A 48,642-nucleotide genomic window follows, 5' to 3' on the forward strand; every position below is an offset into this window, starting at 1 on the left:
ATCGGCGAGCACATCCTGGCAGGGCGTGCCGAACTCGGTATCTCGAGGCTGCCCCTGGATCCAAGTCTGTTTGAGTGGGCGCCGCTTGGGTCGGCACGAAACGTATGCATCTTCCATCCCGACCACCGCTTTTCAAAACAGACCTGTATCGAGGCTCACGACCTGGCAGGCGAAACGATCGTTGATATCGATCCCCAGTTCGCCGCCCACCAAATGAACTTCAATGCCTTACGCTTCGCCGGCGTTGAGCCAGACATACTGGTAGAATTCGATTGCAACGGTCACGAAGTCGGATACGTTTCGGCTGGCCTAGGCATTTCGATAACCAATGAGATCATTGCGCGTGAATACGCGGCGTTTCACTTGGGAATAAGGCCAGTGGAGCCGTCCGCGCTCTATCACTACGTTGCGATTTGGCAGAAGGGCAGGACCTTCTCCAACGCATTGAATGTATCGCTCGAGGCGATCATCGCTGCGTTTTCCACGGAGCCGCCCGCAAGGGGTTGATAGGTATTCCTCAGAAAGCGCCAGAGATTGAGGTTTTATTGGCAGCTCATAGCGGATCGCACTTGCGCCGGCCAGGATGCCCTCGCAACCCGGATCGTGTGCAGGGTGTCCGGCTTGACATGCCGTAGGCGAGAACCCCGATGGAAACGTCATATGGTCGAATCAGGTCGATCGCCCGTGGCATCAAGACGTGGTACTTTGCAGGACAAGAACCCTACCGTTTGAATTCTCGGCGGATCGCTTCTGCTGCGTTCTTTTTGACCGATTCTGCATTTGACGCGCTGAGACCATTGTCCAAAGCGAGCTTGTGAAATTCATCCGCATACGTCGAGTCTTGCACCCGGTAGCTCCGGATGATCTCGCGTGTCCTTTTCGTCAGAGCGATGATGTCGGAGCCGCTAAACCACTCAGGATTGCCAATTTGTTTCTCAAACTCCTCGATAACCTGATCGGGAAGATCGGCACCATACAGGAAATATCGCAAGTACGGTTTGAAGTGTGGGTGCGTATAGGCCTCCGCACCAGATGAACCGTTTCGCGCGAACAAGTCTCTATGTGAGCCCTTTAACCTTCCCGAGTTCAACTTTGGGTCTGTCCAGTAGGCGATTCGGTGCTTCGGGATGGCGTCTCTGGCCACGAGGAGTTTCAAAAGTGCTAGGATTGGCTCTTTATTGGCAAGGTAGACCGCATGGCCATCTACGGCGTGAGGCACGTTCACTCGCAGGTCGATTCGATCAACAAGGGCTTGCTCATCTGCCGTTAGTTTAATGTGATGCCGGCTCATCAAAGCCTTTCCGTCTGTAAACCCCGAAGGCTCGTAACGTGCGGAGTACCTTCGCTCATTCATGTGTGCGAATCTCTGCCCCGAAGGAGCAGCCGGATGTCAGTATAAGCTGTCTGGCTGAAAGCTCCTAAAGACGAAGGAAAGCTATGCTAGGCCCCGATAAGACTTGAAGTCTTTACCTGCGGCGCTGCGACAAGATCTGCAGGGGCGGCTCTGCGGAGCGGTGAGTGCCCCGATATGTCGAGTCACTGGATTCCTCCGTCTCGCGATTGAACAAATTCACCTCTTGGCCTATCTTTGATTCGCTCTTGGCATGAGCATGGCACTCGCCGTTCCGAAGCTGCTGGCAGCGTTGCCCATATTCTCTGCAAACCTTTCAACACTCATTCGGGCTTGAAAGGCGGTTGGCGAGTGACGCTTCTGATCAAGCCGGGAGAATGATCATGTTGACTGGTGACGTGCGTCCTACGACGCTCGAAGGTGTAAAAAGTCTCGCTTCGCAACTGCGCAAGGAACGCGGTATTAAGCACGCGATAGCGCTCGATCTTGCGGCTCAGGCAGCAAGTTGCTCAAACTTCCGGAACGCCCAACGGTTACTTGTCCAAGGAGGGCAGGAGGCTACACGTCCGTATGTTCTGCTAAGCATTTATTGGTGCGATAAGGAGCAGAAATATGCCAGCGGGCGCGAGACTCTAAAGATCGAACTTTCGCGCTCAATCTTGGAAATCTGTGGGAGATATGCCCTTAAGAAGGTCCGGGGGTTCGGCAACCTTCGGATGGTCGCGGATGACCATTTTGTCTGCGATGCCCTGGCTCCCTCGCAAGCGTATGCCCGTGAGCGTCTATGTACGGCAGAGCGTTCGATCCGTTTCATGGAATACACCGGGTTGCGTCCTCCCCGAAGTTCTCGCGAAGCCCACCCTAAAACCCTGGCCCAGGACCAACTGCCAAATAGGGATCATGCCACCGCTTGGATCGACCCTACCAGCGGCCAATTCATTTTAGTCGACGAACCCTACGGGGACGCCCCTGATAAGATTAAGCGGTCTGCGTGGGCCGCTCGCACGGGCTGGAAGATCGTGAAGACTGCTTGGCCAGGGATGTACAGCCCTTACGATTGCGATCTCTACGTCGCGACGGATGCCAAATCTGGCTGTGATTTGGACGCCGTTGTTGCAAAAATTGAGGCCATGTCGGCACCTTTGGTCGCTGACAATTGGGCCGGGGAATCGTCTCCGTCATGGGATACGTTCGTGAGCCCGTTAGCCAAGACGGCCCAAGATGTGCGCCGAGCTCGGTGTCGCGGTACGGTCTATCCGAGTGCCAGCGCCACTTCCGTACCGTATTCCTACCGACTTGGCTCGACCCGGCGCCGGCCGGTCGGTGAACTTGGCATTGCCGGACATATCGAGGCAGGAAGCATCATCAAAGCGGTTCTGATCTCGCGTCATCGGCCCGGCGGGGTCCGGAATCGCTTAAGTCCGTTGCGCTCGACTTTGGAGGACTGGTTGGAGCTTGAAAGGCGTCGAGGAGAACTCGACGGTCCGGAGTTTTTCCAAGTCTATTATGGCGACACGGTCGCCAACAAAGACCACCTTGAAAAGGCGAAATCGCGAGAAGGTGTCATCTGGATACTTGGCGAATTAAAGGTGCAGCTCCAGAGGGCATATGCGGACTGCGCTCCGCTTCGCCGGCAGCTGCATCGCATTGAGATGTCGGTATCCCTGACTCAGAAATGAAGCCGAAAGGCAATTGAACCTCAGGGGGCAGCGTGCAAATCGCACGCTGTCGAGCTTTTGCTTGATCGGCTCGGATCCGTATCGCCGGTTACAGTTTTGAGTGACTGGATTTCTGAATCCGATCAGAAGGCATCTTATCTACGCATCGGCCGGCGGCCAGCCCAGTTTTCCACGGCCGACGCGCAAGGCATCCACCAGCCTAGTGTTGCCGGGTAATCGACCCGAGAAGAGGCTGGGTTTGGGATCGACGGCCGGCTTCTTGAACGCAGCGACCCGCTGGTAGTCGGGTGTCGAAAGCCAAGTCCGCCCATCCCCCTCGTCGGTGACGATCCGATAGAGGCCGGCGGGTGGGGCGGCCGCAATGTCGAGCAGGCGTTTATAGTGTTCGATCGACCACTTTTGGATGCCGCCGCTAAGGGCTTCGGTGCGGAAGCGCGCCCATAGCGCGGCGCTCTCGGGCGTGGGCCAGTTGCCAGCGTCGGTGTGGGCCGTAATCTCGTCGGATTCCAACCAAACTCGCATCTCAGCGGGCGTAACGAAGACAGGCTTGGCATCCTCGATTGCCGCCATGGCAGCGCGTCGGGACGGAAGGCCCGCGCGGATCAGCATCGCCATCATGAATTGCGGGACGCCGGTTTCGACCGCTGCAGCGGCGCCGCCCGCCACCGTGTCCGGCGTCCAGCCGAGGGACAAGCGGCGGGTACGGACAGCTTCCAGCGCCCAGACAAGACGATAGGTGAAGGCCTCTTCGACGGCCCGCATGTTCTGCGGTCCGATCTTGGAAACTTCCTCGCCGTTTACCCAGCTACGCAGGATGGCTTTCCAGTTTGCCGGCAGCGCATTGGCTTTATCAGAGATGAAGGGTCGCATGAACAGCAGTCGCCCGCCGAGACCACCGAGCGCGTCGACGAGTTCATCGATGTCGCCGCTGAGCGCCGCCTTGTCAGCCCTGTCTAGGAGTACGGCCAAATCGTCAGCCATGGCGTCGATCGCGAGGCCAGCTTCAAGCCCGACGCCCATGGCGAAATGTCCACGCCGCGCCTGCGCCGTGGTTGTCCTCCAAATAAGATCGGCGCGCGCCTCGAATACCTTCTTGTGCAGCGGGGCGACGTCCTCGTCTTCCCGGGCGATCTGGCGCGCCCAGAGCGATCCCTTGAGCGCCTCGTCCAAGAGCTTCGGCAGATCGGCGCGATCAGCATCAAGTGCTTCGATCAGGCCGAACACGGTCGCATCGAGGCGTTCGACGATTTGCGAGAGCGGCTCTTCGTCGATGGTTTCTTCCTCGTCGCCGCCGCCTTCCTCGTCGTCGTCGTCATCGGTGTCATATTCCACGCCGGCGGCCAGCCGCTCTGCGACCGCGGCTTCTTCCTTGGGTGATCTCCAGGCTTCGCGGGCATTGGCGAGATATTCCCATGCGTCATCGCGATCCAGGACACCCTCGCGCGACAGGCGCTCAAGGATCTCGGCGACAATCTGGATGAGGCCGCTTTTCAAAGTGCGCGCCTTTGCGGAATCGACCAGCTTCTTCCATTCCTTCTTTCGCCAGTCGATGTTGTCGAACATGACGTGGACGATAAGGCCTTCGACATCCACGAAGGCGCGCCCAGCGCGGCCGGCGACATTCGCGAACTCTTCGCCTTTGATCTTCTCGGCGGCCCGATACAACGCGGGCACCAAAAGCACGGCGGCGTTGAGATTAAGGCCCTGCGAGAGCGTCGGAGATGCGACAATGACCTTCAGGACCCCCTCGGATAAGAGGGCTTCCAGCTCGCGCAAGAACGGGCTCGGCAACCGTCCATGGTGGATGGCGACGCCCTGCTTCAAGCAGGCGACGGCGGGATGGTCTTCGCCCAGCCACTCCTTGCCGACCTCCAAGGCTCGAGCGATCGACGTCTCGTCCTCCAGCAGCGAGTCCAGATAGCCGCGCCTGCAGAGGTCCACGACCTGTTTCCCGTAGCTCTCGACCCAATTCGCTTGGGTCGAGAAGATGAGGGTCCGCTTGCCCTGGCCTGCAAACTCCCATGCCGCGAACAAGGCAAGATGTGAGTTCTTGCGCGGATAGGGCTTCTTCTCTTTCCCCCGCGCCGGTTTCTGCACGACGAATTTGTCGAGGAACGGACCATTGTCGTCGAGGTCGAGCCGGAGCAATGCGTCCTTGCCCCGCCAAGTAAGTGCGCCGAAGCGCTGGCGCGTAGGGCGCCAGTCGGAACGTACCGGCTCACCTGGTTCATCAGAGCGGATCCAAGCGGTGAGATCGTCAAGTTCATCGCCGCTTGGGAGGATGGCAGAGAGACAGACGATCCGGCGGTCCGCCGCATCAGCGCGCCGGAGCAGGCGTTGCACCAGCGTCTCATAGCGGATTTCACGCTCGCTCGGGCCGATCATGTGGCCTTCGTCCAGGACGATCAGGCCGACATCGTCGATCAGGGATGGGTCGCTTCTCAGCGCGAAGTCGAGTTTTTCTGGTGTCGCGATGATGATCTCGCGGCTGCGCAGTGCGTCTTCATCCCCAGCCGAAAGACCGCTGGCGCCGTAAAGCGAGGAGACGCTGAATCCGAGTGGCGCGAAGGTCTTTCTGAAGGAGCGCTCCGTCTGGGCGGACAAGGCACGCAATGGCGTGACGATCAGCACTCGGCGCGCCGACGACAAGGTCATCAACGCGGCGATCTCGGCCACCCGCGTCTTTCCGGCGCTGGTCGGCAGGGCAACGACAAGGTCGTCGGTGACGTCCGTGGAACGCCTGGCCGCCTCGCGCTGCGATGGCCAGAGCTCCACTTCGGACGTCTTGCGGGCGTAGAACGACGCGATAAACAATCGACGCAGGTCCGGGTATTTCTCCTCCGTCCCCTCGGGCGGCTCAGTCGGCAGGTTCTGGTGTAACGAGTGTTGCCAGAGATCGTCGATGAGATGACGGCATAAGTTTGAGATCCACCACAGCGGAACATTCTCCGCGTTGTCCGCCAGGCTGACCGCAGTGCCCAGCAACTCCCGTGCGTTTTCGATTGGCTCAGGCTCGCCCGTCTCCAACGCAAAGTCAAAGTACGCCAGAGCGCGGCAGATCGTTGTGTTGAGGATGGTCGATAGCACCTCGTCGATGTCCGGGTCTTCGCCAGTTAGCGCTTCGGCGAGCTGCCCGTCGCCGTGCTCTTCGTCGTCCAACCACTCGCGAACGAAGCCGCGCAACTGGTTAAGATCGCGCAGGATCAGGAGTCGGATCGCCATTTCACCCGGCGAAGCGTTGAGGTCGTCCACCGTTTCGTTGAAGAGCGAATAGGCGACGGCGGAGAAACCGGCCAGGTGGTATGCTGCGGCGGCGATGGTGCGACGGAAACCGCGGCGGGGCGACTCCGGGTCGCCATTGCGCACGAGAGCCTCGAAGGCATTGGCGGCGCGCTCAAAGGCTTTGCTGGTTAGATCCGACGAACCTGCCTGGGCACGGAGCGCCATAGCGCCTCGAAGCAGCGCGAACCCGTGTTCGGCAAGATCGGTTTCGATTGTCGCGCCGAGGGGCGGCGCACCCGGAGGCAGCACGCCATCTTCGCGCATCAGCGACCAGGCCGCTCCGCGGTAGAGAAGGCGCCCAAGGATGCCGTCAACCGTCGCGGCCGCCAGGAATCCGGTCAGCTCGTCAATCGTCTCCAAGATCTTCCGCCTCCTCGTAGATGGCTGCGATGAAGTCCTGGTGGTCCTCGACGTGGATGTTCACGACGTAATGGTCCCGGTTTGTCCCTGTGGCGTCGAGATCGTCCTTCAGCGATGCGTGAGGGCCATTGCCCGACACGGTGAAGAGCATGTGGTCGATGCGATCGGCGCGAAGGGATTTCAGGCCCACCTCATCGCGGAGACTCCGGCCCAGCGCGTTGTCGTCAGGATCGTTGCTCTCCAGCAGGCGATTGGCGACAAACAGTAGCGAGTCGGGCGTGCAACGGCCGCTATCACGATTGAGCACCTTACGCGCGCTCGTGATCGTGGCCTTCCCGAGCACCTTGTTGCTCTTGGCTTCGCCTTTGAGGAGCCAAAGCTTTTCGCCGGCCCCATCGTATCCGGCACCGATGAAGTCGTCGCCGCGCATCGCCATGTTGCGGCCGTCCTTGTAGCGGAGCCGGCGCACAGGGACTCGCAGGCCAATCTCTTCCTCGACCAGCTCGGTCGCGAGAATCTCCCCGAGATCGCCGGATCGGCCCCTTGGGGTCTGCGGCATCGCCTCGCTGAGGATTTTGGCGGCAACCTTGAATCCAAGCCGATTCACATCTTCGGCGATGCGTTCGAGGCGATCATAGTGCGAGCGGATAGTCTCAGCCAGGCCATCCCGAATCTCGTCGCGGCCACCTTCTTTCTCGACATAGGTCCAGTAGCGCTTGCGCTTGTCCTTTTCCTTGGTCGCTTCAAACCACTTTTCGTATAGCCCCACGTTTCCCCTCAATCATCGTCTTTCAGACGACGACATATTGCTGCTACCAGGCTGTAAGTGTCACCTCGAAGATCTAGTGTGAGGTTGCCTGACCCCGGCTTTATATTCAAGCGCGGCTATCGACGTTTGACATTATAATAATCAGGAATATCAAAGCTCATATTGTGAGTACTTGCGAGAAGTCGCTCCTGAAGTGAGCAGGCGATAACGGTTTTCTATAAGGCCGGATGGGTCAGCCTCTGGTGAGGGCTCTCTTCAATTCTCTTGATCGCCCGCACCGCCACGTGCCCGTAGCTGGGATGAATTGACCATGCCCGAAGCATCTGAATATCGGTGGCGTCGCCAACGTTCCCTAGGATCGCAAGCGCTTTTTTCATTACATCATCGATCATGAAGAACTCGAAATATCCCGACTGACGTTTTGGCTGTTCCAGGGCCGCGCGGTAAATAGCGGCGATTTCATCAGGGAAATCCTGGGCCAATGATGTGACCACCGGCTCTGAACCCGGAAGCCGTTGGGCACTTTCCTCGAACAGGTGGCCGGCACCGGAAAACTCGCCGATCACGGCCGCGGCCACTCCGTCTTCATGCCGTGACAATGTTGCAAGTGGCCCAGCGCATTTAAGTTTGCGCTCGGCCCTCGGAAGATCATCGCGGTTCAGCCAATAGATGATCGCGCCGCAGGCCAAAAATGCGCAATCTGCCGGCGACGCTGTTTCCGCCGAGTGATCAGGCAAGGGGTAATGCAACCGTGCAAGCGCCGCATGCGCCATTTCGAAGGTACGAACCACGTCCTGCATCATTACTTCCTTTTTCGGTGGCAGGGCCGTCCATGGTGCGATGGCGGGACCGGCAGCTCGGTCGCCACATGATGCAACTTCCGCAAGCAAGGATGCCGAAAACATCGACTGGCGGTCGACATCTTGCGCCGCTAACAACAACAAGGTTTTGCGATCGTCGCCTGGCAAAGCGCGCCACACTTCGCAATAGGCGCCATCATAGGGATGGTCGAACTGGCAGCTCCAGAGAGCCGCTGCGACACCGGCCATCAACGGATCATCGCGGTTGGCCAGCACGGCTTCGATTTCGCGCTTAACACTTGCGACATGCTCTTCCTGGTCATTATCCAACGCGCCGAGAAATTTCAGCGCATCGATCATGCCCGTTGAATCGAACCCGTTATTTGTGGGTAGCAGATCGTGGATGGCATCAATCAGGGCCTGACGTTCGTCATCGGTTAGAGCATGCGCGCTCATCCCGGCTGCGTGCATAAGTGCCATCCGCAAATGGCCTGCTGCCTTTGCCCAGAGCCGACTCAGGATGGCCGGCAAAAGGGTGCCGACTGAAGGAGCGTCCCGCTCGGAATATCTGTCCAGTTCGATAAGCAAACCAACTTGGCCGGGGCTTAAGGTTTCCGAACGCAACCGCTCGAAGAGATTTGCCTCAGCCGCGACTTTCGGCCCGTCATAGAGGTGCCCGCTATGCAGAGGGCCGCAAAGTAGCGCAAGGCCAATATCGTGCCCTGCAAACCCCGTGTAACTCATTGCATAGAGGCTACTTCGCAGGCCCAGCTTGTATTTCCTGGCCTCATCGAGCAGCCTGCCGTGTTCCTCGGTGAGCCGCGTATCCATCTTTGCGATCAGATCCAAAACCTGATCAAGGCGTCGCCCTGTTACAAGCTCACGCGCGATGGCCGCAAGAACTGCCCGGTCCTGCTCCGTCCAGTCCTGCAGTGTCTCTGGCCTTGCCTGAACACTCCTGGCAAACTCTTTCGACACGTCGAACCGCACCGTCTCAATTTCTTGTCCGAGCCGCGCAAGCACCTCATCGCAGCGCGTGTTCGCCCAGCGCTCGGCGTCCCTACCGAATTGCCCCGCCAAGCAGGCACTCACCACCCACGCATCGGAGAGGTTGGATAACACCTGCCTGCGAAAGCGGTCATCATCGATGGCACCCAGCAGGAATGGCTTCATTTCAAGATACCGCGGGTGCCGCAATGCCAGCCCCACTGCATCCGGATCATCGCCCGCGCGCCGTAGAATCGCTTCGGCGGCAAACACGTTCAGGAACATTTCGTGGCTGAAGCTCACCCGGTCGCCATGCCTGTCCAGAAGTTTCGCCGCCTGAAGCGTCTGCAACAGGGCGCCCGCAACGCCTTCTCGATCCGACAAGCGGTCAAGCTCCCGAACCGACAGGCTGAAACTAACTCGGTCGGTCATTGCTCCCGCAATGCGAGACAAGGCGCGGATACCATCCGAAGCAGCTGAGCCAAGCCGCTCACGCACATAAGCATCGAACAGGCCATATTTGGTGGTTCCGGCAAGGACGCTTCGTCCTAGCTGCCCGACCATCCTGGCTTCGAGGCCGCTTCCCACCATTTCAAGAAGGCCAGACAACGCTTCCGGCCATGCGCCGCCTGATGCGTTCCGGGCAATTGCTTGCTTCGTTTCGACATCCGGTGCTTGCACCGTGTAGGTGGAAGCAGGCAAGAGATCCCCGCGCTCAAGCTCAATCCTGCTCGACACGACCGTGATTGAGTTATAGCGCCGAACGGCCGCTGCAATGCTTCGGGTCAGGCGCTGCCGCTCCGATGGAGTGCACTCGTTGTAGCCATCGACCACAAGAACGAGACGCCGATCCAAGAGCCGAGCAGCGGACAGCAAGGCGGCCGCTGATTGTGCGTTGAGCAGCGTTGCCTCACGATTTGCTACATCGCGCAAGTTCCCTTCGAAATCCTTCGCCGGAATGACGATCGGTATGTAACCATGGCCGAGCGCGAAGAGAGCGGCCTTGTACGAGAGAAGGCTTTTGCCACAGCCGGAGTCGCCCGCCAGCAGGACGTTACCGTCCGCTATAACTCGTTCGACAATAGCGTCCGACGAGACCGCTTCGCCATCGCGAACGCACCGTACCGGGACCATCTCAGACGCGGCTGGGCCGTAGGTGCGCGAGAATGCGTCCCCATATGCCAAGAGCAGCCGTTCCGCATGGAGCAGTTCCGGACTTAAGGCTGCCTCAAGTGAAGGGACCGCGATCAATCGGTGATGGGCCGCAAAGGCACGCCATTGATCTAGAGACCAGCCACGGTTCGCTGCCGAGGTGATGAGCTCGGGCAGCGCACTAAGGCCGCCAACCGCAATTTTGAAATCACCGCTCGGAACTGCCGAACCGGCCGGGATAGCAGGAACGAAGACCAAGGCGGCATCGGGGTAGGGGACAGATGCCTCTGCAAATGCCGCCATCGCGTCGCGGAGCGCATTTTTCTCGCCAAGGGTTTGTGCGTAGAGGTTGGGGATTTCTTTCCACTGGCCGGACGCCAATTGTACATGCCACGTGCCGTTTTCGCCGCCACGCACGGCGGAACTGAATCCCTTGGATTCAATAACGAGAGCGCGTCGGTCGAGGCCGATAACGAGATCAATTTGCCGGCCGCCAAAATTCACGTTGGCAAGGATAACCGCTGGGATGCCATATGCCGACAGGGTCTCAACCGCGCGCACCAGGGTAGCCCGTTCCGATGCGTGCTCTATAGGGGTGCCAATGAAAATTTTGATAGAGGTCATTACCTCATTATGCACGAAACAGGGCGGCCCTCATCGGAGATCTATGTTGCTAATGGCAGCTGTCATTAATGCCAAAAGGCTCGTTTCCGTTACACAAATCCGTGCACAGTCGAGAAAAAATGCCAAATATTGCTTTGCAAACAACGAGATGCACAAAGGCCATTATTTCAAAAGCAGCTCGATCGTAGCCGCGACCGTCGATCGGAGGCGTGCAACGCCGCCGAGATAGCGAATCTGATACGCCACTCTCGGCAATTATGCAGCCCTCGCCGCTTGGATAGCGTGAAGCATTTCCGGCTGAGATGCGTATATCAACGCAACATCTTCCAATCCTTGCGACCGTGACAACATCGCTCAATCCTTTCTGGATTCGTCGGTGTCCTCCTAGCAACGGCGGATGTCTGGCAAAGTGGCTTTAGACGATTGCTTGCCGCAACTCCGTATTTGGCGGTGTCTGTTGAAGCCTCGCCGCGATCACATGAAGTTGCTCCGGCCTCAAATGGGTATAGCGGCGTAGCATCTTCCAATCCTTGTGCCCGGTGACCATCGCGACCTGCTCGATGGTGAAGCCAGCTTCGAACAGGCGGCTTGTGCCTTCGTGACGCAGGTCGTGAAAGTGCAGATCCTCGATCCTAAGTTCATGACAGGCACGTCGAAAGGCGGTTCCGGCCGACTTCCCATTGTAGGGGAAGATGCGTCCCTTTCCCTCAGTGGAGAAACGCTGCTCTTCGAGGATCGCGCGGGCGTCGTAACCACTCACATCGAGGAGTGGGATACGCATGTGATTGCCCTTCTTGTGGCGCGGGTCCTTGCGATCTCGTATCAGCAGGGTGTTGTTGCGGTCGTTGAGGTCCTCCCACGTGGCGTTGCAGATTTCCCCGAGCCGCATGGCGGATGCGATCGCAAAGCGGATGATCTTGTCGACGGGGATAATCTGGAAGTTGTTTCCTCTGAAGTATCGGATCAGGGACTCTATCTCGTTAAGCGTCGGTCGCCGATCGCGCTCGTTGCCCTTGCCAACAAGACCCAAGCGGGTGAGGGCGACACGACCAAGTTCCACCGGCTCCGCTGAATAAGGCAGTCCATGCACAGCCGCGCCGTGCACCAGCAATGTCCGGACGTACCCGATGTCTATTCCAACGGTGACAGGTCCGGCGCCTTCCTCGGCTCGTTCCTTTCCGAACTTGATGACTTGTTCGCGACTAAGATCCGCGATGTTGAGCCTTCCGAGCCTGTCTCGTAGCAGGTCTAGGCTGAATGCCTTCGAACGCCCGATCACCTTGCCAACTTCCATCATATCCGCGATATGCAGGTCGATCAGGTCGGAGACCGTTTTGATCCCGTCCTTGTGCTTGGGAGCAGGCTTCTGACCCAGGTCGATTTCTCGCTCAATTCGGCGCGCCCACATCTCGGCGTCCTTGCGGAGCGAGAAGCTGGTGGTGAGGTAGTGGCCCTTGCAGCGAACCTGCACACGCCACTTGCCGGAAGCCAACTTGTTGATGGATGCCATGGTGGTCTCTTTTTCGTGCACGCTGTGTGCACAGGGAGGAGTACAAAATGCGAAAACTGACGGATATCGTGTCGTACAAACGGCGAACGTGTGCACGTTTTAAGGCCCTGAAAATACGAGAAAAATCGTGATAAATCAAGCTCATAGGATTTCCGTTGCGCCTATGATGGATTGGACGGACCGGCATTGCCGGTTCTTCCACCGCCAGCTGACGAGCCGTGCGCTGCTCTACACCGAGATGGTGGTGGCCGATGCGGTCATCCACGGCGCTCGCGAGCGGCTGCTCGGCTTCGATGCGGCGGAACATCCGGTCGCCTTGCAGCTCGGCGGCTCGGATCGCGAAAAACTTGCCGAGGCGGCGCGCATCGGCGAAGCTTTTGGCTATGACGAGATCAACCTCAATGTCGGCTGTCCGTCAGACCGCGTCCAGTCGGGCACGTTCGGCGCATGCCTGATGAAGGTGCCGGACCTCGTCGCCGGCTGCGTCGCGGCGATGAAGGCGGCGGTGACAATTCCCGTCACCGTCAAATGCCGCATCGGCGTCGACGAGCAGGATCCGGAGCCGGCCCTCGATTCGCTGGCGGATGGTGTTTTCGACGCCGGCGCCGACACGCTGTGGGTGCATGCGCGCAAGGCGTGGCTGGAAGGGCTGAGCCCCAAGGAAAACCGCGACATCCCGCCGCTCGATTATGGCCGCGTCTATCGGCTGAAGGCCAGAAAACAAAACGAATTCATCGGCATCAATGGCGGCATTCAGTCGATTGAAGAGGCGCGGGCGCATCTCGATCATGTCGACGGCGCCATGCTTGGCCGCGCTGCCTATCACACGCCCGGCATTCTGGCCGGCGTGGATGCCGCCTTCTACGGCGCCAAGCCCGAGGCGTTCGACTTCGCCGCGCTGATCGATGCCATGGCGGGCTATGCGGCACGCCATATCGAGCAGGGCGGGCGGCTTGGCCATGTCACGCGTCATATGGTCGGTCTGTTTCACGGCTTGCCCGGCGCGCGCCGCTACCGCCAGATCCTGTCCACCGACGCGAGCCGGCCCGGGGCCGGACCGGACGTGCTGAAGACGGCTTTCGCAGCCGTCGAGTTCGGTGGAGCAGCAGCCGAAGCGGCTTGAGCTTCGGGGATCAATCCCTGAGGATCATGCGGTCGCCGCGCACATCGAAGCCCGACAAAGAACTGATGAAGTTCATGCCGAGCAGGGATTGGCTGAGCATGCCGGGTGCGGCGATCATCACCGGCATGTCCCTGCGCATGATGCCGCCGATCTCGATCTGATCGGTTTTCGCGGCCGCGGCGCGCGCTATGCCGTTGGCGGTCGAAACCGGTATGGTGTAGTTGAGCGCCGCTGGATTGAATCCGGCGGCTTGTGCGTCTTCGGACGTCAGCACGGTGCTGGTCGCGCCGGTATCCACCACGGCTCGGACCGGGTTGCCGTTGACCAGGATGCGCGCTTCGAAATGGCCGTTGTCCGCCATGTCGAGCGTCACCGTGGCGTGACCGTCTTCGACACCCAGCGCCAGCGGGCTGCCGGGAACAAGGCCCGCGGTCACGCGGCTGGCGACATCCTGCAGTTCATAGCGATACTGGTAGCCGGCGATCAGCGCGAGCGCGATGGCCGCCCAGGCGCCGAGGTTGCGGGCCATGGCGCCGAGCGGCCTGCCCGAGCGAAGCAGGCCGGCGCCGATGAGGGCGCCAAAGGCGCCGAGCCAGATCAGCCGGCTGAAATCATAATTCTCGACGCCAAGCGTGCTGCCGGCGGAATCGTTGAGCATGAGCAGGACTGCTCCCACCCCGATCGCGGCCATCAATATCCAGAACAGTCGGCTCATCCGCGTGGTCGCCTCACGAAAGCGCGTCGCGTTCGCGCGCCATGCGGGTGCGGCGCGTTTCCCGGCGCGGCCGGCGCTCGACCGTTTCCAGCCGGGCCGGCAATTGCGCCATGACGGTGCGGCGCGTTTCCGGCGTCATCCCGATCCAGGTGCCGATTTCCTCGCGCGTGCGGCCGCACCCGAAACAGAAGCCGGTTTTCATGTCGATCGAACAGACGAGGATGCACGGGGATTCGATGGCCGTCATGACTTTCTCTTGGGCTTCCAACCGGAATCCCTTGTTCCATCTCCACATGGTGCAACGGCAATGCCAATGCAAGCCCTCGCGATTGCGCCCTTGGCGGCCAGCTTTGCGGCAAATGCAGGACCATGATCCAGGAGGTTGTGCCAACCACGCAAGGCGGCTATGCCGCTCACCAACTCCAGGGAATGATCGCCAACGTGATGACCAGCGCACTGCCTTTCGACGATTTTCGCAACCTGCTTGCCGGCCTGCCGCCGGCCGACACGGCAGCCGAAACCCGCGTGCGCACGCTGTTTGCCAAGGCCGACAAATCGGGCAATTCACTTGGCCGCATCGAGGATATCGCTGCGTGGCTGGCCGCCTGGAGCGGGCGGGCTCCACCCGCGGTGACAAGACCACTGATGGCGGTCTTTGCCGGCAACCACGGTGTTGTCAGGCACGGCATTTCGCCACGGCCGGTGGCGGCGACCGCCAATGCGGTCGAGCTTTGCGCTGCCGGGGGTGCCGCGATCAACCAGATCTGCATCGCCAACGATCTCGGGCTGAAGGTTTTCGATCTTGCCCTGCATATCCCGACCGCCGACATCACCTGTCATGCCGCACTGGATGAGCGTGGCTGCGCCGCCACCATGGCCTTCGGCATGGAAGCGATCGCGGGCGGTACCGATCTGCTGTGCCTGGGCGATCTTGGCGTCGGCAACTCCACCGTCGCTGCAGCCCTGTTTGCGGCGCTGTTCGGGGGCAGGGGCGTCGACTGGGTCGGCCCGGGGTCGGGCGCCGATGCGGTGATGCAGGCACGCAAGGCGGACGTGGTCGATGCGGCGCTGGCTTTTCACGGCGGCCATCTCAGCGACCCGCTCGAGGCGCTGCGCCGGGTCGGCGGCCGTGAGTTCGCGGCGATCGCCGGCGCCATCCTTGCCGCGCGGATGCAGAAGATTCCGGTGCTGCTCGACGGGCTTGCCGCAACGGCCGCCGCAGCGGTGCTGCATGCCGCCAACCCCGCCGCGCTCGATCATTGCCTGCTGGCCAGCCTGTCGCCGGAGCCCGCGCATGCCCGGGCTGCTCAACGCCTCGGCCTGCGCCCGTTGCTTGATTTGGGCATCAGCCATGGCGAAGGGGCAGGGGCCGCCCTTGCCGCGGGTCTGGTCAAGGCTGCAGCGCTGACCAGCTCGGGCATGGCTGCGGCGGTACGCGGTTAGAGTCTTGGCGTATCAGCGCCGCCGAGCTGCTACTGCTGCTGTCGGCAGCGCGGGCAATTCCTCCATCACCCGGCTCAGCGGGAAGATGGCGATCGCCTCTGTCCCTTCGCGCAGCTTGGAATGAAGTTCGAACTCGCCGCCATGCATGGCAAGCAGGCCTTGCACGATCGGCAGGCCAAGCCCGGTGCCTTGCTCGGCGCTCTTGATGGCGATCGAACCCTGGCCGAAGGCTGAGAGCACCACCGGGATTTCGTCCTCCGGTATGCCCGGGCCATTGTCCTTGATCGACATGTATTGCCCGCCGCCCGCCGTCCAGCCGACGCGGACGCGGATTTCACCGCCGGTGGCGGTGAATTTTATCGCATTCGACAGAAGGTTGAGCGTGATCTGCCGCACCGCCCGCTCGTCGGCGAATAGGCGTGGCAACTGATGCTCGAAATCCTGGACGACGCGGATATCCTTGTTGCGCGCCCTCAGCTCCATCATGTGACAGCAATCCTCGACGATGTTCAGCAGCATCACCGGCTCTTCATTGAGCTGGTAGCGGCCGGCCTCGATGCGCGACAGGTCGAGGATCTCATTGATCAGATCGAGCAGATGCTGGCCGGATTCGTGCACGTCGTGGGCGTAGTCGCGATAGGTGGGATTGCTCATCGGTCCCAGCACCTCGTTCGACATCACCTCGGAAAAGCCGAGAATGGCATTGAGCGGTGTGCGCAGCTCGTGGCTCATCGAAGCGAGGAACCGCGATTTCGCCAGGTTGGCGTCTTCCGCCCGCCGCCGCGCCTCGTCCGACATCGATTTCGCCGTCTCCAGTTCGGCGATCAGCGCATCCTTTTCGGAGCGGAACGACAACACCATCAGGGACGAGCGGTTGAGGTGACGGGCCACATAGGCAAAGAAGGGCAGCGACACGACCAGCAGCCCGGCCATGATCGCCTCAACCGGCATCCATAGCTTGAAGCCGGCATAGGCGTAGAACGCCACGGGAACGGCAAACGTCGCCAACAGCGCCCCGCTCAGAGATGAGGTCATCACCGCGGTCGCCGCCATGGCGAACAGCAGCACCACGGCCTTGACCAGCTGGAACTGGTCGACCTGGCAGGCGCCGCAGCCAAGCCAGACGAACCATGCCCAGCCAAGGCCGCAAAGGAAATGGCAGATCAGGAATTCCCGTCGTGTTTGCAAAGGGTTGAGGTCGGAAGCTTCCGTGCGTTCAATGCGCCGCGCCATGAAGGCGACGATGGTGTAGCAGGTCAGCGTGAACAGCGCCCAGAGGCCGATCTCGTTGCCGACGCCGGCCAGTCGGCCAGCAGCCGCGATCGCCAGGATGAGAAGCGGGATGGCGATGGCGCCGCTTGTCATCGCGCGGGCGTGGAGCTTCAGCAGTTCGCGATCGAAATCGGGATTGCCGGCCTGCTGCGAAAGACGGTCACGCGTCTTGCGCACCGCGCGCGCCACATCGCTGTTGCGATGAGGTTTCCTGCGGTCCACAATGAACTTGTCCGCTGTGTTCGAGCGTTGCAAGGGCATCAAAACTTCAATTTATGCGAGCAGCGGTTTCCAAGTGTTAAGCTACGTTCGAATGATTAACCAACCGTTTGCCATATGAGCCGATCTTGGTCGCCGAGGCCGCGCCGGCGATACGTTGCGCCACCCAGAAGCCTGTGGCGCCGGCTGGTGGATTACGGGCTTACATCAATCATTCTCGGATTGCTGATTCTGCTGGCGGCCCGCCTCGACCGGGTTGAAACCCGCAAGACGCAAGGCGTGGCAATCATCAACGACGGCGATTCGATCACGCTTGGCACTGAGCGTATCCGCATGCGCGGCATCGATGCTCCGGAGTATACGCAGACTTGCCGCAGGAATGACGCCGACTATCCCTGTGGCACGCTTGCGCGTCAGTCGCTCGTTCGCCTGATCGCGGGCAAGCCTGTCTCCTGTGCCGGCTGGCAGCGTGACCGTTATGGCCGGCTGCTCGGCGACTGCACCGCCGGCGGCAAGGATCTCAACCGCGCGCAGGTCGAAGCGGGCTGGGCGGTTGCCTATGGCGACTTCGAGAGCGAGGAAGCCATCGCCCGCGCGGGAAAGGCCGGCATCTGGGCGGGTACGTTCGACCAGCCGCAGGACTGGCGCGACAGCCATCACGGCGAAGTCGTCGAGAGAAAGCACGGCACACTGGCGTCGATCGGCGATGCCGTGCGCGAGATTTTTCGCTTCTGGTGATACGCATCTTGGCACTTGATCGAGAACGAATGGGAGGATGGATATGAAGCTCTTCGACGGCGGGCGGGCGCCCAACCCACGGCGGGTCCGCGTTTTCCTCGCCGAGAAAGGCATCACGGTTCCACAGGTAGCCATCGACATGGGGGCACTGGAGCACAGGCAACAGGCGGTCAGCTCGCGCAACCCCTTGCAGCGTCTGCCGGTGCTGGAGCTCGACGACGGCACTGTCATCACCGAATCCGTCGCCATCTGCCGCTATTTCGAGGAACTGCATCCGGAACCCGCTTTGTTCGGGCGTGGCGCACTGGGCAAGGCGCAGGTCGACATGTGGCAGCGACGGATGGAATTCAATTTGCTCAGCTGCGTTGCGCAGGCCTTTCGTCACATCCATCCAGCCATGAAGGAATGGGAAATCCCGCAGATCCCCGAATGGGGTGAGGCCAACAAGCCGAAGGCCGTTGAGTTCCTCAGGCTGCTGGACGTCGAACTGGGCAGCCGGGAGTTCATCGCCGGCGACAGCTATTCGATCGCCGATATCACCGGCCTGATCGCTGTCGACTTCATGAAGCCGGCACGCATCAAGGTGCCGGATGAATGCGCAAATGTGTTGCGCTGGCATCGGGCCGTCTCCAGCCGACCAAGCGCATCAGCCTGAGAATGACTGTCGAACTCGAAAGCTTCACTGCGACGGTCCGCGCTTGCCGCATCTGCGTCGAAAACCCTGTCGGCAAGCCGTTGCCGCACGAACCACGCCCGGTGTTGCGACCCTCGTCCAGGGCCCGCATCCTGATCGCCAGCCAGGCGCCGGGGACCAAGGTGCATCTATCTGGTATGCCGTTCACCGATGCCTCTGGCGACCGCTTGCGCAGTTGGCTTGATGTGACCAGCGACGAATTCTACGACATTGAAAAGTTCGCCATCGTGCCGATGGGGTTCTGCTTTCCCGGCCAGGACGCCAAGGGCGGGGACTTGCCGCCGAGGCGCGAATGCGCGCCGGCCTGGCGCGCGCCTTTGATGGCCTTGATGCCACGGATCGACCTGGTGCTGACGATCGGCATCTATGCGCAGTCCTGGCACATGGGTGCGGCGCGCCGGCCCTCGCTGACGGAAACGGTGATGGACTGGCGCGCCATCTGGGAGAGCTCCGTCGGCCTGAAAGTGCTCCCGCTACCGCATCCATCGTGGCGCAACAGCGGCTGGCTGAAGAAGAATCCATGGTTTGAAATGGATTTGCTGCCTTTTCTGCGTTCGGAAATCCGCTATCGCCTCGGCTGACCTTTCAGCAAGAAATCACTCGCTTTTCTATCAATTGGCAGAATTTCTTTCTTGTGAAAGGCCGAAATAAGGGGGAGTATAGCCAATCTATTCCCCCACGGAGCAAAAAATGGACCGCCTTGATAGAAAAATCCTCCGCCTTTTGCAGGAGGACGCGACACTCGCGGTCGCCGATGTCGCCAAGAAAGTCGGGCTGTCGACGACGCCTTGCTGGCGGCGCATCCAGAAGCTCGAGGAAGAGGGCGTCATCAAGCGGCGCGTTGCCATTCTCGACCATGAAAAGGTCAATGTGCGCGTCACCGTCTTCGTGTCGATCCGCACCAATTCGCACAGCCATGAATGGCTGCGGCGTTTCTCGGAAGTCATCCAGGAGTTTCCCGAGGTGGTCGAGTTCTACCGCATGAGCGGCGACGTCGACTATCTCCTGCGCGTCGTGGTGCCCGACATTGCCGCCTATGACGCCTTCTACAAGCGGCTGATCGCCAAGATCGAAATCCGTGACGTGTCGTCGTCCTTCGCCATGGAGCAGATCAAGTACACCACGGAAATTCCGCTCGACTACATGGTGCTGGACAAGGAATCGGGTGCCAACGCTGCCTGAGCTTGACCTCACACAAGGTTGCCCCGCTTAGTTCTTCTTTTTGTTGAGGAAACTCCAGGGCGAGTTCACCGGCAAGGTGATGGTGTCCGGCACGCTGTCGACGGCGGCTACCTCTGCCTTGCGCACCGTGTAGCCGGATTGGATGACGCTGACGCCATCGAGAATGAACAGCTGGCTCTTCTCCATGTCCGGCTTCAACGCCCCGGTGATGGCGACCGGCTGGTAGGCTTCCGACATCTTGTAAGGGTGAGCCGGCGTGACCAGAACGATCTGGTTGGGCGGCGGCGTCGGCATGCGGCTGCAGGCACCTGTCCACGGCACCAGTAGAAACTGATAGACAAGGTCGCCGTCGCGATCGACGGGCAATGCGTAGCCGGCTAGCTGAATGCTTTTGTCCTGCAGGTTGAGGGACAGCGTCTCGCCATGGTCGGGTAATTTTGCCGCGATCATCGGCAGCCCGACGTTTTCGGCGGCGGATTGCGTGGCCGGGCGCAGATCCTTCCAGAATATGTGCGCGGTCTCGGCCGAGGCATCGACGGCAGCGGACACAAACAACGCAGCTGCGAGCACTATGGTTGATCTGATAGGGTTGCTCATTGGCCGCGTCCTTTGAAACTGGAGTAAAGACGCCGCTGCCAACGACGTCAACGCTCGAGCCGCATCACATGTCGGCGAGAACCGGCCATGCCTGTCTCGTGGAAGCCGCGGGCGGCAAACATGTCGCGAAAGCCCATGAAACTGTAACTCGGCGACGCCTGATCGACCGGGTAAGCCTCGATCGTGCTGGCGCCCTTGGTGAAGGCGTGATCTATCGCCGCGTCGAGCAGCGCCGACGCCAGCCCGCCGCCGCGCAAGGCCCTTGGCACATAGAAGCAGACGATCGACCACACGCCGGTCTCGCTGTCGTCCTGCTGCCGGGAAAGCCGGCGATAGGTCTGGCGCGGCGCAACCGAGCACCAGCCGACGGTTTTGCCTTCAATTTGGGCGACGATGCCGACGGGTGTATCGGCCTCGATGAGCGAAATGATGGCCCGTTTCTTCTCCTCGTTCGGGACATGCTCGCGGCTGGGAAGGTTGCGCCATGCCATGCACCAGCAATATTTCGGCCCGCCCGGCTGCTCGAACAGGTTTTCGAAGTCGGCGCGTGTCGATCGCGTCACCTCCGAGAAGCGGATTTCCGCTCCGTCAGCCTTTCCTGGCGGCGATCCGCGCGAGCGTCTTGGCATTGGTCAGTTCCCTCACTGCGTCCTTGCCGACCCAGCGCGCCGTCTTGTCGGTCGACTGCGCCAACCGTTCGGCGACAGCAAGGGCAGCGCCGTGCATATCCATCGATCGTTTGCCGATTGAGCGAAGCGCCCAGTTCACGGCTTTCTTCACGAAATTGCGGCTGTCGGTGGCATGCGCTTCGATGGTCGGCAGGAAGGCGAGGAAGGTCGTCTCCGGCTCTTTCTTCCGGTGAACGACAGACCAGGCCATCATGGCAAAGGCCGTGCGCCGAACGAATTCCCGCTCGTCGGCCGCGAACTCGCCGATCAGGTCTTTCCAGGCGTCCGTATCGACAAAGAGATCCGAGACGCCATCGACGATGTCCCAGGAGTCGAAACTGGCCGCCCATCTTCTTGCATCTTCAGCAGAAAACCGCTGCGGGTCAGCTGTGACGGAAGCGATGAATTGCGCCTCCATGATGCCGGTGTCCCATAGCTCGAAGGCGCGCTCGTGGTTGCGTTTGATCGTCCTGGCAATCTGCCGCTGCATGCCGTGCGAGATGCCAAGCGCGCGGTCGATCTTGATACCGTAGCGCAACATGCCGAGGCGGTTCTCCTCCGAGCCGATGGCGCGCAGGTGGGCGACAATTTCTCCGGCACTGGATTGAGGCGAGAGCGCTGCCACCGCGGAAACCTATTTTTCGAGACGCGCCAGCAGCGAAGACGTATCCCAGCGCTTGCCGCCCATCGCCTGCACATCCTTGTAGAACTGGTCGACAAGTGCTGTCACCGGCAATCTGGCGCCATTGCGGTCGGCTTCAGCCAGGCAGATGCCGAGATCCTTGCGCATCCAGTCGACGGCGAAGCCGAAATCATATTTGCCGGCATTCATCGTCTTGTGGCGGTTCTCCATCTGCCAGGAACCGGCAGCGCCCTTGGAGATGACCTCGATCACCTTTTCGATGTCGAGCCCGGCCTTCTTGCCGAAATGGATACCTTCGGCCAGGCCCTGGACAAGGCCGGCGATGGTGATCTGGTTGATCATCTTGGTGAGCTGGCCGGCACCGGCCGACCCCATCAGGCCGACCATGCGGGCATAAGCATCGATGACGGGCCTGGCCCTGTCGAAAGCGTCCTGCTCGCCGCCGACCATGACGGTCAGCACGCCGTTCTCGGCGCCTGCCTGGCCGCCGGAGACCGGCGCGTCGAGAAATGAAAAACCGCCGGCTTGCGCCGCCGCCGCCAGCTCGCGTGCGACCTCGGCCGAGGCCGTGGTGTTGTCGATGAAGACCGAACCCTTCTTCATCGATTTGAAGGCGCCTTCAAGACCCGTCGTCACCGAGCGCAAATCGTCGTCATTGCCGACGCAGGAGAAGACAAAATCCTTGCCCTCGGCGGCCTGCGCCGGCGTCACCGCCAGGCTGCCGCCATGCTGGCCAACCCATTGCTCAGCCTTGGCCTTGGTGCGGTTGTAGACGGTGACGTCGTGGCCGCCCTTGTTCTTCAAGTGCCCGGCCATCGGATAGCCCATCACGCCAAGACCGAGAAATGCCACAGATGCCATGAGCTTGCCCTTCAGAAACGGAATTTGCTGCGAAAGCTCTAGGCTCTGCGCTCAATTCGTCAAGACGCGTATGGCCAGATCGACTGGTGCAGCCGAACTGAAAATGGTCAGCGTTTCAGGTGAATGGTGATCCGGCGCTCGATCCATTCGACGCCATGGCGCAGGATCTCGACCATCACCAGATAGACGAGGGCAACCCAGATATAGGCCTGAATGTCGAACGAGTTGGCGAAGGCGAGCTTTGCATTGCCCATCAGATCATAGACCGTGATGATGGCGACGATGGCGGACGCCTTGACCATCAGGATCAGTTCGTTGCCATAGGGCCGCAAGGCGACGATCAACGCTTGCGGCAGGATAATCTTGCGCAAGGTCTGCAATTTGTGCAGGCCAAGCGAGGCCGCGCCTTCCCATTGCCCTCTTGGCACGCTCTCGATGGCTCCGCGCAGAATCTCGGCCTGATAGGCGGCGGTGTTGAGCGCAAAGGCAAACACGCCGCAGTTGAACGCGTCCTTGAAAAAATCCCAGAGGCCGACCGACTGGAGTTCGACCCTGAACGAGCCCAATCCGTAGTAGACCAGATAGGTCTGGACCAGCAGCGGCGTGCCGCGGAAGAAATAGACGTAGCAATAGGCGAGGCCGGACAGGATCCGGTTCTTGGACATGCGTCCATAGGCGACAGGCACCGACAGTATCGCGCCGAGCACCATCGATATGGAAACCAGCGCGAGCGTTACCCCAAGCCCTCGCAAATAGGCAGGCGCATATTTGGCGAAGAACTCAGCGTTCCAGGCAAGGTAGAGATAGCTGACGATGCCAAGGCCGAACAAAATCCACAGGCAGACCAACGCATAACCGACGATACGCCTGCGCGGCCAGCCGCGCGCCCGTGGCGGGGGCCGTTCGACCATGGTGGCTGCGGCGCTCATCGCTGGGCCTCCCGCCGGCCAAGCGAGCGCAGAATCGCGCTGGTGGCGAAGGACGACACGACGGCCAGGCCAAGAAAGACCAGGGAGGCAACGCCAAAGAACAGGAAAGCGTGCTTGGTGACGCGGGCGGCAATGCTGGCATTGCGCAGCGTTTCCGCAAGGCCGACGACCGACACGAGCGAGGTGTCCTTGAGCAGGCTGAGCCAGCAGTTCTCCAGGCCGGGAAACGCGATGCGCAGCAGCTGCGGCACGATCACCTTGCGCATGGTCAGCCAGTTGGAAAGACCGATGGCGTAGCCGCCCTCATACTGGCCTTTGGGAATGGCGCGGAAGGCGGAAAGAAAAACCTCGCTGGCATAGGACGAGAAGATCAGCGCAAGCACGATCATGCCAGCGACGAAGCTGTTGACGTCGATGGTGGCGTCCGGCCGGAAATACCTGACAAGATGCTGCAGCAGGATCGGCATGCCGAAGAAGAACAGGAAAAGCGTCACCAACTCCGGCAGGCCGCGAAACACCGTGGTGTAGATGTTGGCGGCAAGGCGCAGCGAGGGTTCTTCGGACTGCTTGGCGAGTGCAATGAAAAAGCCGATCGTCAATCCGATGGGCAGCGTTGCAAGCGCAAGCGCAACGGTGATCAGTGCGCCATAGGCGATATCGTCAAGCCAGCCATCGGGTCCCCAACTGAGAAGTGTCCATATGCTCTGGGCTGGCATCGACGAATCTTATCTCCACAGCGTTCCCGAGACGAATAGAAAGACGGCGGGGAAATTCCCCGCCGTCTTGACCCTAGTTTATCAGGACTCGGCGCCGAAGACGTCGAACTTGAAGTACTTGTCGTTGATTTCCTTATATTTTCCATTGGCGCGGATGGCGTCGATGGCCGAATTGAGCTTGTTGACCAGATCGGTCTCGCCCTTGCGTACGGCAATGCCGGCGCCCGGCCCGAAGATCTCGACCGGTTGCGGCGACGGCTGGCCGAGAATCTTGCAGCAAGCGCCATCAGGCGAATCCAGCCACTGCTGCAGCACGACGATATCGTCCTCGATGGCATCGAGACGACCATTGGCAAGATCTGCCTGCTCCTCGGGGCTGCTCGGATAGCCCTTGACGGTGCTGTCGGTGTAGGTCTTCGAGGCATAGTTGAAATGCGTGGTGGTGGTGGCAACGCCGATCGACTTGCCGGCGAGATCTTCCTTGGTCACGCCTTTCAGCGTCGAGTCTTTCGGCACGGCGAGCGCCGATGGGGTGTTGTAGTATTTGTTGGAGAAATCGACCTTCTCCTTGCGCTCGGGCGTGATCGACATCGAGGCGACAATGGCGTCGAATTTACCCGCCTGGAGGGCTGGAATGATGCCGTCCCAATCCTGGGCGACGAAGGTGCATTTGACCTTCATCTCATCACAAAGCGCCTTGGCGATGTCGATGTCGAAGCCAACGAGCTGGCCGTCGGCGGTGAGATTGTTGAATGGCGGGTAGGCGCCTTCGGTGCCGATCCTCAGGGTCTTTTCCTGGGCCTGGGCTACGCCGAGCGTCAGCAGCGCGGCCGATGCGGCAAGCGCGATACGCAGTGAAATACGCATGATGGTCCTCTCTTTATGGTCCCGGCCGTCGTTCCAAACGGCTCTGTGGGGCGGTGCTTTTGACCGCCCGCTGGCGCGATACTCCCACTCTTTCCAAGAAAAAAGCAACTGCAAAACCACAAAAATGGGCAAGGCTATTCTGCCGCTGCGTCAGCGCTCAAGCAACGAGCCCAGTGGTGCGCTCGATGAAGTCGGCTATCGACTTTGCATCGTCGAGATCGAACACCGGCAGCTGCTCGCCTTCAGCCGCGAAATCGGCGGCGACGGCGACGATGTTGGGATCACCTGCCGAAAGCGGCGTGCGGTCCTTCGCTTCCAGCCGGCGGGTTTCGATCTTGCGGTGGGCTTCGCGCTTGTAGCCTTCGACCAGCACCAGATCGCAAGGCGCAAGCCGCGACAGAATAGCCTCCAGCGTCGGCTCATCCTCACCGCGCAACTCATGCATCAGCGCCCAGCGGTTTCCCGACACGATCGCGACTTCCGTGGCGCCGGCCTGCCGGTGGCGAAAGCTGTCGGCGCCCGGCTTGTCGATGTCGAAGTCATGATGGGCGTGTTTCACCGTTGACACTTTCCAGCCGCGCCGGACGAGTTCGGTGACCAGTTTCTCGGTCAATGTCGTCTTGCCGGAGTTTTTCCAACCGGTGATGCCGAAGACGCGTCTGTTCATGGCTTCATGCTCTGCAACAGACGCTCGGCCCGGACAAGGTCGTCAGGCTCGTTGATGTTGAAGAAAGGGTCGACCGGGCGGCCCGCCGATTGCGGAACCGGGAATTCCACCTCGACAAAACCGTGCCGGTCGATGAAAGCCGACACCCGTCTGTTGTCCTCGTCGACCAGAAAGCGCCGCAAGGCGTCGCGACAGGCGAGCGGCCAGAGCGCGAAGGTCGGGTGCCGTTTGCCGGCCGAACAAGCGACGGCAATCGAATCTGGACTCTGATCGGTGGCGGCCGCCAGCCGTTCAACCAGATCCGGCGGCAGGAAGGGCGTGTCGCCGGCGGCGGTGACGATCACCTTGCGAGCAGTGTTGGCAACGGCCCATTCGAGGCCGGTGAGGATTCCGGCAAGCGGCCCGGCAAAGCCGGTCACCGTGTCGGCAAGCACCGGCAGGCCAAAACGCGAGAACCGTGCCGGATCGCCATTGGCGCTGAGTGTCAGGGGGGCGGTCTGCCGGCCAAAGCGCGAGACGACCTGGTCAAGCACGCAGCCGCCGCCAAGCGGCAACAGGCACTTGTCGCCACCGCCCATCCGTCTTGATTGGCCGCCGGCCAGAATGATCCCCGCAATGTCTCGCTTCATGCCATGAAGCCTGTACGCCAGCCGCCGGAAATCACAAGAACCTTCAAATGACCTGGCTAGATTCCGTCGGGCACCATGGTCGGCCCGGTGCTTTCGGCGACGATCTTTCGCCGGCCGACGATCCGCTCGCGGTAGAGCGCATAGAGGCCGGAGCCGATGATGATGGTGGCGCCGACGATCATCGGCAGATCGGGAATATCGGCGAAGATGAACAGGCCAAGCAGGATCGACCAGATCAGCGCCGTGTAGCGGAACGGCGCGATGAAGGAGATGTCGCCCGCCCGCATCGCCATGATGATGAACTGGTAGCCGATCAGCACCAGGACAGCAGCCAGGGCCAACAAGGCCGTGCTGTTGCCCGTCATCGGTGTCCAGCCTCCCATCGGCGACAACAGCACCGCGCCGACAATTGTCATGGCAAGCGCGGTCGCGGTCGACACCAGCAATGTCGGAATGGCCTTGGGAATCCGCTTGGTGGCGAGATCGCGCACCGCACAACAGGCGACGCTGGCCAGCGCCGACAGCGAGTAGATGCTGAACCCTTCGAAGCCCGGCCGTACGATGATCAGCACGCCGGCAAATCCGATGGCGATGGCCAGCCAACGTCGCCATCCGACAGCCTCGCCGAAGACAAGTGCCGCCCCCATCGTCACCGCCAGCGGCAGCGCCTGCAGCACCGCCGAAACATTGGCGATCGGCAAATGGGCGAGGGCGACGAGAAAACTCACCGTGGCGCCGGCCTCGCTGATCACGCGCAAGGCCACCAGCGGCTGCAGCATCGAACCCGGGCGGGAGAGCGCGCCGCGCTGCCAGGCGAGCAAGCCGACGAAAAGCGAAGCGAAAGCCCCACGGATCAACATGACCTGCGCCATGTTCATCGATTGCGACGAGTATTTGGTAATGGCGTCGTTGAGCGTAAAGCCGGCCATCGCCACCATCATGAACAACGCGCCGCGAAGATTTGGAGACAGGGGCAAGACGATTACCGGTTCCGCTTTGCAGCAAGCCTGTAACAGCCGGGCATGAAACAGCAACAGCAAAGGGCTGGGCCACAGCCTTGTTTGTGGCCCAGAAGATCGCCTGCAATGGCGGCAGAACTTACTTCTTCGGCGTCAGCACCTCGGTGCCATTGCCTTCCTTGCCGGCGATCGTCCACAGACCATGCAGCGAGCCGTCGTCCATCATCTTGTAGACGACGAGGCCGATATCCTTGCCCATGACATAGCCGGCGGAGAAGGCGTCATCGTTGCGCATGCAGATGCCATCGGAAGATGAGCCGCCCGTCTCCCAGTGGATCGTGCAGGTCGTTCCGCTGGTCAGCGCGATGGTTGCCTCGCCGCCATAGGGCGATCCATCGAAATTGGTGCCGGCGACGGTATAGGTGCCGCCGATCGACTGGGCCGCCGCGGGCAGGGCGGCGAGGCCCAGCAGTGCAAGAGAAAGAATGAGTTTGCGCATGGTGTATTCCCCCTGTGAGCGAAGAGCCGCTTACAGGGAAGGCTAGGCTGGAACAAGCTGGCCGTAAATCCGGCTGCGGTTCGCGAACAAGACTTTTTCTGGGGTGTGGTCCGAAACCGTCATGGCCCCTTGAGACTGCCGGCGATGGCGCCGACCAGCGGGTCGTATTTCGACTTCAGGGCCGGCGGGTAGTCGACCCAGACCGTGCGGATGACGCCATCCCCACCGAACAGGCGCCGCTCGTAGAAGACCTTCCCATCCTTCAAGCCGGACAGCACTGCCCAGTCCTTTCCGGCCTTGCTGTAGGTGACCTTGTAGCCCGGCTCCTTGCTCGCCTTCTCCGCCGCGACAAAGCCTTTCGGCGTATCGTCGTCGACGTTGAGGATGCCCGAGCAGATCAGGCTGGCACCATCGGCACTCAGCCATTGCTGTCCGTCGCCATTGTCGGGCTCGGGCTGGCGATCTGTGAAGACATCGTCGGGAAAGGTGCAGACGGTGCCGAAGCGCTCGTTCACATAGGTGAACGGCGCGGCAATTGCGGTGCTCGCCGCGAGCGCAGCGAAAAACGTCCCGATTGAAAAGAGCTGCCGCATGTCTTGCCCCGAAGTCGATGACCGCACGGCAATTCTTGCACAGATCGGCGGGAAGGTCAGCCGCCGGTGACGCTCATGTGGCGCGACACCGATGGGCGGCTGGTGCGGCGGTCGATGATGAAGTCATGGCCTTTCGGCTTGCGGCCGATCGCTTCATCTATTGCCGCGGCGACCAGTTCGTTGCCTTCGGAGGCCCGCAACGGTGCGCGCAGGTCAGCGGCATCTTCCTGGCCGAGGCACATATAGAGCGTGCCGGTACAGGTCAGCCGGACGCGGTTGCAGCTTTCGCAGAAATTGTGCGTCATCGGCGTGATGAAGCCGAGCCGCCCGCCGGTCTCACCGACATGGACGTAGCGCGCCGGGCCGCCGGTCTTGAAGGGAATGTCGGTCAGCGTGAACTGGCGTTCCAGCGCCGCGCGCAGCAGCGACAGCGGCAAATACTGGTCCGTGCGGTCGCCCTCGATCTCGCCCATCGGCATGGTTTCGATGACCGTCAGGTCCATGCCGCGGCCATGCGCCCAGCGCATCATCTCGGGCAGTTCGGCGTCGTTGAAATCCTTCAGCGCCACCGCGTTGAGCTTGACCTTCAGCCCGGCCGCCTGCGCGGCATCGATGCCTTGCATGACCTTGTCGAGATGGCCCCAGCGGGTGATTTTGTGGAATTTGTCGGCATCGAGCGTGTCCAGGGACACGTTGATGCGCTTGACGCCGCAATCGGCGAGTTCGGCGGCAAAGCGCGACAGTTGCGAGCCGTTGGTGGTCAGCGTCAGTTCTTCCAGCGCGCCGCTCTCGAGATGCCGCGACAACTGGCGCACCAGATGCATGATGTTCTTGCGAACCAGCGGCTCACCGCCGGTGAGGCGCAATCTCCTGACGCCCTTTTCGATGAAGACCGTGCAGAGCCGGTCGAGTTCTTCCAGTGACAGCAGGTCTTTCTTCGGCAGAAAGGCCATGTCCTCGGCCATGCAATAGGTGCAACGGAAATCGCAGCGGTCGGTGACCGACACTCTGAGATAGCTGATCGTGCGACCAAAGGGGTCGATCATGTCCATGCTTCAAACGCTTCCCGTGGCCCTGAACGGCGTCGTTATATACCGCTATGTGATACGATCCGGCCGTTCATTCAAGATACCGCTTCTCGATCTTTGGTAACATCCCTCAGCCGACATCGCATGTCGGTCGGCTTATCAGGTCTTTTCCCGTTTGGCGAAGCGGCGTAGGGAAGGGTGGATGATACGGGATCGCACAGCATGACCGCACCGAAAGAACTCAGGGTCTCGAAGGACCGCAAACTGCTGTCCGTCACCTTTCCCGACCATCGGCCGTTCGAATTGCCGGCGGAACTGCTGCGCGTCGCCTCGCCATCGGCCGAGGTGCAGGGCCATTCGCCCGAACAGCGGGTGACGGTTCCCGGCAAGCGCAATGTGGCGATCCTGAAGATCGAGCCGGTCGGCAACTATGCTGTCCGCATCACCTTCGACGATTTCCACGACACCGGTATCTTCACCTGGAATTACCTGCACACGCTCGGCCACGAGAAGGATGCACGCTGGGACGCCTATCTCGCCGAGCTCGCGGAAAAGGGCTTGAGCCGGGACCGCTAAGCTATCCCGACATTGTCGTCAAAGCGTCATCGATGTGGGGTAACGCCGGCAAAGGTTTGGAGACGAAAAAGATGTCCGTCATCACCACGGTCGAGCAGCTCGAGGCGCTCTATGGCGTCCCTGGCGAGGCCTCTCTGGTCAAGGAACTCGACCACGTCATTCCAGAATATGCCGCCTTCATCGAAGCCTCGCCCTTCGTCGCGCTGGCGACCGGCGGGCCGGAGGGGCTGGATTGCTCGCCGCGCGGCGATCTCGCCGGCTTCGTGCGCATCCACGATCCGAAGACGCTGATGATGCCGGACCGTCGCGGCAACAACCGCGCCGATTCGCTCAGAAACATCATCCGCGACCCGCGCGTCGGCCTGCTGTTCCTGGTGCCGGGCTCCGGCACGACGCTGCGCGTCAATGGCCGCGCTCATATCACCACGGACACAGCGCTGTGTGCGTCATTCATGGTGGACGGCAAGGCGGCGCGATCGGTAACCGTCGTCGACATCGATTCGGTCTACTTCCAATGCGCCCGCGCCATCGTCCGCTCCGAACTCTGGAACCCGGCAAGGCACGTCGACCCGAAGTCGCTGCCGACGCCCGGACAGATCCTGGAAATCACCAGCCGCAAGACCATCGACGGCGAGACCTACGACAAGGAATGGCCGGAGCGGGCGAAGAAGACGATGTGGTAAGCTCAGGGCTGAAAGGGTGGCTAAGCCTCCTTCAGCACCTCATAGATCTTGCGCATCTGCTCGCCGATCATGTCGCACTGTTCCGGCGTCGACTGGCTCATCGCCTTCTCGATCAGCGCCATATGCACTTTCAGCGCCTGCATCAGCAGCGCCTCGCCGGCCTCGGTGAGTGCGAGACGCAAGATGCGCTTGTCCTTCTCGTCGCCTTCGCGGCGCAACAGGCCGCGCGCTTCGAGCTGCGGCAAAAGCATGGTGATGTTGGAGCGGCCAACGAGCAGCTTGCGGGCAAGGTCGTGCTGCGACATGCCGGGGTGGCGATAGAGGTTCATCAGCACGTCGAGCTGCGCCGGCTTCAGGTCGAGCGGCGCGAGTTTTATCGCCAGCGTGCGCTCCAGCACATGGCAGGCGCGCGCCACCGCGACCCAGTTGCGAAAACGCGGGTTGTCCCAAGGTAGCTCTTGTTTATTGTTCATCTTTGAACTATTATGTTCATGCTTGAACGTATGGATGGATTCTCACTATGGCATCATTCGGGCTGAAGGTCATCCGGGGCGTGTTTGGTGCGGCCGAGCGTGTCGCGCCACGCCTGACCGGGCGCGCGGCGTTCGAATTGTTCTGCCGCACGCCGAGCGTCAAGGCGCTCAGCGACGGCGAACGCCGCGCCATCGATCGCGCTGCCGAGTTCATGACCGAGGCGCGTCATCACCGGCTGAAGACCGCGACCGGCTGCGTCATGGTGCACGAGTTCCGCCCGGAGCCGGGCAGGGCAGTCGCCGGCACGGTGCTTGTCGTCCATGGCTGGCGCTCGCGCACCGAATACATGCGCGTGCTGATCGAAGGCTATCGTGCCGCCGGCTACAGGGTCGTTTCGCTTGACCTGCCTGGCCACGGCCAGTCGCAGGGCCGGCGCTTGAACATGGTCAATGCCGTGGATGCGGTGCGGGTCGCCGGCGAATGGTTCGGCCCGTTCGTGGCGGCGGTCGGTCATTCCTTCGGCGGCGCCGTCGCCGCCAATGCCATCGCCGGTTCGGTCAAGAACATCCCGCCGCTGGCGGCCGGACGACTGGTGCTGATCGCGGCGCCAAGTTCCCTGCCGGCGATCTTTGCCGACTTCAGCCGCATGCTCAATGTCGGCCCGCGCTCGCAGGCCGCCATGGCCGACCGTGTCGAACATCTTTCCGGCCGGCCGCTGCACGAATTCACCGGCGACCGCCAGCTTGCCCACGCGCCGGTGCCGACCCTGGTCATCCACGCCCCGGACGACCGCGAAGTCTCGGCCGATCATGCAAGGCGCTATGCCGGCGCCGGCGGCCATGTTCGGCTTTACTGGGCTGATGGGCTCGGCCACCGCCGTATTCTCGCGGACAAGGGTGTGGTCGAACGCGCCGTCGACTTCGTGACGCATCGCGAGCCGTCGCTGCTGCATTGAGCGTCGATCGAGGCTATTTCTTCTTCTCGCCGGGTTCGACCGGCAGTCCGGCCGCCTTCCAGGCGGTGTAGCCGCCAAGGATGTGCTTGACCGGCGAAAGCCCCATGTCCTGCGCCGTCTTGGTGGCCAGCGCCGAGCGCCAGCCGCCGGCGCAGAAAAAGACAAAGCTCTTTCCCGAGGCGAAGAACGGCTTGTGGTAAGGGCTTTCGGGATCGATCCAGAATTCCAGCATGCCGCGCGTGACATGTTTGGCGCCGGGAATCCTGCCGTCGCGTTCCACCTCGCGAGGGTCGCGCAGATCGACGAAGATGGTGTCCTCATCGTCGAGCAGCCCGGCTGCTTCCTCCGGCGAAACCACCTCGATCTCGGCGTTCGCCTCGTCGAGCAGTTCGCGATAACCCTTTTTCACGCTCTCATCCCTCCCGGCCTTGCTGGCCCCCAGCGTTGCTGGCAAGTCCGGATTTCGAGCACAACAGCCGGCGTTTGTCACGCCGCCACGATGCCGGCCATTGTCTTCCAGGCAGCCATGGCCCCGGCCACGGTTGCCAGCAGGGCAGCGTGCGATGCACCGTCGCGGGCCTGGATCGACATGCCGTGCTGAACCGTGGCGAAGAAGGTCGCGGCGGCGCCGCAGTCGAAATCCGCCGGCAGTTCGCCTTCGGCAACACCGCGCTCGAGACGCTTTTGCAGGGCGCTATGGTTTTCGGCGCGACGGCGGCGCAGATCGTCGCAGATGGCGCCGCGGCTCGAGTCCTGATGCAGCGCGCCGAGTGCGATCAGGCAGCCCTGCGGGCGATCGGTCTGCGCATAGGCTTTCGCCGTCAGGCACAAGAATTGTTCGATCGCCAGCCGCGCTGTCGGTGCTTCCTCCAGCGCCAGCCAGATATCTGCCCCTTCGGTGCGCGAATAAAGCTCCGTCGCCTCCAGGAACAGCGCCTCCTTGCTGCCGAAGGCGGCATAGAGGCTGGGCGAGTTGATGCCCATGGCGGCGGTCAGCTCGCTCATCGATGCGCCTTCGTAGCCACGGGCCCAAAAGACCTCCATCGCGCAGCGCAATGCTAAGGTTCGATCGAAGGTGCGGGGGCGGCCTCGTTCCGACATGACGCTCTTTTCTGTGTTGATCGATACATAATTCAGTTGACGCCGACGGGCAAGGCTGACAGATATTTATGTATCGATCATTACAAAAAGGAGAAATCGATGTCATCCAATCAACTGGGCGGCAAGGCCGCGCTCGTCACCGGCGGCAGTCGCGGCATCGGTGCGGCGATCGCACGACGGCTCGCGGCCGACGGCGCCAGTGTCGCGCTGACTTATGTGCATGGTGAGGAGCAGGCCCGCGCTGTTGTCGCTGACATTGAGGCCAAGGGTGGCCGCGCCATTGCGATCAAGGCCGACAACCGCGATGCCGTGGCCATAGACAAGGCCGTCGATGACGCCGTGACCGCATTCGGGCGACTCGACATCCTGGTCAACAGCGCCGGTATCTGGCGCGCCGCGCCGATCGATACGCTGTCGCTCGCCGATTTCGATGAAACCATGGAGGTCAATCTCAGAGCTCCGTTCATCGCCTCGAAGGCAGCGGCCGCGCATATGGGCGAGGGCGGCAGAATCATCTCGATCGGCAGCAATCTTGCCGAACGGGTCACCGACACCAGTCTTGGCGCCTATTCGACCAGCAAGGCGGCGCTGGTCGGCCTGACCAAGGCGCTGGCGCGCGACCTCGGCCCACGCGGCATCACCGCCAATGTCGTTCACCCCGGTTCGACCGACACCGACATGAACCCGGCTAACGGCCCGCATGCCGAACACCAGCGCCAGAAGATGGCAACGCCTCGCTTCGGCAAGGCCGAGGACATCGCCGGCATGGTCGCCTGGCTGGCAGGGCCGGAAGGCCGTTTCGTCACTGGCGCCGCGCTGACCATCGATGGCGGCGCCAACGCCTGATCCGCAATGGATTTCGCGGCTGGAGCGGAAACACCCCGCTCCAGCGTCACGATGTTGTGAAACCGTTCTGCAACAGGCGTTCCAAAATTTATGAAAGCTTAACGAAATCGGTATGAATCAGTATAGTCGCGCCTTACATCCGCCATGCGGTGAGCGGGACGATCTAGCGTGCGGAACGGGAACCGGTTGCGGCCGGAGCGGGTGATCCATGAAATTCCTCGGAAACAAAGCAACCGTGATGCCGCTGATGGCGATCACGGCGACGCTCGCTTTCGGTGTGCCTCAGGCAGGCGCGCAGGGGCTCTTCGACATGCTTTTCGGCGGCGGCGTCAAGCGCGCGCCGCAAGGCGAGTTTCCGCCCCCGCCACCGAAGCACAAGCCAAAAGCCCCGGCCGGCGCCGGCGGCGGCGTGAAAATCAGCAGCCCGTCCTACTACACCTACAAGGCCGATCGGCTGGTCCGCATCGACTTCTCGGCGCTGACTGCAGCGCCGCAGCCGGCGACCCCGCAGGACGCTGCCTTCGTTCCGTCAGCCACGGGTGCCGCGTTTCGTGATGCGGTTGCCAGCTTGGGTGACTACGAACTCTACGCCGAGCCCGACATCGCCAAGGCGCTGATCGCCTTTTACTCGGCCAATCCGGATTTCATCTGGGTGACCGGAACCAGCCTCAACAGCCGTGCGCAGGATGCGGTGCGCGTCCTTGGCGAGGCTGAAAGCTATGGCCTCACGCCCGCCGACTATACGGTCGAGGTGCCCGCTGCCGGCACATCGACGGCCGACCCCAATGCGCAACTGAAAGAGCTCGTCCGCTTCGAGATGGCGCTTTCGGCGCGCGTGCTGCGCTATGCCCACGACGCCCAGAACGGCCGCGTCGAGCCCAACCGCATGACCGGCTACTATGATTTCCCGGCCAAGCCGCTCGACTTGCAAGGCGTGCTGAAGACGCTGGCGCATACCCAGGAAGTGCGCACCTATCTCGAATCGCGGCATCCGCAGAATGCGGAATACCAGGCGCTGCGCGTCGAACTGGAATCCCTGCAGGCCAGTGCGGAAAACGAAATCGTCGTCGACCCCAAGCTGCTGCTGAAGCCCGGCGAAACCAGCCCCGAACTGCCGAAGCTGCTGACCCTGATCGCGCGCAATCTCGATGACGAGACGGGCGGCGCCTATGGCGAGATCCTGTCCAGGCTGGCCACCAGCGAAGTCTATGACCCGGAACTGATTCCGGTCATCAAGGCCGTGCAGCAGAAGGCAGGCATGAAGGGCGATGGCGTCATCGGGCCGCGCACCGTCGCGACGCTGGCCGGAACATCCAAGGCCGACAAGCTGCTGAAGGTGGAAGTGGCGCTGGAGGAACTGCGCTGGCTGCCTTCCGATCTCGGCAGCCCGCGTGTCTTCATCAACCAGCCGGCCTTCACCGCGAGCTATATCGACAATGGCGAGGAAAAGCTGAAGACGCGTGTGGTCGTCGGCCGGACCACCAACCAGACCGCCTTCTTCTACGACCAGATCAAGCAGGTCGATTTCCATCCCTATTGGGGTGTGCCGCAGTCGATCATCGTCAACGAAATGCTGCCCAGATTGCGCAACGATCCCGGCTATCTCGACCGGGCCGGCTACGAGGTGACCGATTCGCGCGGCAAGCGCATTCCTTCGTCGGCGGTCAATTGGGGCGCCTATGGCGCCAACATCCCCTACAGCGTGCGCCAGCAGCCGAGCGAGGCCAATGCGCTGGGCGAGCTGAAGATCCTGTTCCCCAACAAGCACGCGATCTACATGCACGACACGCCGCAGAAATCCTTCTTCCAGCGTGACATGCGCGCGCTCAGCCATGGCTGCGTGCGGCTGCAGGATCCGCGCGGCATGGCGGCGGCGGTGCTCGGCACCTCGGTGGACTATATCGCCGAGAAGCTGAAACACGGCCACTCGACCGAGAATGTGACACGCACGATCCCGGTCTATGTCGCCTATTTCACCGCATGGCCTGATTTGTCCGGCAAGGTCGAATATTTCGACGACGTCTATGACCGCGACTCGCGGCTGAAGCAGGCCCTGGACGCCACCGAGGCGGTGCGTTCGCCTTCGAGTTGAGGCAGAAACCTCTCGGCCTCTAACGCTCCGACAGCGGTCGCCGGAAGCCGGCGTCCCGCCCGGCGATCAGCCAATAGAGCAACCCGGCGACAAGGCCGGCAGAGGCAATGATGCCGATGTCGGCCCAGCGCTGCGGGTCCATGTCCTCCGGCGCACTCGGCCAGATCAGGGCGAAGCCGCCGACCGCGGCGGCGGCGCCGAAGACCATGTGCAGCAGGACATTGCGCAACGAGAAGAACTCGGCGATCAGCGCGAAGATGAGCGTCTGCAGTGCGGTCACCACAATCGTCAGGAAATAGACGAACATGCCGAGCGGCGGCACCAGCAGGACCGCGATCGGCGAAACGCCCATGACGTCGAAATAGTCGGGCGCGTTGGGCAAGGAACTGAGCGCGGCGTAGATGACCGCGATGGCGATCAGGCCGACCAGCACCGACACGAAGTAGCCGGCTAACATCATCAATATGCGCTTCAGTACATGCTTCGCCGTCGCCATGCCCATCCCCCAATGCGGCGCCTAGCGCGACAGTCAGCCATCAAAGCGAGACTGGCGCAAGGGGAGGCGCCCCTTGGCAGGTTCAGGCGCCGCCGCACAAATGCTGCGAATCCGGCAGGGCCCAGCTGCCTTTTGCGACCCGGTCCAGCGAATAATAGACCCGGCCGCGCTCATCGTCCCTGGGGCAATCCCTGGGAATCGAGATCAGGCACATCTCGACCGGTTCGCCGACCTTCGAGGCAGCCAGGCCCGGCTCGCGATCGTAGGAGACGGCGGTGCCGCCATTTGTGAACGTCGCGGCACTGCCCGCCTCGGGACCGGCCGTTTCCAGCGGGTCGTCGCCAAGCCGTGTGGTGAGCGTCTCGATATGGGTGGACGCGCATTGCCCGATTCTCGAGGGCAGGGGCTGGTCAGTCCCTGCCGGGTTGCGCGCGGCGGCTTCCAGCGCCTTCTTGCCGATCAGCGCGATGTTGTAATCCTGCACCCATGACTGCGCATCGCCATAGGTTTGCAGCGCGTTGTTCAGCGCGCTGACGATGCAGGCCGTGTCGCCCCCGCAAGCATTGCGGTCGGCAATCAGCCCGCGGGCGATCATGCGCTTGTCGCCGCCGAATGCCGGCTCGAAATCCTTGAAGGCCTTTGAGATCAGCAGATCGATGGCCGACAGCTGCGGATCGGCACAGATCGCCTTTTCCGCCGACAGACGCGCCTTGCGGCAGTCGAAGGATGGCCCGTCGGCCCGCGCCGGAACGGAGCCAAGGATGGCGCCGGCCAGATTGAGGGCGAGCACGAGCAGAAAACAGGTTCGAGCGGAAGATCGCATGCATGCCCCCAAGCCAACAGAAATTGCCCAAGGCGCCGCCAGCGCCTTGACCTGGATATCATACGCCAAGGATGGACAATTTGGGGCGAACCCGTCGTCTGCCGGCGTCCCTTATTTTGGCTCGGCCGTCACGGGATCGTAGGTGATTTCGACCTTTGCCTTGTCCGACGTGTAGTAGGTGACGGTGTAGGCGCCGCTATCCCAGTCGACCTCTTTCACATAGCGAAAGCCGTCGCGCTGTTCGACCTTGGCGATGATCTCCGACAATTTCTTGGCATTGGGCTGCGGCAGCGGAGCATCGTCCGCGGCAAAGGCCGGCCCACCGGCGAGAAGAATGGCGACGCTGGTCGCCAGCAGAAATCTGGACATGGCTTTCCCTCAAGGTTTTGCCGGACAGAAACTCACCGGCAAGCCGGTTTGTTCCCTCACCCTGGAGACTTGCGACCCTTAAGACTTGCGATCATTCGATTTGACGATCGCACAAGGTGCGCCGCATCGATACCTGGCCGGGAGAGCCCGTCAGTCAGGTAATATCCGCCGATGTGTCGCTTTCAATCCGATACAGTTCTTCCACATAGCCCCTGCGGAGCCAGTAGGGGCTCCTGTAGGTGCGAACAAAACTCCGATCTGCACCCAGCAGCTTTGATACGTGAAGAAGCCGCGCGCCGCCAGCGATGAGTTGCTCGCCCTCATGATTGATGCTGAGGAAGAAGCCCGATGTGATGCGCTTTATCTGTTGCACATATTCGTCAAAGATGCGGCGATTGATTTCCGGAAATGAATCCTGGTTGGCGGTGACCCGGAAGGTGCCGTCTGCTTCATTGGAGCAATTCCAGTTCGCTCTCAGTTTGATGGCGTCGCTGCGCGAGGGCTCGCCTTCAAGGCAAACGGCTTCCTGGCCGAGGGTTCCGATCAAGAAGTAACCCGACAGGACGTTCACAATTGGAAGGTCGAAGATCGTAACGTCCTTGCGGCCCATCCGGTTCAGGTAGAATGCAGCAAGCCCGAGCCCTCCGCCAAATTCGCAAATCCGGTCTTCGGGTGCGGCAATGTCTCGGATCCGGGTTGCCAGATAGAGTGCGTTGATGTGCCTGTAGTGGAGCAGGCCATCCCTGATTTTCAGACCGGCGACATGAACCGGCCCCTCAGGCGGGATGATGTGTATGCCGAGTTGAGCTTCTATGGCGTCCAGGATCTCGTCGGGATCCTGGAGACTATTCTTGCCCCATTTCCCGTCCGTCCCCTGTTCGGGGCTTTCCACCGACAGGACGCCGAGCGCCTCACCCAGGCAGAGCAACTTGTCGAAATAGCTGTACGCAACAAACTGCTCGTCGCGATCCCAATACGTATAGCCGTCTATTCCCGTCGTAATTCCGCCGAACCAGGTGTATTCCTTGCCGAAATCGACCAGATAGCGCGACAGTTGCTCCGCATCCTCGGCGTGAATGAGGCTGAACATCTGACCGAGATTGTCACGCATCAATGCGGACCAGAGGTCATCGTCCGTGATTTGCTTGAGCCGGCTCTCCTGCAGCATGGTCGCCTTGTATGCGGCAATCAGGCGGCGACACGTCACCACCATCTCCGGGTTCCATTGGGCGTCCTTCTTGCCGAACGGCAAGGGGCGAGCTTCGCTCCCGATCGGATGGACTAGCGTGTGGTGGAAAACATCGTTCATGAGTCCAGTTGTCTAACGGCCATTGAGAAAGCGGGCAATTTCAATCTCTCTTCCACAATCCCTCGTCCACAATCGTTTCCGAAAAGCTTGCCCAGTGCAACCCTGGTTCCCAACAGGAATCAGGGTCACGTTCCGCTTGTCCACGAACCTCCGGACAATCCAGGGAGACGATGCGGGCTGGAGCTGAGCGCTCGCCGGATGCCATTGCATCCCGGCCGTTTCCGTGTCCGTGCAGAAAGCCCGAGCGCTGGAACCGGAACGCTACACGGTCTATTGCGCCGACGACCGCATCGAGGTCTCGTTCTGGGATGTCGAGCAGATGAAGGTGCGGAACGGCTCCGACGTCTGCCAGTTCCAGAGTTATACGAGCTACAGCAGCGCGCTGAACTTCGCCCAGAAGAATTTTGGTGGGGAAGGGGCGGACTGTAGTTGTTGACGCTGGTTTGGAGTGCGGCATTCAGGAAAATCGAAGGTGGGCGATGCAAGGGCACCCGCTAGAGCAATTCCAGGAAAAATGTGAAACGGTTTTCCGTCTGGAATTGCCTGAAAACAAAGAGATAGAGCGGTTCGGCGTTTCCATGAAACGGTGAACCGCTCTTGGGTCAAAACTCAATCAGCATGCGGTCGCCAATGGCTGCGAGAGAGTCCGGTTCGGCTGGAGTGTTGCCATTCGTCTCGTCGATCCGAACGAGCAACTAGCGCCACCTGCGGAAGTTCGAGGCATCGCCGATGAACGGCAGCCGTCGGGCCGGTTCCAGAAGTTCGGGTGCGAGCGCACCATGGCGCAAGTCGGCCCCATTGCCGACTTTCCCGCACCCAATATTCCTGTCAAGGATGATCTTGTTTTGAGGGCAACCACCGCCACGACATAAAGGCTTCAACGGTTTTTATGCGGCCAATCGGACTTCCGCCGGGCCGCATACGGTCAGCCGTCACTCCGGCAAGCCCGCGATCCGCATGTCTTTGATCCAGCGGTCGAGGCTTCCGGGGGCGGTCCAATTCTTCTCCCACTGCTTGCGTTGTTTGCTGATGGAGTCGCCGGGCGAGTCTTTGAGGAAAACCGCAAGCGCTTCCTTTGCCTCCCGCTGGTTTCCCAGACAAGCGTAGATCCCCGCAAGCATTCGGTGTGCGCCGATCGGGATTGGGGACATTTTCCGCATCGCCGTTAGCGCAGCCCCGCAATCGTTCTTTTCATAGAGCGCCCAGCCCATGTCCCAGTTGTACCAGTCGGGGTAGAAGGGATCGATGCCTTTGGCCTGCTCGATCCGATCGATCGCTTCGTCGGTGCGGCCGGCAAGGAGCAGCGGGGCCGCACTGCCCTCGAGGATATTCGAGGCGCTGGGGTTCAGGGCGATCCCCTGATCGAACTGCGCAATGGCCTGCTCGATCTCTCCGGCTTCACTATGGATTTGGGCGCGGATTTGATGCGCGTTGGCATCGTCCGGAGCGAGCAGGATGGCCTTGTCGGCGTACTCTGCGGCCCGCTTCAACGCCTCGTCGGGATTGTTTTCCTGCTTGTGCCAGAATACCGAGTCAAAGCGATAGGACCAAGCCAGCCCGATATAGCCGAATTGGGAGTTCGGATCCGCTTCAATCGCCTTGAGGCTGAACTGCCGCAGCAATTCGTTCCCCGCGGCAGAAAAATCCTTTTCGTTCGCGGCAGACCCCATCAGGAGATAAATGAGCGCGCTAACCCGGGCGGCGTCGCTCTGTGGCAAGGGTCGCTCGATCCTTTGCCCGACCCGAGCCGCAAGCGTGCGGATGATCTCCTCCTGGACGACGAAAAGATCGCCGATCTCCCGGTTGTAGGTGTTGGCCCAGACATGCGATCCGTCATGCGCATTCAGCAACTGGGCGGACACTTTCAGCCGGTCTCCGATCTTCTGCTGGCTGCCTTCGAGCAGGTAGTCGACGCCGAGCTCATCTCCAATCTGTCTGGCGTCGATCGGCTTACCGCGGTACTTGAAGCTCGAGTTCCGGGCGATGACGGCATAAGTCTTGCTCCGCGCCAGCTCGGTGATGATCCCCTCGGCAACTGCATCGCTGAGATATCCCTTGTCCGGACCGGCACTCATGTCGTCGAAGGGAAGGATCGCAATCCTGGGCATGTCGCTCGAACGAACGGGAGCGGCTCGCCATGCTTCCGCGCCGTAGTACGCGCCGATCGCTGCCGCAACGAGAGCGAGTGCAGCAAGAATGAAGCCGCGCTGCGAGAATCGTATCTTGGCACGTTCCGTGCCGGCTGCGGCGTTTGGGTCCGCCGCGTCCGACGGATCGGCATTCAGTCGGTAGCCTCTCTTTGGGACGGTTTCGACGATCACGTGGGCGTCATCCCCCAATGCGCGGCGAATATCGGCAATGCATTGAGTGAGGCTGTCTTCGGTCACGAAGGTATCGGGCCACACCGCCTGCATTATCGCATCCTTGGACACGATTTCGCCTGGTCGCGCCGCGAGCACGGAGAGCACCTCGACGGACTGGCTGCGAAGATTGACCGCTTTGCCTTCGACGGTTCGGAGTTCTTTGCTTTTCGTCAGGAAGGCAAAACCGCGAAACGCTATCGTTTCAGCAGATTTCGGGTCAATTTCAGGAGCCTTTCGGGACATTTCACCCTCTTGGCGCGCTTCCTAGCATAGCCCATTCGGCCGTCGCTTTCCAGCAGCACCGGATGGGACGGAGGACACCATGAATCGCACCAAGCTCATCATGGCTCTCACTCTTCTTTTGGCGACGCAATCGGCCGCAGAAGCGGATCCCCGCATCGCGAGATTCTGCGGCCCTGACCATGTCAACGAGGTTGCCCCGGACGACGTCCGTCCCAACCCAGGCGGTTATTGTATCGCCAGCCTTAAGTCGATGGATGACCGGGCCATGTTCACCGCCATCGCTGTCACAATCCTTCTGACCAACCAGGGGGAGCTAATCAGGCTCCCCCACGTGAAACCCATGGCCTCCATGGCCGATTGCAGAGCTTGGACCCATCAACAGGAGTTCATGCGCGGCCCCCCCGGCTATCTCGCCACCTTCCATTACTGCGACTACGCATCAGTGGCTAACGTACGAAGCGGTCAGCGACCTGTCCTGCTAACCGTGCACCCGCTCAGCGCACTGCGCCGCTACTGACCAATATGCGACGCGACCGACATCATCGCCTCAGAGTTCGGGTGGGCGCCCAAGCCGCCATCGAAAACCTCGGAGAACGTCCAGCGAACGACGCCGTTGCGGTCGAGCAGGAACTGGCCCATGAGCTGGCCCACGCCGGTCGCCATCATTTGCTGGTCCGCTTCAGTGATATCGTAATTGTCTTTTTTGTTCAGATATTCGAGCGTGGCAAACGGATCCATCGGCTCAGGCATTTCGCCCGGCACGTTGAGCCGCATCGCCTTCACATCGCTCATCGAAGCCTTTTGCGGCCATGCGCTCTCGTCTTCGGTGATCTGCATATTGGGCAATCCAAAGGCGCGGTGTGAAACGCGCTCCGGATCGGATGCAGCAAGCAAACCAACCATCGGATGGTACCGGAGATAAAGGCGCGCCCGCTCGATGGGCGTGTTCACCACCGTGAGGGTTTCGATGCCCTTTGCGTTAAGGGCTGGTGTGAGCAGCGAAACCGTCGCGATATGACGCCTGCAAAACGGACAATGCAGACCTCGATACAGCCCAACCAGCACTGGCTTCTCGCCGCGGAAATCGTCGATAGCTATCTTGCCCTCGCGAGTAATTGCGTCGAGTACGAAATTGGGCGCTCGTTCGCCCAGTTGCAGAGGGCCTACGTCGGCGCGGTCAGACATGCTTGATCCTCCTCGCGTGGTCAATCCAGTAACGAAAGCGCGGCGGTACTTCAGGCTCCAGCCCGTGTTCGGCACACACTTCCTGTGCGCGTTGAAATTGCAATATAGCACAGAGATGGGCGGACGTTGGGGCGCTACCTCAGTGTCGGCACTTTCCGAGCTTGATTTCCGCCATTTTCGCGTCTTCATCACGGACGGCCTCGTCCGCGATGTTGTCGGAATCGAAGCTGTCGGGCTGCCGGTTTACTGCGCCAGGATCATCGCGAACTCGCCGGCGCGCGATGGTCCAGGCACTATCGGATTTCCGGTGGTGTTGGGAGGAGTGACTATCTCGCCGGGAGACATACTGATCGGCGACCGCGATGGCGTCGCCGTGGTGCCACGCCTGGCGGCTGAGACAGTGCTGGCGCGGCTTGCCCGCCGTCAGGGCGGCCGAGCAGGCTCTTGATGCCCAGGTGCGCCAAGGTCTGGACATGCCCGACTTCACTGAGGCCGTCCTCAAGTCTGACAAGCCGCGCTTCGTTGACTGAAATTGGGTCGCCGAATTGCAAAAGAGATTTGAGGGGCCGACGTAACAGACCCACCGCCAGCGCGCGAAGGACTTAACCCACCAAAACGTAACCTATGCGGCGCGTCGTTGAGCGGGGAGGAGACCTGAACGGGTTCGACGAGGGTCGACGGCGGTCACGATGCCGTGGTGGTGATCGCAATAGACGCGATCCGGCGAAGTTGGCCCGGCACAAAAACGGTAACCGCCGGGTACTGATGGGTCTTCGCTCACCGGGAAGCGGCACTGATAGACGCCTAGCTGAATGAGGGGGACGTCTCTCGAAGTTGGTCTGATGTTTTCAGGCATGGTTTTCAGGTTCCTAGTTCATGGCCACTACCGGCTGACGGCCGCAGTGCGACAGCGTCGGGGCGAGCTTCTCTCGTTTTGGAGGGCTATGGATCACCATATGGTGTTGGTCGCAGCGTCAATGAAGCCCGGGGGCCTGCTTTCGGGAGCCAGTTGTTGCGACTTAAGGACACACTTGCCGCTGGCGTGCGGTTGACAGCGCGAAGGCACCCGGCGGGCGATGTTGTCGTCCCACTGATCGCTCCGCCCCCGGGTTAATCGGCAGGCGGGGTGAGGGGTAGGCCCCAACGCTGCGCGCTTTCGGTTTTCAGGGCCCTCAACCGGCCAGCCCCAGGAGGGCGAGCTGCGGGAGCGAATACATTTTGTCAGCAGACAGTGTGGTCGCGTCCCAGAGCATCTCTCCGAACCGTTGCGCCGGTGCTATGGTGTGCCTGCATGATCACACAGCAGGGATATGAGGCATGCCCGAAGTCACCCGCCGTACACTTCTTGCGTTCGCCGCCGTGGCCTCGGTCGTTGAACCGACGTTTGCTGAAGGGGAAGGTGCCTCGCCCGAATTGCAGGCGCTGATCGGAGCCCATGAAGCCAGCTATGTCGGGCTTCACAGGGTTGTTCATCAAGCCGGCAGCAGCAGCCACGAACGCAAGAGGGCAGACCGGATTGAACAGGAAGCATTGCTGGCCATCTGCTCCTATCCTGCAATCAGCCGAGGCGACCGCCGGGCTAAGGCCGATTATCTGTTGATCGCTGAGGCTCGGGGTGAACTCGACCTTGAAGAGCACATGCAGGCCATCCTGCACTCGATGAAGCGCTGATCGCGGCTCGACCGGCGCATCTCCACAACCAGACATCGCCGACTTTACCACCATGGCGCACGTATCGTGGTTTTTTGGTGCACAGCTTTTTCTTCCAGGCAGCGGCAAATCGGTGGGCTGAAATGGTCATGCATTCCGGCCGCCGCTTCAATATCCGTGGCCATATTAGACAGCCTACGCCACAACTAGAAGGGAGAACAAAACTCCCAACCAAGCGGCCAACTGACACGAAATAATTGGCTAAGGAAGCCTGGATTCGAACCAGCACCAACGAAGTCAGAGTCCGTGGGTCTACCGTTGCCCTTTCCTCGGCAGCCGCTTGTCGCGCAGGGTGGGCCAAGCAGGCGCGCGCGCCTATCTCCTTACGCCTACTGTGGGCGCGCGCTGTACGAAGGTGGTACGCTAGCAACCTCTATTAACGTTTGACACCGTGCTAGCACGGGGACCAGTGTAGATTGGTAATAAGGGAGGATACCGCGCCGGGCTAACCCGGCTAACCCGCGCGACTTGTTGGGTTTTTTGCTCAGCGGCATATCCTTGGTCAAGCAATTGCTCGCCCAGGCTGTGGCGCTCCCTTGCCTCGCTTTAGCAGAGGAGCGGGCATTCGCCGTCTTGCGCTCATGTTCCTTTAGCTCACGCTAGAAGAAGTTCGTCGCTTTATCCTCCTTGACAATCGCTGGTCAGGCTCCAGCCGCCAGTTACCTTGAGGAGGAGGGATCCGCCATGGCCAATATTGCCGGAACATCTCTGAGTGAGAGGATCAATGCGCTTGGAACCTATTACTGGGACGGAGCCAACTGGGTTTTCCTGAATTCCAAAGGCACAACCACTGGAGCGGACATTGTCCATGCCGGGGGCGGAAATGACGTGGTCGATGGCGGCAAAGGCAATGACAGTCTATTCGGCGAGGCGGGAAACGACCTGCTGATCGGCGGGTCCGGCAATGACCTGGTTGATGGCGGAGTCGATGACGACATCATCTATGGCGGAACGCAGACGGCAAACGCCACCGGCTCCGGTACTGACGATCTGCGAGGGGGTCTCGGGAACGACGTCATCCATGCCGGCGATGGCAATGACAAGTTGAGCGGCGACGACGGCAATGACAAGCTGTTTGGCGAAGCCGGGAATGACGAGCTTAGCGGCGGTGCAGGCGCTGATGTGCTGGTGGGCGGAGCCGGTGCTGACAAGCTAGATGGCGGTGCCGGGGGCGACCGTTATGTCCTAAATTCCGTAAGTGACTCACAGGCCACCGCAGCCGGCGCTTTCAACAGCAAAACGGGCGATGTCATTAATGGCTTCACATCAGCGGCTGAGACGGCAACGGTATCTTTGCAGGACAAAATCGACCTGCGTGGCCTTGTCAGTCAGATCGGCCATGCCCTGACCTGGAGCGGCGCGGCTCCGTCCAATTACGGCGTCTGGTCTTCCATTTCTGGAGGCAACACCTTCGTCAACGTCGATACGACGGGCGACCATATCGCAGACGTGGTCATCAAGATAACCACTACAGAGACATTGACTGCCAGCGACATTATTACCGATGCTACGGCCCCAACGGTGTCATCGACTGCTTACGGTACGCCCGGCGGATCGCTAAATGCTGGCGATGCGGTGACCCTTACCGTGACCTTCTCGGAAGCTGTTCTTGTTTCGGGCGTGACACCGACTCTAACCCTGAACAGTGGTGGCACAGCGACCTATCTGAGCGGCTCGGGCAGCTCGACACTGGCTTTCACATACACCGTTGCCGCCGGTCAGAATACCTCCGATCTCGCTATCACGTCGCTCAATCTCAATTCCGCAACCATCACGGATGCAGCAGGCAACAACGCCAATGTCTTCGGCGCTGCGTCCAACCCATCGGGGATTCTGATCGTCGATACGCTGGCGCCATCGGCACCCGCAGTAGCACTGGTCGTTGATAGTGGAGCCTCGAATACCGATCACGTCACAAACAATGGCGCGTTGAGTGTGACGGGTATTGAGACCGGTGCCACGGTCGAATACTCCATCGATGGCGGCGCCCACTGGCAGAGCACGTTCACGCCTCAATTCGGTCTGAACTCCCTGGCGGTCCGGCAGACGGATGCTGCTGGCAACTCCTCGATCGCAACTGACTTTGTCTTCTCACTCGTTCAGGAGGGATATGTCATTGATGGCTACATAGCAGGCGCCACTGTGTTTGCCGACGCTGACGGCAACGGTCAATTAAACCTTGGCGAGTATTCGGCAGTTACTGACAACTTCGGGCACTTTGTTCTACAAGGGGGATCAGGAGACCTTATTGTCATTGGCGGAACAGATACTTCGACCAATATAGGCCTGACTGGAAATCTCACGGCACCATCGGGGTCAGCGGTCGTTAGCCCGTTGACAACGTTGATCACGCTTCTGGTCAACGACCCGGCTTCAAATTTGGATGTCGCAGCCGCCGAAGCAAGGGTGCTTGCCGCCTTGGGCCTTGCACCGCAAGTCGATCTTCTGACACTCGATCCCATCACGGCAGCTTTCCAGAACAACGCGGATCCCTTCCTTGCTGGCATTTCCGTCCTGAACACCGTCAGCATGATGGCGGCCGCAATTGCCGGCGCCGGCGGAGACCAGGATGGCGCGGCAACCGATGTCTTTGCGGCTCTTGCAAACCAGATATTGGGTCTTGGCACAGGGGAAGTTCTAGACCTGACGAATTCGTCGACGATCGGTGCGATCGCTGACGCTGCAGCGAATAATGCTCTGGATGCCGATCTCCTTCAGGCCCTTGAAGACGTCGTAGTTGCCAGCAATCAGACATTGGCGGATGACGCTGCGACCGCTTCAACGCCTGCGCAATTGGTCACAAACGCCACTGCCACGGCTTTCGTTGCCCAGGGTGACGCATCCAATGCCTTAGCCGCGGCGGCAGATGACGCCGGCCAAATCGGCAGTGTCGTCAATACATATACTGGCAGCGGACTTGATGCCGCGGTGAATTCCGCTCTGAGCCAGGTCGGTAGCATTACGCCCGCCGTGCAGGAGCACGCTGCCCTTACGGGGGGAACCGACAATTTCGGACCATCGATCCTCAATACGACGGTTATATCGACGGCGCCGAGCCTGAACNNACGCTGAATGCGACGGCGCCGAGCCTGAACCCCACGGACAGCATCGACCTTGGGGGTGGCTATGACGTTCTGGCGCTGTTTGGGAATGGCAGCTTCGACCTGAATGGGCCGTCGGTTCTGGCGGGCGTCGATGAGGTGCGGCTGACCTATGTGGGCGGTTCCGGCCCCTCCGCGCTCACCCTGCGCGACGGGATGGACGTTTCGGTGAGTGTCAGCGGTTCCGGCAACGAGACGTCGATCTATCTGTCTTCGGGCAATGTGTCGCTCGACCTGGACGGCATCAATGGCGGCTTTTATCATTTGTCGAGCGGCACTGCGATCATTGATGGATCGGATAGCGGCTTCGACGACTCAACCTATTATTTCTCGACCGGCGAGGCCACGATCTCGGACGCCAACGCCGGCCGCAACCGCTATTATCTGTCGAGCGGCGCTGCGACCATCCACGCGGGAGGAGCGTACGATTACGATTCCGACCGCGGCTACAATTACTATTATCTTGCCGATGGCACCTATGCCCTGCACGGGGCCGATGCCAACCAGGATATCTTTGTCCTGAACAATGCCGCGCAGCTTCAGGCGGGTAGCCTGATCGATGGTGGCACGGGCAGCTACAATGAGGATGGTTCCTATCTTCCAATAAAAGACACGGTCGTGTTTAACGGCGCCTTCGACATCACGGCTCCGTTTTCGACGGCGATCTCCAATATCGAGGCCTTCTCGATCGGCGGCACGCTCAAGGTCAACCAGGCGAACCTGGCGGGCATCAGCTCCATCAGTGGCGGTACGCTCACCA

The 48,642-nt window shown here is 60.9% G+C and carries 50 protein-coding genes and 1 tRNA gene; 19 read left to right on the forward strand and 32 right to left on the reverse strand.

What is annotated here, in order from left to right; genetic code table 11:
- Positions 1-507, forward strand: a 507-nt coding sequence (locus FCU66_RS13620; RefSeq protein ID WP_168992220.1) for a LysR family transcriptional regulator substrate-binding protein, incomplete at its 5' end; no start/stop codon positions are given.
- A gap of 214 nt (positions 508-721) precedes the next feature.
- Here FCU66_RS13620 and FCU66_RS13625 read toward each other — a convergent pair.
- Entirely contained in the window at positions 722-1,291 is a 570-nt protein-coding gene (locus FCU66_RS13625) for a hypothetical protein (protein WP_136622612.1), read from the reverse strand.
- Between the two features lie 443 nt (positions 1,292-1,734).
- Between FCU66_RS13625 and FCU66_RS13630 the strand changes: the two genes are divergently transcribed.
- Positions 1,735-3,030, forward strand: coding sequence for a DUF5623 domain-containing protein (locus FCU66_RS13630; protein ID WP_136622611.1), 1,296 nt, complete (start codon positions 1,735-1,737; stop codon positions 3,028-3,030).
- A 138-nt stretch (positions 3,031-3,168) separates the two neighbouring features.
- Here FCU66_RS13630 and FCU66_RS13635 read toward each other — a convergent pair whose 3' ends face one another.
- The 4 genes from FCU66_RS13635 to FCU66_RS13650 all read right to left on the reverse strand — a co-directional run bounded on the left by FCU66_RS13635 (position 3,169) and on the right by FCU66_RS13650 (position 12,514).
- On the reverse strand, positions 3,169-6,672 hold the full coding sequence (locus FCU66_RS13635; protein WP_136622610.1) for a DEAD/DEAH box helicase: 3,504 nt from the start codon (positions 6,670-6,672) through the stop codon (positions 3,169-3,171).
- Entirely contained in the window at positions 6,659-7,441 is a 783-nt protein-coding gene (locus tag FCU66_RS13640; protein ID WP_136622609.1) for a HamA C-terminal domain-containing protein, read from the reverse strand. The genes FCU66_RS13635 and FCU66_RS13640 overlap by 14 nt, the downstream gene beginning before the upstream one ends.
- 215 nt (positions 7,442-7,656) lie before the next feature.
- The gene (locus tag FCU66_RS13645; protein WP_136622608.1) at positions 7,657-11,004 is read right to left on the reverse strand and encodes a nuclease-related domain-containing protein; all 3,348 of its coding nucleotides are present in this window, start codon (positions 11,002-11,004) and stop codon (positions 7,657-7,659) included.
- Positions 11,005-11,419: 415 nt separating this feature from the next.
- Positions 11,420-12,514, reverse strand: a complete 1,095-nt coding sequence (locus FCU66_RS13650) for a site-specific integrase (protein ID WP_136622607.1) — start codon at positions 12,512-12,514, stop codon at positions 11,420-11,422.
- A gap of 124 nt (positions 12,515-12,638) precedes the next feature.
- On the opposite strand from FCU66_RS13650, the gene dusA reads away from it, so the two are divergent.
- On the forward strand, positions 12,639-13,637 hold the full coding sequence (gene dusA / locus FCU66_RS13655; RefSeq protein WP_136622606.1) for a tRNA dihydrouridine(20/20a) synthase DusA: 999 nt from the start codon (positions 12,639-12,641) through the stop codon (positions 13,635-13,637).
- 10 nt (positions 13,638-13,647) lie between these two features.
- On the opposite strand, the gene FCU66_RS13660 is transcribed toward dusA, so the two are convergent.
- Together FCU66_RS13660 and FCU66_RS13665 are read right to left on the reverse strand one after the other, a co-directional pair.
- A complete protein-coding gene (locus tag FCU66_RS13660) occupies positions 13,648-14,352 on the reverse strand; it encodes a TIGR02281 family clan AA aspartic protease (protein ID WP_136622605.1) in 705 nt (234 codons plus the stop codon).
- Between the two features lie 13 nt (positions 14,353-14,365).
- Positions 14,366-14,599 carry a DUF1289 domain-containing protein gene (locus FCU66_RS13665; RefSeq protein ID WP_168992219.1) on the reverse strand — a complete coding sequence of 78 codons (234 nt, stop codon included), beginning with the start codon at positions 14,597-14,599 and terminating at the stop codon, positions 14,366-14,368.
- A 197-nt stretch (positions 14,600-14,796) separates the two neighbouring features.
- Between FCU66_RS13665 and FCU66_RS13670 the strand changes: the two genes are divergently transcribed.
- Positions 14,797-15,795 carry a nicotinate-nucleotide--dimethylbenzimidazole phosphoribosyltransferase gene (locus tag FCU66_RS13670; protein WP_136622614.1) on the forward strand — a complete coding sequence of 333 codons (999 nt, stop codon included), beginning with the start codon at positions 14,797-14,799 and terminating at the stop codon, positions 15,793-15,795.
- A 12-nt stretch (positions 15,796-15,807) separates the two neighbouring features.
- Here the strand turns inward: FCU66_RS13670 and FCU66_RS13675 are convergent, their stop codons facing one another.
- A complete protein-coding gene (locus tag FCU66_RS13675) occupies positions 15,808-17,328 on the reverse strand; it encodes a sensor histidine kinase (protein WP_136622603.1) in 1,521 nt (506 codons plus the stop codon).
- A gap of 75 nt (positions 17,329-17,403) precedes the next feature.
- Between FCU66_RS13675 and FCU66_RS13680 the strand changes: the two genes are divergently transcribed.
- From FCU66_RS13680 to FCU66_RS13695, 4 genes are all read left to right on the forward strand, one after another.
- Positions 17,404-18,024 carry a thermonuclease family protein gene (locus tag FCU66_RS13680; RefSeq protein ID WP_136622602.1) on the forward strand — a complete coding sequence of 207 codons (621 nt, stop codon included), beginning with the start codon at positions 17,404-17,406 and terminating at the stop codon, positions 18,022-18,024.
- Between the two features lie 43 nt (positions 18,025-18,067).
- Positions 18,068-18,679, forward strand: a complete 612-nt coding sequence (locus tag FCU66_RS13685) for a glutathione S-transferase (RefSeq protein ID WP_136622601.1) — start codon at positions 18,068-18,070, stop codon at positions 18,677-18,679.
- Positions 18,619-19,299, forward strand: coding sequence for a uracil-DNA glycosylase family protein (locus FCU66_RS13690; protein ID WP_136622600.1), 681 nt, complete (start codon positions 18,619-18,621; stop codon positions 19,297-19,299). Before FCU66_RS13685 ends, FCU66_RS13690 begins: the two co-directional genes overlap by 61 nt.
- Before the next feature lie 109 nt (positions 19,300-19,408).
- On the forward strand, positions 19,409-19,900 hold the full coding sequence (locus FCU66_RS13695; protein WP_006205209.1) for an Lrp/AsnC family transcriptional regulator: 492 nt from the start codon (positions 19,409-19,411) through the stop codon (positions 19,898-19,900).
- 27 nt (positions 19,901-19,927) lie between these two features.
- Here the strand turns inward: FCU66_RS13695 and FCU66_RS13700 are convergent, their stop codons facing one another.
- From FCU66_RS13700 to moaA, 13 genes are all read right to left on the reverse strand, one after another.
- Positions 19,928-20,497 carry a DUF3299 domain-containing protein gene (locus FCU66_RS13700; protein WP_136622599.1) on the reverse strand — a complete coding sequence of 190 codons (570 nt, stop codon included), beginning with the start codon at positions 20,495-20,497 and terminating at the stop codon, positions 19,928-19,930.
- Positions 20,498-20,544: 47 nt separating this feature from the next.
- Entirely contained in the window at positions 20,545-21,126 is a 582-nt protein-coding gene (locus FCU66_RS13705; RefSeq protein WP_136622598.1) for a GNAT family N-acetyltransferase, read from the reverse strand.
- Positions 21,086-21,790 (reverse strand): DNA alkylation repair protein, encoded by a 705-nt coding sequence (locus FCU66_RS13710; RefSeq protein ID WP_136622597.1) that lies wholly within the window; start codon positions 21,788-21,790, stop codon positions 21,086-21,088. The genes FCU66_RS13705 and FCU66_RS13710 overlap by 41 nt, the downstream gene beginning before the upstream one ends.
- A 9-nt stretch (positions 21,791-21,799) precedes the next feature.
- The gene (locus tag FCU66_RS13715; RefSeq protein ID WP_136622596.1) at positions 21,800-22,669 is read right to left on the reverse strand and encodes an NAD(P)-dependent oxidoreductase; all 870 of its coding nucleotides are present in this window, start codon (positions 22,667-22,669) and stop codon (positions 21,800-21,802) included.
- A 107-nt stretch (positions 22,670-22,776) separates the two neighbouring features.
- Positions 22,777-23,598: an ABC transporter permease gene (locus FCU66_RS13720; RefSeq protein WP_136622595.1), complete on the reverse strand. Its 822-nt coding sequence runs from the start codon at positions 23,596-23,598 to the stop codon at positions 22,777-22,779.
- The gene (locus FCU66_RS13725; protein WP_136622594.1) at positions 23,595-24,314 is read right to left on the reverse strand and encodes an ABC transporter permease; all 720 of its coding nucleotides are present in this window, start codon (positions 24,312-24,314) and stop codon (positions 23,595-23,597) included. Before FCU66_RS13725 ends, FCU66_RS13720 begins: the two co-directional genes overlap by 4 nt.
- 81 nt (positions 24,315-24,395) lie before the next feature.
- Positions 24,396-25,181 (reverse strand): ABC transporter substrate-binding protein, encoded by a 786-nt coding sequence (locus tag FCU66_RS13730; protein WP_136622593.1) that lies wholly within the window; start codon positions 25,179-25,181, stop codon positions 24,396-24,398.
- A gap of 157 nt (positions 25,182-25,338) precedes the next feature.
- The gene (gene mobB, locus FCU66_RS13735) at positions 25,339-25,848 is read right to left on the reverse strand and encodes a molybdopterin-guanine dinucleotide biosynthesis protein B (protein ID WP_136622592.1); all 510 of its coding nucleotides are present in this window, start codon (positions 25,846-25,848) and stop codon (positions 25,339-25,341) included.
- On the reverse strand, positions 25,845-26,477 hold the full coding sequence (gene mobA, locus FCU66_RS13740) for a molybdenum cofactor guanylyltransferase MobA (protein ID WP_136622591.1): 633 nt from the start codon (positions 26,475-26,477) through the stop codon (positions 25,845-25,847). The genes mobB and mobA overlap by 4 nt, the downstream gene beginning before the upstream one ends.
- A gap of 56 nt (positions 26,478-26,533) precedes the next feature.
- Positions 26,534-27,454, reverse strand: a complete 921-nt coding sequence (locus FCU66_RS13745; RefSeq protein WP_136622590.1) for a DMT family transporter — start codon at positions 27,452-27,454, stop codon at positions 26,534-26,536.
- A 121-nt stretch (positions 27,455-27,575) separates the two neighbouring features.
- The gene (locus tag FCU66_RS13750; protein WP_136622589.1) at positions 27,576-27,935 is read right to left on the reverse strand and encodes a hypothetical protein; all 360 of its coding nucleotides are present in this window, start codon (positions 27,933-27,935) and stop codon (positions 27,576-27,578) included.
- Positions 27,936-28,054: 119 nt separating this feature from the next.
- Positions 28,055-28,528 carry a hypothetical protein gene (locus FCU66_RS13755; protein ID WP_136622588.1) on the reverse strand — a complete coding sequence of 158 codons (474 nt, stop codon included), beginning with the start codon at positions 28,526-28,528 and terminating at the stop codon, positions 28,055-28,057.
- Positions 28,529-28,584: 56 nt separating this feature from the next.
- A complete protein-coding gene (gene moaA, locus FCU66_RS13760) occupies positions 28,585-29,580 on the reverse strand; it encodes a GTP 3',8-cyclase MoaA (RefSeq protein WP_136622587.1) in 996 nt (331 codons plus the stop codon).
- A gap of 198 nt (positions 29,581-29,778) precedes the next feature.
- Between moaA and FCU66_RS13765 the strand changes: the two genes are divergently transcribed.
- Together FCU66_RS13765 and FCU66_RS13770 are read left to right on the forward strand one after the other, a co-directional pair.
- Positions 29,779-30,132, forward strand: a complete 354-nt coding sequence (locus FCU66_RS13765; RefSeq protein ID WP_109671237.1) for a gamma-butyrobetaine hydroxylase family protein — start codon at positions 29,779-29,781, stop codon at positions 30,130-30,132.
- A gap of 71 nt (positions 30,133-30,203) precedes the next feature.
- Complete coding sequence (locus FCU66_RS13770) at positions 30,204-30,815, forward strand: pyridoxamine 5'-phosphate oxidase family protein (RefSeq protein WP_136622586.1); 612 nt, start codon at positions 30,204-30,206, stop codon at positions 30,813-30,815.
- Between the two features lie 20 nt (positions 30,816-30,835).
- Here the strand turns inward: FCU66_RS13770 and FCU66_RS13775 are convergent, their stop codons facing one another.
- Complete coding sequence (locus tag FCU66_RS13775; protein ID WP_136622585.1) at positions 30,836-31,288, reverse strand: MarR family winged helix-turn-helix transcriptional regulator; 453 nt, start codon at positions 31,286-31,288, stop codon at positions 30,836-30,838.
- Between the two features lie 47 nt (positions 31,289-31,335).
- Here FCU66_RS13775 and FCU66_RS13780 point away from each other — a divergent pair, with 47 nt between their 5' ends.
- Positions 31,336-32,244: an alpha/beta hydrolase gene (locus FCU66_RS13780; protein ID WP_136622584.1), complete on the forward strand. Its 909-nt coding sequence runs from the start codon at positions 31,336-31,338 to the stop codon at positions 32,242-32,244.
- A 13-nt stretch (positions 32,245-32,257) separates the two neighbouring features.
- On the opposite strand, the gene FCU66_RS13785 is transcribed toward FCU66_RS13780, so the two are convergent.
- Together FCU66_RS13785 and FCU66_RS13790 are read right to left on the reverse strand one after the other, a co-directional pair.
- A complete protein-coding gene (locus FCU66_RS13785) occupies positions 32,258-32,653 on the reverse strand; it encodes a rhodanese-like domain-containing protein (protein WP_056587731.1) in 396 nt (131 codons plus the stop codon).
- Positions 32,654-32,730: 77 nt separating this feature from the next.
- A complete protein-coding gene (locus FCU66_RS13790; protein WP_136622583.1) occupies positions 32,731-33,345 on the reverse strand; it encodes a TetR/AcrR family transcriptional regulator in 615 nt (204 codons plus the stop codon).
- A 99-nt stretch (positions 33,346-33,444) separates the two neighbouring features.
- Between FCU66_RS13790 and FCU66_RS13795 the strand changes: the two genes are divergently transcribed.
- Together FCU66_RS13795 and FCU66_RS13800 are read left to right on the forward strand one after the other, a co-directional pair.
- Entirely contained in the window at positions 33,445-34,191 is a 747-nt protein-coding gene (locus FCU66_RS13795; protein ID WP_136622582.1) for a 3-oxoacyl-ACP reductase family protein, read from the forward strand.
- A gap of 208 nt (positions 34,192-34,399) precedes the next feature.
- Entirely contained in the window at positions 34,400-36,283 is a 1,884-nt protein-coding gene (locus tag FCU66_RS13800; RefSeq protein WP_136622581.1) for a L,D-transpeptidase family protein, read from the forward strand.
- 19 nt (positions 36,284-36,302) lie between these two features.
- On the opposite strand, the gene FCU66_RS13805 is transcribed toward FCU66_RS13800, so the two are convergent.
- The 4 genes from FCU66_RS13805 to FCU66_RS13820 all read right to left on the reverse strand — a co-directional run bounded on the left by FCU66_RS13805 (position 36,303) and on the right by FCU66_RS13820 (position 39,280).
- A complete protein-coding gene (locus FCU66_RS13805; protein WP_168992218.1) occupies positions 36,303-36,785 on the reverse strand; it encodes a hypothetical protein in 483 nt (160 codons plus the stop codon).
- Between the two features lie 76 nt (positions 36,786-36,861).
- The gene (locus tag FCU66_RS13810) at positions 36,862-37,602 is read right to left on the reverse strand and encodes a lysozyme inhibitor LprI family protein (protein WP_246093890.1); all 741 of its coding nucleotides are present in this window, start codon (positions 37,600-37,602) and stop codon (positions 36,862-36,864) included.
- Positions 37,603-37,713: 111 nt separating this feature from the next.
- Positions 37,714-37,971, reverse strand: a complete 258-nt coding sequence (locus tag FCU66_RS13815) for a PepSY domain-containing protein (protein WP_136622579.1) — start codon at positions 37,969-37,971, stop codon at positions 37,714-37,716.
- Between the two features lie 154 nt (positions 37,972-38,125).
- A complete protein-coding gene (locus FCU66_RS13820) occupies positions 38,126-39,280 on the reverse strand; it encodes a hypothetical protein (protein ID WP_136622578.1) in 1,155 nt (384 codons plus the stop codon).
- Positions 39,281-39,503: 223 nt separating this feature from the next.
- Here FCU66_RS13820 and FCU66_RS13825 point away from each other — a divergent pair, with 223 nt between their 5' ends.
- The gene (locus tag FCU66_RS13825; RefSeq protein ID WP_136622577.1) at positions 39,504-39,716 is read left to right on the forward strand and encodes a hypothetical protein; all 213 of its coding nucleotides are present in this window, start codon (positions 39,504-39,506) and stop codon (positions 39,714-39,716) included.
- A 496-nt stretch (positions 39,717-40,212) separates the two neighbouring features.
- On the opposite strand, the gene FCU66_RS13830 is transcribed toward FCU66_RS13825, so the two are convergent.
- Positions 40,213-41,886, reverse strand: a complete 1,674-nt coding sequence (locus tag FCU66_RS13830) for a winged helix-turn-helix domain-containing tetratricopeptide repeat protein (protein WP_136622576.1) — start codon at positions 41,884-41,886, stop codon at positions 40,213-40,215.
- Positions 41,887-41,965: 79 nt separating this feature from the next.
- On the opposite strand from FCU66_RS13830, the gene FCU66_RS13835 reads away from it, so the two are divergent.
- A complete protein-coding gene (locus FCU66_RS13835; RefSeq protein ID WP_136622575.1) occupies positions 41,966-42,403 on the forward strand; it encodes a hypothetical protein in 438 nt (145 codons plus the stop codon).
- Here FCU66_RS13835 and FCU66_RS13840 read toward each other — a convergent pair.
- Complete coding sequence (locus FCU66_RS13840; protein ID WP_136622574.1) at positions 42,397-43,071, reverse strand: peroxiredoxin-like family protein; 675 nt, start codon at positions 43,069-43,071, stop codon at positions 42,397-42,399. The two genes, FCU66_RS13835 and FCU66_RS13840, sit on opposite strands and share 7 nt — an antisense overlap.
- On the opposite strand from FCU66_RS13840, the gene FCU66_RS13845 reads away from it, so the two are divergent.
- Entirely contained in the window at positions 43,070-43,519 is a 450-nt protein-coding gene (locus FCU66_RS13845) for an RraA family protein (protein WP_136622573.1), read from the forward strand. The two genes, FCU66_RS13840 and FCU66_RS13845, sit on opposite strands and share 2 nt — an antisense overlap.
- Positions 43,520-43,693: 174 nt before the next feature.
- Here FCU66_RS13845 and FCU66_RS42805 read toward each other — a convergent pair whose 3' ends face one another.
- On the reverse strand, positions 43,694-43,927 hold the full coding sequence (locus tag FCU66_RS42805) for a GcrA family cell cycle regulator (RefSeq protein WP_136622572.1): 234 nt from the start codon (positions 43,925-43,927) through the stop codon (positions 43,694-43,696).
- 461 nt (positions 43,928-44,388) lie between these two features.
- Between FCU66_RS42805 and FCU66_RS13855 the strand changes: the two genes are divergently transcribed.
- A complete protein-coding gene (locus FCU66_RS13855) occupies positions 44,389-44,742 on the forward strand; it encodes a hypothetical protein (protein ID WP_136622571.1) in 354 nt (117 codons plus the stop codon).
- A 237-nt stretch (positions 44,743-44,979) separates the two neighbouring features.
- Here the strand turns inward: FCU66_RS13855 and FCU66_RS13860 are convergent.
- Positions 44,980-45,053: transfer RNA gene (locus FCU66_RS13860), tRNA-Gln, on the reverse strand.
- Between the two features lie 412 nt (positions 45,054-45,465).
- Here FCU66_RS13860 and FCU66_RS13865 point away from each other — a divergent pair.
- Both FCU66_RS13865 and FCU66_RS13870 read left to right on the forward strand, forming a co-directional pair.
- Complete coding sequence (locus FCU66_RS13865; protein ID WP_136625416.1) at positions 45,466-47,853, forward strand: beta strand repeat-containing protein; 2,388 nt, start codon at positions 45,466-45,468, stop codon at positions 47,851-47,853.
- Positions 47,854-47,981: 128 nt separating this feature from the next.
- On the forward strand, positions 47,982-48,642 hold a 661-nt coding region (locus tag FCU66_RS13870), incomplete at its 3' end, for a hypothetical protein (RefSeq protein WP_136625417.1).

Origin of the sequence: Mesorhizobium norvegicum (genome assembly GCF_004919685.1) — a bacterium.
GTDB classification, from domain to species: domain Bacteria; phylum Pseudomonadota; class Alphaproteobacteria; order Rhizobiales; family Rhizobiaceae; genus Mesorhizobium; species Mesorhizobium norvegicum.

What these genes read in the sequence shown, in the direction of transcription:
- FCU66_RS13675 (WP_136622603.1), bottom strand. Translation starts at nt 17,328, where the DNA reads ATGCCCTTGCAACGCTCGAACACAGCGGACAAGTTCATTGTGGACCGC.
- FCU66_RS13835 (WP_136622575.1), top strand. Translation starts at nt 41,966, where the DNA reads ATGAATCGCACCAAGCTCATCATGGCTCTCACTCTTCTTTTGGCGACG.
- FCU66_RS13690 (WP_136622600.1), top strand. Translation starts at nt 18,619, where the DNA reads ATGCGCAAATGTGTTGCGCTGGCATCGGGCCGTCTCCAGCCGACCAAG.
- FCU66_RS13750 (WP_136622589.1), bottom strand. Translation starts at nt 27,935, where the DNA reads ATGCGCAAACTCATTCTTTCTCTTGCACTGCTGGGCCTCGCCGCCCTG.
- FCU66_RS13790 (WP_136622583.1), bottom strand. Translation starts at nt 33,345, where the DNA reads ATGTCGGAACGAGGCCGCCCCCGCACCTTCGATCGAACCTTAGCATTG.
- FCU66_RS13660 (WP_136622605.1), bottom strand. Translation starts at nt 14,352, where the DNA reads ATGAGCCGACTGTTCTGGATATTGATGGCCGCGATCGGGGTGGGAGCA.
- FCU66_RS13650 (WP_136622607.1), bottom strand. Translation starts at nt 12,514, where the DNA reads ATGGCATCCATCAACAAGTTGGCTTCCGGCAAGTGGCGTGTGCAGGTT.
- FCU66_RS13845 (WP_136622573.1), top strand. Translation starts at nt 43,070, where the DNA reads ATGCTTGATCCTCCTCGCGTGGTCAATCCAGTAACGAAAGCGCGGCGG.
- FCU66_RS13665 (WP_168992219.1), bottom strand. Translation starts at nt 14,599, where the DNA reads ATGACGGCCATCGAATCCCCGTGCATCCTCGTCTGTTCGATCGACATG.
- FCU66_RS13645 (WP_136622608.1), bottom strand. Translation starts at nt 11,004, where the DNA reads ATGACCTCTATCAAAATTTTCATTGGCACCCCTATAGAGCACGCATCG.
- FCU66_RS13625 (WP_136622612.1), bottom strand. Translation starts at nt 1,291, where the DNA reads ATGAGCCGGCATCACATTAAACTAACGGCAGATGAGCAAGCCCTTGTT.
- mobB (WP_136622592.1), bottom strand. Translation starts at nt 25,848, where the DNA reads ATGAACAGACGCGTCTTCGGCATCACCGGTTGGAAAAACTCCGGCAAG.
- FCU66_RS13765 (WP_109671237.1), top strand. Translation starts at nt 29,779, where the DNA reads ATGACCGCACCGAAAGAACTCAGGGTCTCGAAGGACCGCAAACTGCTG.
- FCU66_RS13810 (WP_246093890.1), bottom strand. Translation starts at nt 37,602, where the DNA reads ATGCGATCTTCCGCTCGAACCTGTTTTCTGCTCGTGCTCGCCCTCAAT.
- mobA (WP_136622591.1), bottom strand. Translation starts at nt 26,477, where the DNA reads ATGAAGCGAGACATTGCGGGGATCATTCTGGCCGGCGGCCAATCAAGA.
- FCU66_RS13755 (WP_136622588.1), bottom strand. Translation starts at nt 28,528, where the DNA reads ATGCGGCAGCTCTTTTCAATCGGGACGTTTTTCGCTGCGCTCGCGGCG.
- FCU66_RS13730 (WP_136622593.1), bottom strand. Translation starts at nt 25,181, where the DNA reads ATGCGTATTTCACTGCGTATCGCGCTTGCCGCATCGGCCGCGCTGCTG.
- FCU66_RS13830 (WP_136622576.1), bottom strand. Translation starts at nt 41,886, where the DNA reads ATGTCCCGAAAGGCTCCTGAAATTGACCCGAAATCTGCTGAAACGATA.
- FCU66_RS42805 (WP_136622572.1), bottom strand. Translation starts at nt 43,927, where the DNA reads ATGCCTGAAAACATCAGACCAACTTCGAGAGACGTCCCCCTCATTCAG.
- FCU66_RS13685 (WP_136622601.1), top strand. Translation starts at nt 18,068, where the DNA reads ATGAAGCTCTTCGACGGCGGGCGGGCGCCCAACCCACGGCGGGTCCGC.
- FCU66_RS13695 (WP_006205209.1), top strand. Translation starts at nt 19,409, where the DNA reads ATGGACCGCCTTGATAGAAAAATCCTCCGCCTTTTGCAGGAGGACGCG.
- FCU66_RS13670 (WP_136622614.1), top strand. Translation starts at nt 14,797, where the DNA reads ATGACCAGCGCACTGCCTTTCGACGATTTTCGCAACCTGCTTGCCGGC.
- FCU66_RS13680 (WP_136622602.1), top strand. Translation starts at nt 17,404, where the DNA reads ATGAGCCGATCTTGGTCGCCGAGGCCGCGCCGGCGATACGTTGCGCCA.
- moaA (WP_136622587.1), bottom strand. Translation starts at nt 29,580, where the DNA reads ATGGACATGATCGACCCCTTTGGTCGCACGATCAGCTATCTCAGAGTG.
- FCU66_RS13775 (WP_136622585.1), bottom strand. Translation starts at nt 31,288, where the DNA reads ATGAACAATAAACAAGAGCTACCTTGGGACAACCCGCGTTTTCGCAAC.
- FCU66_RS13720 (WP_136622595.1), bottom strand. Translation starts at nt 23,598, where the DNA reads ATGAGCGCCGCAGCCACCATGGTCGAACGGCCCCCGCCACGGGCGCGC.
- FCU66_RS13855 (WP_136622571.1), top strand. Translation starts at nt 44,389, where the DNA reads ATGCCCGAAGTCACCCGCCGTACACTTCTTGCGTTCGCCGCCGTGGCC.
- FCU66_RS13700 (WP_136622599.1), bottom strand. Translation starts at nt 20,497, where the DNA reads ATGAGCAACCCTATCAGATCAACCATAGTGCTCGCAGCTGCGTTGTTT.
- FCU66_RS13840 (WP_136622574.1), bottom strand. Translation starts at nt 43,071, where the DNA reads ATGTCTGACCGCGCCGACGTAGGCCCTCTGCAACTGGGCGAACGAGCG.
- FCU66_RS13770 (WP_136622586.1), top strand. Translation starts at nt 30,204, where the DNA reads ATGTCCGTCATCACCACGGTCGAGCAGCTCGAGGCGCTCTATGGCGTC.
- FCU66_RS13820 (WP_136622578.1), bottom strand. Translation starts at nt 39,280, where the DNA reads ATGAACGATGTTTTCCACCACACGCTAGTCCATCCGATCGGGAGCGAA.
- FCU66_RS13725 (WP_136622594.1), bottom strand. Translation starts at nt 24,314, where the DNA reads ATGCCAGCCCAGAGCATATGGACACTTCTCAGTTGGGGACCCGATGGC.
- FCU66_RS13780 (WP_136622584.1), top strand. Translation starts at nt 31,336, where the DNA reads ATGGCATCATTCGGGCTGAAGGTCATCCGGGGCGTGTTTGGTGCGGCC.
- FCU66_RS13800 (WP_136622581.1), top strand. Translation starts at nt 34,400, where the DNA reads ATGAAATTCCTCGGAAACAAAGCAACCGTGATGCCGCTGATGGCGATC.
- FCU66_RS13705 (WP_136622598.1), bottom strand. Translation starts at nt 21,126, where the DNA reads ATGCCAAGACGCTCGCGCGGATCGCCGCCAGGAAAGGCTGACGGAGCG.
- FCU66_RS13715 (WP_136622596.1), bottom strand. Translation starts at nt 22,669, where the DNA reads ATGGCATCTGTGGCATTTCTCGGTCTTGGCGTGATGGGCTATCCGATG.
- FCU66_RS13815 (WP_136622579.1), bottom strand. Translation starts at nt 37,971, where the DNA reads ATGTCCAGATTTCTGCTGGCGACCAGCGTCGCCATTCTTCTCGCCGGT.
- FCU66_RS13795 (WP_136622582.1), top strand. Translation starts at nt 33,445, where the DNA reads ATGTCATCCAATCAACTGGGCGGCAAGGCCGCGCTCGTCACCGGCGGC.
- FCU66_RS13805 (WP_168992218.1), bottom strand. Translation starts at nt 36,785, where the DNA reads ATGGGCATGGCGACGGCGAAGCATGTACTGAAGCGCATATTGATGATG.
- FCU66_RS13630 (WP_136622611.1), top strand. Translation starts at nt 1,735, where the DNA reads ATGTTGACTGGTGACGTGCGTCCTACGACGCTCGAAGGTGTAAAAAGT.